General features: G+C 71.8%; 46 protein-coding genes, 3 rRNA genes and 1 riboswitch (2 of these 50 cut by a window edge). Of the genes, 28 read left to right on the top strand and 21 right to left on the bottom strand.

Annotation, left to right across the window (positions count from 1 at the left end; all coding sequences use genetic code 11):
* The 7 genes from BLU95_RS08510 to BLU95_RS08480 all read left to right on the top strand — a co-directional run.
* Positions 1-715, top strand: the 3' portion of a protein-coding gene (locus tag BLU95_RS08510; protein WP_093859456.1) for a glutamate ABC transporter substrate-binding protein. The gene continues 173 nt to the left of window position 1, outside the view; the window shows 715 of its 888 coding nt (coding positions 174-888); its start codon lies beyond the left edge, outside the window; the stop codon is at positions 713-715.
* Positions 716-729: 14 nt separating this feature from the next.
* Positions 730-1,374 (top strand): amino acid ABC transporter permease, encoded by a 645-nt coding sequence (locus tag BLU95_RS08505; RefSeq protein WP_093859455.1) that lies wholly within the window; start codon positions 730-732, stop codon positions 1,372-1,374.
* Positions 1,371-2,240 (top strand): amino acid ABC transporter permease, encoded by an 870-nt coding sequence (locus BLU95_RS08500; protein ID WP_093859454.1) that lies wholly within the window; start codon positions 1,371-1,373, stop codon positions 2,238-2,240. The genes BLU95_RS08505 and BLU95_RS08500 overlap by 4 nt, the downstream gene beginning before the upstream one ends.
* 140 nt (positions 2,241-2,380) lie before the next feature.
* The gene (locus BLU95_RS08495) at positions 2,381-3,295 is read left to right on the top strand and encodes a LysR family transcriptional regulator (RefSeq protein WP_093859453.1); all 915 of its coding nucleotides are present in this window, start codon (positions 2,381-2,383) and stop codon (positions 3,293-3,295) included.
* A 197-nt stretch (positions 3,296-3,492) separates the two neighbouring features.
* Positions 3,493-4,059, top strand: a complete 567-nt coding sequence (locus BLU95_RS08490) for a cysteine dioxygenase family protein (protein ID WP_093859452.1) — start codon at positions 3,493-3,495, stop codon at positions 4,057-4,059.
* Between the two features lie 7 nt (positions 4,060-4,066).
* A complete protein-coding gene (locus BLU95_RS08485; RefSeq protein ID WP_093859451.1) occupies positions 4,067-5,125 on the top strand; it encodes a YeiH family protein in 1,059 nt (352 codons plus the stop codon).
* 239 nt (positions 5,126-5,364) lie between these two features.
* On the top strand, positions 5,365-6,072 hold the full coding sequence (locus tag BLU95_RS08480; RefSeq protein ID WP_093859450.1) for a spermidine synthase family protein: 708 nt from the start codon (positions 5,365-5,367) through the stop codon (positions 6,070-6,072).
* A 62-nt stretch (positions 6,073-6,134) separates the two neighbouring features.
* On the opposite strand, the gene BLU95_RS08475 is transcribed toward BLU95_RS08480, so the two are convergent.
* From BLU95_RS08475 to BLU95_RS08460, 4 genes are all read right to left on the bottom strand, one after another.
* Complete coding sequence (locus BLU95_RS08475) at positions 6,135-8,441, bottom strand: glycoside hydrolase family 18 chitinase (protein ID WP_197698733.1); 2,307 nt, start codon at positions 8,439-8,441, stop codon at positions 6,135-6,137.
* Between the two features lie 382 nt (positions 8,442-8,823).
* A complete protein-coding gene (locus tag BLU95_RS45000) occupies positions 8,824-10,854 on the bottom strand; it encodes a hypothetical protein (protein WP_093859449.1) in 2,031 nt (676 codons plus the stop codon).
* Between the two features lie 144 nt (positions 10,855-10,998).
* A complete protein-coding gene (locus BLU95_RS08465) occupies positions 10,999-11,979 on the bottom strand; it encodes a TetR/AcrR family transcriptional regulator (RefSeq protein ID WP_159424826.1) in 981 nt (326 codons plus the stop codon).
* A 33-nt stretch (positions 11,980-12,012) separates the two neighbouring features.
* On the bottom strand, positions 12,013-12,522 hold the full coding sequence (locus BLU95_RS08460; protein ID WP_093859448.1) for an NUDIX hydrolase: 510 nt from the start codon (positions 12,520-12,522) through the stop codon (positions 12,013-12,015).
* An 86-nt stretch (positions 12,523-12,608) separates the two neighbouring features.
* On the opposite strand from BLU95_RS08460, the gene BLU95_RS08455 reads away from it, so the two are divergent.
* Positions 12,609-13,829, top strand: a complete 1,221-nt coding sequence (locus BLU95_RS08455; protein WP_093859447.1) for a serine hydrolase domain-containing protein — start codon at positions 12,609-12,611, stop codon at positions 13,827-13,829.
* Between the two features lie 36 nt (positions 13,830-13,865).
* Here BLU95_RS08455 and BLU95_RS08450 read toward each other — a convergent pair whose 3' ends face one another.
* The 3 genes from BLU95_RS08450 to BLU95_RS08440 form a co-directional block, all read right to left on the bottom strand.
* Positions 13,866-14,189 carry a nuclear transport factor 2-like protein gene (locus BLU95_RS08450; RefSeq protein ID WP_093859446.1) on the bottom strand — a complete coding sequence of 108 codons (324 nt, stop codon included), beginning with the start codon at positions 14,187-14,189 and terminating at the stop codon, positions 13,866-13,868.
* A gap of 297 nt (positions 14,190-14,486) precedes the next feature.
* Complete coding sequence (gene exaC / locus BLU95_RS08445; RefSeq protein WP_093859445.1) at positions 14,487-16,010, bottom strand: acetaldehyde dehydrogenase ExaC; 1,524 nt, start codon at positions 16,008-16,010, stop codon at positions 14,487-14,489.
* 313 nt (positions 16,011-16,323) lie between these two features.
* Entirely contained in the window at positions 16,324-17,271 is a 948-nt protein-coding gene (locus BLU95_RS08440; protein ID WP_093859444.1) for a terpene synthase family protein, read from the bottom strand.
* A gap of 293 nt (positions 17,272-17,564) precedes the next feature.
* Here BLU95_RS08440 and BLU95_RS43890 point away from each other — a divergent pair, with 293 nt between their 5' ends.
* The 8 genes from BLU95_RS43890 to BLU95_RS08405 all read left to right on the top strand — a co-directional run bounded on the left by BLU95_RS43890 (position 17,565) and on the right by BLU95_RS08405 (position 28,583).
* The gene (locus BLU95_RS43890; protein WP_231978416.1) at positions 17,565-19,103 is read left to right on the top strand and encodes an ATP-binding protein; all 1,539 of its coding nucleotides are present in this window, start codon (positions 17,565-17,567) and stop codon (positions 19,101-19,103) included.
* Positions 19,104-20,657, top strand: coding sequence for a hypothetical protein (locus BLU95_RS43885; RefSeq protein WP_231978414.1), 1,554 nt, complete (start codon positions 19,104-19,106; stop codon positions 20,655-20,657).
* A gap of 369 nt (positions 20,658-21,026) precedes the next feature.
* Positions 21,027-22,112: an aldose epimerase family protein gene (locus BLU95_RS08430; RefSeq protein WP_093859443.1), complete on the top strand. Its 1,086-nt coding sequence runs from the start codon at positions 21,027-21,029 to the stop codon at positions 22,110-22,112.
* Positions 22,113-22,431: 319 nt separating this feature from the next.
* Entirely contained in the window at positions 22,432-23,709 is a 1,278-nt protein-coding gene (locus BLU95_RS08425; protein ID WP_093859442.1) for an extracellular solute-binding protein, read from the top strand.
* A gap of 110 nt (positions 23,710-23,819) precedes the next feature.
* On the top strand, positions 23,820-24,824 hold the full coding sequence (locus BLU95_RS08420) for a carbohydrate ABC transporter permease (protein ID WP_093859441.1): 1,005 nt from the start codon (positions 23,820-23,822) through the stop codon (positions 24,822-24,824).
* Positions 24,825-24,975: 151 nt separating this feature from the next.
* Positions 24,976-25,773: a sugar ABC transporter permease gene (locus BLU95_RS08415; protein WP_093859440.1), complete on the top strand. Its 798-nt coding sequence runs from the start codon at positions 24,976-24,978 to the stop codon at positions 25,771-25,773.
* Positions 25,774-25,831: 58 nt separating this feature from the next.
* Positions 25,832-27,538 (top strand): glycoside hydrolase family 13 protein, encoded by a 1,707-nt coding sequence (locus tag BLU95_RS08410; RefSeq protein WP_093859439.1) that lies wholly within the window; start codon positions 25,832-25,834, stop codon positions 27,536-27,538.
* Positions 27,539-27,563: 25 nt separating this feature from the next.
* Positions 27,564-28,583 (top strand): LacI family DNA-binding transcriptional regulator, encoded by a 1,020-nt coding sequence (locus BLU95_RS08405; protein ID WP_173862018.1) that lies wholly within the window; start codon positions 27,564-27,566, stop codon positions 28,581-28,583.
* Positions 28,584-28,638: 55 nt separating this feature from the next.
* Here the strand turns inward: BLU95_RS08405 and BLU95_RS08400 are convergent, their stop codons facing one another.
* Positions 28,639-28,839, bottom strand: coding sequence for a hypothetical protein (locus BLU95_RS08400; protein ID WP_093859437.1), 201 nt, complete (start codon positions 28,837-28,839; stop codon positions 28,639-28,641).
* Between the two features lie 160 nt (positions 28,840-28,999).
* Positions 29,000-30,262 (bottom strand): transglycosylase family protein, encoded by a 1,263-nt coding sequence (locus BLU95_RS44995; protein ID WP_159424825.1) that lies wholly within the window; start codon positions 30,260-30,262, stop codon positions 29,000-29,002.
* Positions 30,249-30,416: riboswitch (cyclic di-AMP (ydaO/yuaA leader) on the bottom strand. It overlaps the preceding gene by 14 nt.
* Before the next feature lie 265 nt (positions 30,417-30,681).
* On the opposite strand from BLU95_RS44995, the gene BLU95_RS08390 reads away from it, so the two are divergent.
* Complete coding sequence (locus BLU95_RS08390; RefSeq protein WP_159424824.1) at positions 30,682-32,916, top strand: hypothetical protein; 2,235 nt, start codon at positions 30,682-30,684, stop codon at positions 32,914-32,916.
* Positions 32,917-33,005: 89 nt separating this feature from the next.
* Here BLU95_RS08390 and BLU95_RS08385 read toward each other — a convergent pair whose 3' ends face one another.
* Positions 33,006-33,956: a hypothetical protein gene (locus BLU95_RS08385; RefSeq protein ID WP_231978411.1), complete on the bottom strand. Its 951-nt coding sequence runs from the start codon at positions 33,954-33,956 to the stop codon at positions 33,006-33,008.
* A gap of 514 nt (positions 33,957-34,470) precedes the next feature.
* On the opposite strand from BLU95_RS08385, the gene BLU95_RS08380 reads away from it, so the two are divergent.
* Complete coding sequence (locus BLU95_RS08380) at positions 34,471-34,725, top strand: DUF397 domain-containing protein (protein WP_030392214.1); 255 nt, start codon at positions 34,471-34,473, stop codon at positions 34,723-34,725.
* Positions 34,726-35,168: 443 nt separating this feature from the next.
* On the opposite strand, the gene BLU95_RS08375 is transcribed toward BLU95_RS08380, so the two are convergent.
* Positions 35,169-35,690 carry an ATP-binding protein gene (locus BLU95_RS08375; RefSeq protein ID WP_231978410.1) on the bottom strand — a complete coding sequence of 174 codons (522 nt, stop codon included), beginning with the start codon at positions 35,688-35,690 and terminating at the stop codon, positions 35,169-35,171.
* Positions 35,691-36,104: 414 nt separating this feature from the next.
* Between BLU95_RS08375 and BLU95_RS08370 the strand changes: the two genes are divergently transcribed.
* Positions 36,105-36,971 (top strand): Sco1979 family transcriptional regulator, encoded by an 867-nt coding sequence (locus BLU95_RS08370; RefSeq protein ID WP_030392216.1) that lies wholly within the window; start codon positions 36,105-36,107, stop codon positions 36,969-36,971.
* Positions 36,972-37,046: 75 nt separating this feature from the next.
* On the opposite strand, the gene BLU95_RS08365 is transcribed toward BLU95_RS08370, so the two are convergent.
* Both BLU95_RS08365 and BLU95_RS08360 read right to left on the bottom strand, forming a co-directional pair.
* Complete coding sequence (locus BLU95_RS08365) at positions 37,047-37,652, bottom strand: TetR/AcrR family transcriptional regulator (protein ID WP_231978408.1); 606 nt, start codon at positions 37,650-37,652, stop codon at positions 37,047-37,049.
* 237 nt (positions 37,653-37,889) lie between these two features.
* Positions 37,890-39,413 (bottom strand): MFS transporter, encoded by a 1,524-nt coding sequence (locus tag BLU95_RS08360; RefSeq protein WP_197698732.1) that lies wholly within the window; start codon positions 39,411-39,413, stop codon positions 37,890-37,892.
* A gap of 87 nt (positions 39,414-39,500) precedes the next feature.
* Between BLU95_RS08360 and BLU95_RS08355 the strand changes: the two genes are divergently transcribed.
* Positions 39,501-39,905: a MarR family winged helix-turn-helix transcriptional regulator gene (locus tag BLU95_RS08355; RefSeq protein ID WP_093859431.1), complete on the top strand. Its 405-nt coding sequence runs from the start codon at positions 39,501-39,503 to the stop codon at positions 39,903-39,905.
* Between the two features lie 85 nt (positions 39,906-39,990).
* Here the strand turns inward: BLU95_RS08355 and BLU95_RS08350 are convergent, their stop codons facing one another.
* From BLU95_RS08350 to BLU95_RS08330, 5 genes are all read right to left on the bottom strand, one after another.
* Positions 39,991-40,953 carry a M56 family metallopeptidase gene (locus BLU95_RS08350; protein ID WP_093859430.1) on the bottom strand — a complete coding sequence of 321 codons (963 nt, stop codon included), beginning with the start codon at positions 40,951-40,953 and terminating at the stop codon, positions 39,991-39,993.
* A 210-nt stretch (positions 40,954-41,163) separates the two neighbouring features.
* Complete coding sequence (locus tag BLU95_RS08345; RefSeq protein WP_093859429.1) at positions 41,164-41,733, bottom strand: DUF5134 domain-containing protein; 570 nt, start codon at positions 41,731-41,733, stop codon at positions 41,164-41,166.
* Between the two features lie 177 nt (positions 41,734-41,910).
* Positions 41,911-42,693 carry an amino acid ABC transporter ATP-binding protein gene (locus tag BLU95_RS08340; RefSeq protein ID WP_286158620.1) on the bottom strand — a complete coding sequence of 261 codons (783 nt, stop codon included), beginning with the start codon at positions 42,691-42,693 and terminating at the stop codon, positions 41,911-41,913.
* Positions 42,690-43,616 carry an amino acid ABC transporter permease gene (locus tag BLU95_RS08335; RefSeq protein ID WP_093859428.1) on the bottom strand — a complete coding sequence of 309 codons (927 nt, stop codon included), beginning with the start codon at positions 43,614-43,616 and terminating at the stop codon, positions 42,690-42,692. The genes BLU95_RS08340 and BLU95_RS08335 overlap by 4 nt, the downstream gene beginning before the upstream one ends.
* Positions 43,617-43,627: 11 nt before the next feature.
* Complete coding sequence (locus BLU95_RS08330) at positions 43,628-44,515, bottom strand: ABC transporter substrate-binding protein (protein ID WP_093859427.1); 888 nt, start codon at positions 44,513-44,515, stop codon at positions 43,628-43,630.
* A 261-nt stretch (positions 44,516-44,776) separates the two neighbouring features.
* Here BLU95_RS08330 and BLU95_RS08325 point away from each other — a divergent pair, with 261 nt between their 5' ends.
* The 6 genes from BLU95_RS08325 to rrf all read left to right on the top strand — a co-directional run bounded on the left by BLU95_RS08325 (position 44,777) and on the right by rrf (position 53,568).
* Positions 44,777-46,177, top strand: coding sequence for a DUF6421 family protein (locus tag BLU95_RS08325; RefSeq protein WP_093859426.1), 1,401 nt, complete (start codon positions 44,777-44,779; stop codon positions 46,175-46,177).
* Complete coding sequence (locus BLU95_RS08320; RefSeq protein ID WP_093859425.1) at positions 46,174-46,932, top strand: SDR family oxidoreductase; 759 nt, start codon at positions 46,174-46,176, stop codon at positions 46,930-46,932. Before BLU95_RS08325 ends, BLU95_RS08320 begins: the two co-directional genes overlap by 4 nt.
* A complete protein-coding gene (locus BLU95_RS08315; protein ID WP_093859424.1) occupies positions 46,929-48,017 on the top strand; it encodes a threonine aldolase family protein in 1,089 nt (362 codons plus the stop codon). Before BLU95_RS08320 ends, BLU95_RS08315 begins: the two co-directional genes overlap by 4 nt.
* A 425-nt stretch (positions 48,018-48,442) precedes the next feature.
* Positions 48,443-49,966, top strand: a 16S ribosomal RNA gene (locus tag BLU95_RS08310).
* Between the two features lie 278 nt (positions 49,967-50,244).
* Positions 50,245-53,366: ribosomal RNA gene (locus BLU95_RS08305) — 23S ribosomal RNA — on the top strand.
* Between the two features lie 85 nt (positions 53,367-53,451).
* A 5S ribosomal RNA gene (rrf, locus tag BLU95_RS08300) occupies positions 53,452-53,568 on the top strand.
* The 16S, 23S and 5S rRNA genes sit together here, the layout of an rRNA operon.
* Before the next feature lie 95 nt (positions 53,569-53,663).
* Here the strand turns inward: rrf and BLU95_RS08295 are convergent.
* The 3 genes from BLU95_RS08295 to BLU95_RS08285 all read right to left on the bottom strand — a co-directional run bounded on the left by BLU95_RS08295 (position 53,664) and on the right by BLU95_RS08285 (position 56,571).
* Complete coding sequence (locus BLU95_RS08295; RefSeq protein ID WP_093859423.1) at positions 53,664-54,872, bottom strand: beta-propeller domain-containing protein; 1,209 nt, start codon at positions 54,870-54,872, stop codon at positions 53,664-53,666.
* Between the two features lie 252 nt (positions 54,873-55,124).
* Entirely contained in the window at positions 55,125-55,895 is a 771-nt protein-coding gene (locus BLU95_RS08290; protein ID WP_093859422.1) for a lysophospholipid acyltransferase family protein, read from the bottom strand.
* 250 nt (positions 55,896-56,145) lie between these two features.
* Entirely contained in the window at positions 56,146-56,571 is a 426-nt protein-coding gene (locus tag BLU95_RS08285) for a DUF4395 domain-containing protein (protein WP_093859421.1), read from the bottom strand.
* Positions 56,572-56,794: 223 nt separating this feature from the next.
* Here BLU95_RS08285 and BLU95_RS08280 point away from each other — a divergent pair, with 223 nt between their 5' ends.
* On the top strand, positions 56,795-57,208 hold the full coding sequence (locus tag BLU95_RS08280) for a thioredoxin family protein (protein WP_093864723.1): 414 nt from the start codon (positions 56,795-56,797) through the stop codon (positions 57,206-57,208).
* 370 nt (positions 57,209-57,578) lie between these two features.
* Positions 57,579-57,671: the 5' portion of an electron transfer flavoprotein subunit beta/FixA family protein gene (locus BLU95_RS08275; RefSeq protein ID WP_093859420.1), read on the top strand. 693 nt of this gene lie beyond the right edge of the window; the window shows 93 of its 786 coding nt (coding positions 1-93); the start codon lies at positions 57,579-57,581; its stop codon lies off the right edge, out of view.

Here is a 57,671-nt window from a genome sequence, read left to right as displayed (position 1 = left end):
CCTGGTGGTCGGCGCCAAGGAGGACCAGCCCTACCTCGGCCAGAAGAACCCGGCCACCGGCGTGTACTCCGGCTTCGACATCGAGATCGCCAAGATGGTCGGCGCCGACCTGGGCTTCGGCCCGGACCGGATCGAGTTCCGCACCATCGCCTCGGCCAACCGCGAGACCGCGCTGCAGAACGGCCAGGTCGACTACTACGTCGGCACCTACACCATCAACGACAACCGCAAGAAGCTGGTCGGCTTCGCCGGGCCGTACTACCTGGCCGGGCAGTCGCTGCTGGTGCGCAGGAACAACAAGGACATCAACGGGCCGCAGGACCTGGACGGCAAGAAGGTCTGCTCGGCCGCGGGCTCCACCCCGTACCAGCGGATCCAGAAGCAGTACCCGAAGGCGGAGCTGATCGGCTACGACACCTACTCGGCCTGCGTGGACAACCTGATCACCTCCCAGGTGGACGCCGTCACCACGGACAACACCATCCTCATGGGCTACGCGGCCAAGGTGCCGGACGAGCTCAAGGTGGTCGGCCCGCTGTTCTCGCAGGAGCCGTACGGGATCGGCACGCCCAGGGACGACACCGTGCTGCGCGGGGCGCTGAACGACGCGCTGGCGCACCACGAGGAGAACGGCGACTGGAAGAAGGCGTACGACGCGACCCTCGGCCTGTCCGGGATCCCCGCGCCCGCCCCGCCGCCGATCGACCGGTACTGAGGGAGGGCCGGGCTGTGAAGACGCTGACCGACAACTGGTCGACCTACTGGGAGGGCTTCCTCGGGACCCTCTCGCTGTTCGTGGTGAGCGCGGTGCTGGCGCTGGTGCTCGGGGTGCTGATGGCGAGCTTCCGGGTCTCGCCGGTCAAGCCGCTGCGGGTGTTCGGCACGGCCTGGGTGACGCTGCTGCGCAACACCCCGCTCACCCTGCTGTTCTTCATCGTGGTGCTGGGTCTGCCGCGCTTCGACATCACCCTGCCGTTCTTCACCTTCGCGGTGCTCGCGCTCGGCTGCTACACCTCGGCCTTCGTCTGCGAGGCGATGCGCTCGGGCGTGAACACCGTGCCGGTCGGCCAGGGCGAGGCGGCGCGCAGCCTGGGCATGACCTTCGGCCAGACGATGGGACTGGTGGTGCTGCCGCAGGCGTACCGGTCGGTGGTGGCCCCGATCGGCAGTGTGATGATCGCGTTGGCGAAGAACACCGCGATCGCGGGCTCGTTCAGCGTCACCGAGCTGCTCGGCACCTACCGGACCATCAACGAGCTGGGCTACAGCATCGTCTGGACCTTCGTGTGGATCGCTGTCGGCTATCTGATCATCACCCTGGCCGTCAGTCTCGTGTTCAACCTGCTGGAACGACGAGTGGCGGTGTCGCGATGACGGCGGAATCCTCGGCGCTCTACGACATCCCGGGCCCGAAGGCACTCGCCCGGCACCGGCTGTACGGCGGGATCGCGCTGCTGGCGATCGCCGCGCTGCTCGGCTGGATCGTCTACATGCTCTTCCACACCCAGCAGTTCACCGAGTCCAAGTGGATGGCCTTCGAGTACAAGGGCGTCCAGGAGCTGCTGCTGCGCGGGCTCGGCAACACCCTCGAGGCCTTCGGCTGGACGGTGCTGTTCGCGCTGCCGTTCGGCGCGCTGTTCGCCGCCGGGCGGCTCTCCGACCACCGGCCGGTACGGATGCTGTCCACGCTGGTGGTGGAGTTCTTCCGGGCCATGCCGCTGCTGGTGATGATCTTCTTCATCTTCGTCGCGCTCCAGGTCGCCCCGCTCTGGGCGCTGGTGGCGGGACTGGTGCTCTACAACGGCTCGGTGCTGGCCGAGGTGTTCCGGGCCGGGGTGCTGGCGGTACCCAAGGGGCAGCGGGAGGCGGCCTTCGCGCTCGGCCTGCGCAAGACCCAGGTCATGGCGTACGTACTGGTGCCGCAGGCCAACCGGGCGATGCTGCCGGCCATCATCAGCCAACTGGTGGTGGCGCTCAAGGACACCTCGCTGGGCTTCCTGATCACCTACGAGGAGTTCCTGCACGCGGGCAAGCTGATCGCCACCAACCTGGACTACGACCTGCCGTTCATCCCGGTGGTGATGGTGATCGCGCCGATCTACATCGGCATGTGCCTGCTGCTGTCCTGGTTCGCGCGCTGGGTCGAGCGGCAGAGCCGGCGCCGGCCGAGCATGCGGGGCGGGGCGCCGGTGGCCGACGCCGAGGTGGCGATGGGGCTGCCGCCGACCGCGCAGCGGTGATGGCGCGGCCCGGTCCCGCCGGGGGCGCGAGGGGTGTCCGGGTCCGGTGTGAACCATAGGTGCGAACGAGGGTCGGATCGGTACCTCCAAACTCTGCTTATGATTGCCGGGCATGGGCACGGCGGCCGGGCGGAGGCACAGTGGAGCCGGTATTCGACTCGCGGCACATCCGGACCTTCCACGAGGTCGTCCGGGCCGGTTCCTACTCGGCGGCGGCCCGCGAACTCGGCTACACCCAGCCCGCCATCACCCAGCAGATGAAGGCCCTGGAACGCACCGTCGGCCTGCCGCTGTTCACCCGGGCCGGGCGCGGACTGCGGCTCACCGAGGCCGGCGAGGCGCTCTCCCGGCACGCCGAGCAGATCCTCGGCAGCCTCTCCGCCGCCCAGCAGCAGCTGGCCGCGCTGGCCCGGCTGCGCGCCGGACGGGTCCGGGTCTGCGCGTTCCCGAGTGCCAACGCCACCCTGATACCGGAGACCATGGCCCGGCTGCTCGCCGAGCACCCGGGCGTCCGGGTCGAACTGCTGGAGGCCGAGCCGCCCGACTCCGTGCAGCGGCTGCTGCGCGGCGAGTGCGACATCGCGCTGGCCTTCCGCTATCCCGGCGCGCCCGCCGAGGTGCCGCCGGAGCTGGACGAGATCCCGCTGATGGAGGACCTGCTGACGGTGCTGCTGCCGGTCGGCCACCCGCTCGGCCGGCGGCACGCCGTCCGGCTCGCCGACCTCGACGGCGAGCGGTGGATCGCCGGCTGTCCGCGATGCCGGGCGAACCTCCTGCACGTCTGCGCGGAGGAGGGCTTCGCGCCGGACATCGTGTTCTCCACCGACGACAACCTCGCGGTGCAGAGCCTGGTCGCCGCCGGTGTCGGGATCGCGCTGATGCCGGCGCTGGTGCTCTCCTTCATGTGCCACCGCAAGGTCACCGGCCGGGCCGTGGAACCGCATCTGCGGCGGCAGGTCAGCGCGTACGTGCTCCGCGAGCACCGCCGGATCCCCGCCACGGCCCTGGTGCTCGACCAGCTGCGCCAGGCGGCGGCGGCCCGGGTCGGCTGCTGAGCCGGGCGACCGGGCGTCGGGCCGGGGCCGGTCGGACCCGTTCCGGCTGGACCCCGCGCCGTCGGACCCCGCGCCGTCGGATCCCGCCCCGTCGGATTCTGTCCCGCCGAACCCGGTCCGATCGATAAGCACTGGTTGGGGGAGGGTGAAAGAACCCTCCTTGGACGTGATAGGTCGCGCGGGGCGACGCTACCGTCATGACAACGTCAGCCACGGTCGGCACCGGCCGGCTCACCGAGCGCATGAGCGCCCTCGTCGGCGAGATCCGCGCCGTGGTGGACCGCGGCCTGCCGCCGGAACTCACCGCGTACCTGGTCGGCGAGCGCCTCGCCCCGCACCTCGGAGACAGCGAGCTGCTCACCGCCGAGCAGCGCGAGGGCGACCCGGACCGCTACCGCCAGCACGTCCTCCACGCCGAGGAGGACGGCTCCTTCTCGGTCGTCGCGCTGGTGTGGCTGCCCGGCCAGCGGACCCCGATCCACGACCACGTCTCCTGGTGCGTGGCCGGCGTCCACCAGGGCCAGGAGAGCGAGACCCGCTACCGGCTGGTGTCCGACGGGCGGACCGCCCACCTGGTGGAGACCGAGCACGTGGTCGGCCCGGCCGGCACCGTCGCCGCGTTCGCCCCGCCCGGCGACATCCACCTGGTCCGCAACGCGTGCGGCTCCACCGCGATCTCCGTCCACGTCTACGGTGCCGACGTCGCCAAGCTCGGCACCAGCATCCGGCGCGTCTACCGGCTGCCCGCCGGGGAACAGCGGTGAACCCCGAATGGCCCTGACCCTCCGGGACCGCCGGGTGCGGCCGGTCCGCACCCGCGTCCTGCCCCCGCTCGGCGGCGACGCCCCCGGCCTGCTGCTCGCGGTGCTCGGCGTGGCCGCCGCGATCGCGGTCCACCAGGCCGTCCCCGCCGTGCCCAAGCTCACCGCCGCCGTCGTGCTCGGCATCGCCGCCGCCCACCTGCCCGGGCTGCGGCCCGTCGTCCGCGGCATCGCCCGCCCCGGGCTCTCGACGGCCGGCAAGCGGCTGATGCGGATCGGCATCGTGCTGCTCGGCCTCAAGCTGAGCCTCGACGACGTGCTCGGACTCGGCTGGGCCACCGTCGCGATGGTGCTCACCGTGGTCGGGGCCACCTTCGCCGGCACGCTCTGGCTCGGGCGGCGCCTCGGGCTGCCCGGCGACCAGCCGCTGCTGGTCGCCACCGGCTACTCGATCTGCGGCGCCTCGGCGATCGGCGCGGTCAGCCAGGCCGCCGGCAGCGAGGAGGAGGACGTCGCCGCCTCGGTCGCCCTGGTCACCCTCTGCGGAACCCTGGCGATCGCCGTCCTGCCGCTGCTCCAGCAGCCGCTCGGGCTCGACCCCAGCGGCTTCGGGCGCTGGGTCGGCGCCAGCGTCCACGACGTCGGGCAGGTGGTCGCCACCGCGCAGACCGGCGGCGCCGGAGCGCTGCGCGAAGCGGTGCTGGTCAAACTGATGCGGGTGGTCCTGCTGGCACCGCTGGTCGCCGGGGTCGCGGTGGCCGTCCGGCGTTCGCACCGGCGGGCCGGCACCGCGCCGACCGCAGGCAAGCGGCCGCCGCTGCTGCCGCTGTTCGTGGCCGGCTTCCTGGCCATGATCGTGCTGCGCACCACCGGGATACTGCCCGAGCGGGCCCTCGCGCTCGCCGGGGACACTCAGGAGCTGCTGCTCGCGGCCGCCCTGTTCGGGCTCGGCAGCGCCGTCCACCTGCCGACCATGGTCCGGACCGGTGGCCGGATCGCTCTGCTCGGACTCGGTTCCTGGCTGGTGGTGGCCGGGGTGTCGTACGCCGGAGTGCTGATCACCACGTAGATCGGGCACCACGTGGATCGGGCAGCACGTGGATCGGGCAGCACGTGGATCGGGCAGCACGTGGATCGGGCACCACCTGGACCGGGCACCACGCACGTCGGGCACCGGGTAAATCCGGCGCCCACCGCGGCCGACTGGGTTATCGTCGGGCGGGTGGTCGGCCTCGGGGCGTGTTCGCACGCGCCCTCGGAGGCCGTCCCGCGTGTCCGTGACCCCGACTCCGCGGAGGAACCCGCCGCATGTACAGCGCACCGCCCGAACGGGACGGCACCGCCGCCGTCGTCACGCTGGACCGGCGAGAGGGTCCGTTCGGGGAAGTGGCGCTGCGCCGGCGCGGGCGGGACTACGAGATCGTCGCCAACGGCTGCTTCCTGATGGACACCGCCGACGGCCGCTCCGAGCGGCTGCTGATCGGCGTGGCACTGGAGGAGCTGGACCGGACCGGGCCGGTGGCGCGGCCGTCCCTGCTGATCGGCGGGCTCGGCGTGGGGTTCTCGCTGGCGCACGCGGCCGCCGAACCGCGCTGGGGCCGGATCGCGGTCGTGGAGCGCGAGAGCGCGATCATCGACTGGCACCGGGACGGACCACTGGCCGCGTTCTCGGCCGGGGCGCTGGAGGACGAGCGGGTCGAGGTGCTGCACACCGACTTGCTGGAGTACCTGGCCGGGGCCGACGGCGCCCGCTACGACGCGCTCTGCCTGGACATCGACAACGGGCCGGACTGGACCGTCACCGACGGCAACGCCGGGCTGTACGGCGCGGACGGACTGGCGGTGCTGCACCACCGGCTGGAGCCGGGCGGGGTGCTGGCGGTCTGGAGCGCCCGACCGTCCCCGGCCTTCGAGGAGGAGCTGCGGGCGGCCGGCTTCCGCGACGTGGTGACCCACGAGATCGAGGTCGCCCGGGGTGTGCCCGACGCGGTGCACCTGGCCCGCCGCGCGCGGTGAGCGGCACCCCGGCCCGCCCCGCGAGGTGAGCGCGGGGCGGGCCGGGGCGTGGACGGGCGGGGCTACTTGAGGCCGTTGTCCACCGCGGCCATCAGTTCGCCGTTCGGCGTGTCACCGTCGAAGGCCCAGATCATCGCGCCGGCCAGCCCCTGGGACTTGATCCAGGCGGTCTTGCGGGCGATCTCGGTCGGGTCGTCGTAGGAGTAGAACACCGAGCCGTTGTAGATGTAGGCGTACCCGGCGACCGGGTCCCGGTAGATGGTGTAACCACCGCCGGTGGCCATCTGCTTGAGCTTCTTGTAGTCCTCGAAGCCGGCCTCGTAGGTGCCCGGGCCGGGGCCCGTCGCGGTCTGGAAGAGGCCGTTGGTGGTGCCGCGCGGGACGCCCGTCCAGCCGCGGCCGTAGAACGGGATGCCCAGCGTGAGCTTGCTCTTCGGGGCGCCGCCGGAGACGTACGCGCCGATCGCGATCTCGGAGCTGAACTGCCGGGCCGGCGGGTTCGGGTCGCCCGCCGCGACCTTGATCGCGGACTGCTGGTTGGTGACCATCTCCCAGCCGCCGTGGTAGTCGTAGCCCTGGATGGTGGCGAAGTCGAAGGCGCCGAACAGGCCGGGGATGTCGATGCCGGCGGAGACCTTCGCCGGGTCGGCCGGGAGGAAGGCGCTCAGCGTGTAGTGCTTGCCGGTGGTGGCGCCGAGGGCGTCCAGCTGACGGCGGAACTCCTGCGCCAGCAGGGTGTAGTTGGCCTTGTCGGCGGGCCGGAAGATGTTCCCGGTGTGCCCGTCGGAGTTCGGCCACTCCCAGTCGAGGTCGATGCCCTCGAAGATGCCCGCCGCGCTGCCCGCGCCGCCGCGGCCGTCGATCACCGGCAGGTTGCCCTTGATGTACATGTCGATGCAGGAGCTGACCAGCGCCTTGCGGGAGGCGTCGGTGGCCGCCGCGTCGGAGAACCACTTGCTGTACGACCAACCGCCCAGCGAGATCTGGATCTTGAGGTTGGGGTACTTGGCCTTGAGCTGCTTCAGCTGGTTGAAGTTGCCGGCCAGCTTCTGGTCCCAGGTGTCGGTGGTCCCGGCCACCGAGCTGCCCGCGTCCCAGCCCTTGCCGAAGTCGGCCCAGGCGTCACCGGCGCCGTCGCCCGCGTTCGGGTCGTTGTCCGGACCGGCCGCCTTGTTGGTGATGAAGCACTGCTTGGTGCTCGGGTGGATGTTCGCGAAGGCGTAGTTGAGCGTGGTGAGCCGGCCGGCCGAGCCCGAGGTGTCGAGCTGCTTCACGCTGTAGCCGCGGGCGTAGATGCTCCACTGGGTGAAGTAGCCGATCTTCATCGCCGCCGGGTTGCTGCCGCCGGGCTTGGTCTTGCCGGTGACCGGGCCGGAGGCGGGGGAGACGTTGCCGGCCGCGTCGCGGGCCTTGACGGTGAAGGTGTACGAGGTGTCCGGCGCCAGGCTGCCGACGGTCGCGGCGGGGGACGTCACGGTCACGGCCAGCGCGGTGCCGTTGTACACGTCGTAGGCCGTGACGCCGACGTTGTCGGTGCTCGGGGCCCAGCTCAGCGAGACGGAGTTGGCGTCCGAGCCGGTCACGGCGGGGGTGCCCGGAGTGCTGGGCGCCTCGCGGTCGTCGACCGCGGGGCTGGTGGTGGCGCTCACCGGGCCGGCCGCCGCGGAGCGGTTGCCCGCCGCGTCGAAGGCCTGGACGGTGAACTGGTAGGCGGTGCCGGCGGTCAGGCCCTGAACGGTGACGGCGGTGGTGGCGCCGTCGGCGGTGGCCACCTTGGTGCCGCCCTGGAAGACGTCGTAGCCGGTGACGGCCACGTTGTCGGTGCTGGCGGTCCAGGACAGGTCGACCGAGGTCTGGGTGACGGTGCCGGTCCTGAGGTTGCCGGGGACGGTCGGCGCGGTCTGGTCGCCGCCGCTGCCGTCGCACGGCTGGCCGTTGATCTTGCAGTTCTTCAGCGGCTGGTAGCTGCCGGAGTAGGCGATGTTGAAGCCGACGTTGTAGGTGCCGCCGGCCGGCAGGGTCGCGGCCCAGCCGGGGTTCTTCACCGTGACGTGGGAGGCCGAGGTGGTGTAGCTGGCGTTCCAGAGGCCCGCCACGGTGTTGCCGGTCGGGAGGTCGAACTCCAGGGTCCAGCCGTTCACCGGGGCGGTGGAGCCGTTGGTGATGGTGTAGCTGCCCTCGTAGCCGGTGCTCCAGTCGCTGCCCTTGGCGAAGGCCGCGGTGACCGACCCGGCGGCCGCCTCGGCGGCCGAGGCGGCGGCGCGCTCCGCCGCGGCGCTGGCCATGGTGGCGGGGAGGGCGGCGGCGAGGACCGGGACGAGCAGGGTCCCGGCTGCCAGTAGCGGCAGGCTGATCCGACGTCTGCGCATGGATGTGGCTCCTGTCCTGGGGCCCCGGGGCAGGCCCGGACGCCCCGTTACCCGTGGGGAGGTGTCAGGTGCGTGGAGCGGTGTGCTCCGGGCCATGGGGGCGGCGCGGAACCGGTCCTCGGGCCGTCGGGGTGCCACGGAGGATCCTGTGCCGAGGGTAGGGAGCGGACCGGCAACTGGCAATAGGTCTGTACCAGTTGGTGGTCGTGGGCATGACGGACGGCGCCCACCCGGCCGGGCCGCCGCCGGTGGGGCGGCGGGCCGGTGCGGGTGCGCGCCGTCCGGGCCGGGAGCGCCGAGGGCCGGGGGCCGGCGGTCGGGGGTGCCGAGGGTCGGGGGTGCCGGCGGTCGGGGTTGCTGACGGCCTGGGTGCGGTGCGGGCTCAGCCGAAGGGATCGCGCTCCGGCGCCGGGACGCTCGGCGGGGCGGTCGGCGGCGGCGGGACGGACTGCGGGCCGGGCACCGTCGTGCCGAACGGGTCGGCGGCCCGCTCGGCGGCGGTCACCGTACCGAAGGGGTCGGGGGCGGCCGAGGGCTGCGGCGCGGCGGCGGGCACCGCCGCGGTGGGGGGTGCGGCGGCGGGGGTGCCGAGGATCCCGAAGGGGTCGAAGTCCGGGGGCGGCACCATGACGGGCGTGCCCTTGAGGGGTTCCGGGGTCTCGGCGGCGGTCGGGGCGGTGGTGTCGGCGGCGGGGGTGCCGAGGATCCCGAAGGGGTCGAAGTCCGGCGGAGGCACCGTCACGGGGGTCCCCTTCAGGGGTTCCGGAGTCTCGGCGGCGGTCGGGGCGGTGGTGTCGGCGGCGGGGGTGCCGAGGATCCCGAAGGGGTCGAAGTCCGGCGGGGGCACCATGACGGGCGTGCCCTTGGGCGCGGCCGGTGCGGCGGGCGCGTCGTCCGGGATCAGGATCGGCTGCGCAGGGGTCGGGTCGGCGACCGGGGCGAAGGGGTTGAAGTCGGCCGGGGGGACCCGGACCGGGGTGCCGCGCAGGTGCACCGGGATCTCGGCGGACCCGTCCTCGGCGGCGGGCCCGGTCCCGGCGGCGGCCGCGGTCCGGGGCAGGTCCGTGACGGGCGGCAGGTCGGTGACGGGAGGCGTCGCCGGGGCCGCCGGGGCCGCGGTGGGCATCGGCGGCGCCGCGACGGGGGCCGGGGGCGCGGCCGGGTGCGCCCCCGGCGCCGGTTCGGCGGCCGGGACGAGCAGCACGGTGGCGGCGGGCAGCGGGGCGGCCGGAGCGGCGGGGACGCCGTCCCAGCCGAACTGCACGGACTTCAGCAGCTCCGCGAAGACGTCCGTGTACAGCTCCCAGTCCTGCGGTTGCGCGGTGGACAGCTGGACGCAGAGCACCGAGCTGCCGTCCGGCAGCGGGACGAACGCCTCGACCACCGAGGTGACCGCCCAGCGGCGCACCCCGTCGGCGGCCAGCGGGCCCGGGACGGGCACGCTGCGGCCCTCGACCAGGACGGCCGCCGGCCCGGCGGGCAGCAGCACCGTCCAGACCTCGGCGTGCCGTCGTACGGTGGCGAGTTCGGTGGCCAGGCCGGTGATCGGCAGCGGGTGCCGGGCCAGCGAGACGACCAGCGTCGCGTCGGCCGCCCTGCCGTCCACCTGGACCGCCGCGACGCCCGCGTAGACGGCGCCGGAGGCGGTGACGACGTCGGCCAGGGCGGCGGTGATCAGCGCGAACTCACGGCGGTCGGCCGGGGCGGTGCCGCCGAACAGCTCCTCGGCGGTCTCGGTCAGGTGGGTCGTCAGCTCGGCGGCGGCCGCGCCGGTGGCCGGGGCGATCCCGCGGCCGGTCGGGATGCCGTCCACGGGGCCGGTGGACACGGTACGGGCGGAGACCCCGGGCGGGCCGCCGGGAGAGGTGAGGGCGTGGAAGCCCGGCGGCACGACCAGCCGGACCTCGGCGCCGGCGCCGGTCGGCAGCTCGACCGGCTGCCGGGTCTGCTGCCCGGCGGCGAGGGCGGCCAGCGGCGCGGCGAACGCGGGGCGGAGCTTGGGGTCGGCGGGCTCGCCGGTCACCGGGAGGTCGAAGTGCCCGGCGGTGAGGGCCTCCGGGGAGCCGCCCGTCGCGCCCCGGACCGGGCCGGCGGCGCCGTAGCGGGCCAGCAGCCCGCCGATCGCCAGCGGGGCGAGCGCGGCGCCGCTGCCGGGGCGGCCGGTGCCGGCGGTGACCACGGTGCCGAGCCGGCCGACGGCGGTGTGCACCGGGCCGTTGGGCGCCAGCGGCAGCTGGAACAGGGCTTCGGCGGCCGGGTGCGCGGTGGACCGCAGCGCCGTCAGCACCGCTGCGGGGTAGCGCGAGGCGCGGGCGTCGAAGAGCGCGTCGGTGAGGCTGCCGAGGGTCGCGGAGACCCGCTCCGCCGCCGCGAAGGGGTTCGCCTCCGCGCTGAACTGGCCGTCCTGGGTCAACTGTTGAGCCCCCCGCTCTGCTCGCTGTGCGTTCGCTGGTGCGGATCCCGGCCCGAGGGTGCCCGGTGGGCCGTCGGATCCGTGCACATTCCTATCAGAGGCCGCCGACGCGGCAGAACCGGCCGTCCGCGGCGCGGCCCGCGGTCAGAGCCGCTCCCGGGGCTCCTCGGGGGCCTCGTCCGGGACCGGCGGGGCGGCGAGGACCGCGAGGGTGTCGGCCAGGCCGGGGACGGCCAGCAGGCCCGCGAGGTCGCGGACGAGCTTCCCGGTCGGGCCGTCCGGCCGCTCCCCGGCGAAGAAGCCGGCCAGTTCGGCGGCCAGCGCGGGCTCCCGGGCGGCGGTCAGGGTGAGCGAGGCGACGAACTCCTGCACCAGGTGCAGTTGCAGCTCCTCCAGCGGCACCGAGCGGTCGGCCAGCCACTCCAGCGAGGTGATCTCGGCGTTGGCGATCCAGGCCCGGACGGTCAGCCGCAGCCCGGGGCTGGGCGAGGGGAGGGCCAGATGGCCGAGGATCTGCTCGTGCGCGGCCTTCCGGACCTCGTCGATCACCGCCGAGGTGTTGGTGCTGGCGGTCACCGAGCCGCCTCGCAGCAGTGCGGCGAAGCCGGGACCGTGGCTCTGCACGAAGTCCAGGTAGCGGCCCATCACCCGGTACAGCCGTTCGGACAGCGGGCCGTCGGCCGGCTCCTCGAACCGGGCGGACAGCTCCCGGCCGGCCCGTCGCAGCGACTCCTCGTAGATCGCCTGCTTGCCCGGGAAGTAGTGGTAGACCAGGGGTCGGGAGGCGCCGGCGGCGGCGGCGATGTCGTCGATCGACACCTCCTCGGGCGGGCGGTGGCTGAACAGCTCCAGGGCGACGGCGATCAGCTGCTCGCGCCGCTCGTCGACGCTCAGCCGCCGGCGCGGCCGCCCGGTCCTGCCCGGCCCGCCGGTACCTCCCGGCTCGCCCGTCGCGACCGTCCGGCCCGTCGCGACCGTCCGGCCCGCGTCGACCGCCGGGCCCGCGCTGCCCGCCTCGTCGCCCGCGGGTTCCGGTGTGCCGGTCCGCGCGGGCCGCCCGGTGCGCTCCGGACGGTCGCCGCGCACGGGCGCGGAGGAGGGTGCCGACGGCGTGCGGGATGCCATGCGCGCCACCCTATCCGCCCGGCTCGGGCCCGGTCAGGCCCGGTGGTGCTCCAGGTAGCGGCGGTACGCCTCCCGGCCGTCCGGGACGAACTCGTCCCGGGCCAGGCGTTCGGCCAGCTCGGCCGGGGTCAGCCAGGCGTGCCAGGCCACCTCGGACGCCTGCGGGTCCACCGGGCCGTCCCACTCGGCCTCGTGCACGTCGGACCACCAGGAGAGGCCGTCGCCCCGGAAGACGAAGCGGAACAGCGGACGCGGGACGATCCCGCTCACGCCCAGCTCCTCCTCGGCCTCCCGGACGGCGGCCTCCTCGTAGGTCTCGCCGGCGCCCACCACGCCGCCGACGAACATGTCGTGGGCGCCCGGGGCGAACAGCTTGGTGTCGGTGCGCCGGTGCACGAAGATCCGCCCGGCCGGGTCCCGGACCAGGACGAAGACGCAGCGGTGCAGCAGCCCCCGCCGGTACACCTCCCCGCGGGTCTCGGTCCCGATCACCCGGTCGTGCTCGTCGACGACGTCCAGCAGCTCTTCGGCAGGATTGGTCATGACCGACAGGTTAGGGTTTCCGGGCGATTCGCGGACACACGAACGACGGACGAACGAACGACCGACGAGGACGAGGACGGCGCGCGGTGGTGGAGATCTGGGGCGAGACGGCCGGGGGCTTCGAGCCGGTGCGGGAGGCCTTCGCCCGCAACTTCCGGGACCACGGCGAGCTCGGCGCGGCGTTCGCGCTGTACGTGCGGGGCCGGAAGGTGGTCGACCTGTGGGGCGGCGACGCCCGGCCGGAGGTCGGCGGCCGGCCCGCGCCGGCGGTACCGTGGACGGCCGACACCGCGCAGGTGCTGCGCTCGGTCACCAAGGGTCTGACGGCGACCACCGCGCTGCTGCTCGCCGAGCGCGGGCAGCTCGACCTGGACGCCCCGGTGGCCTCCTACTGGCCGGAGTTCGCCGCGGCCGGCAAGGGCGGGGTGCCGGTGAGCTGGCTGCTGTCGCACCGGGCGGGCGTGCCCGCGCTGGACGTGCCGCTGCGCTTGGAGGACGTGCTCACCTGGGAGCGGGCGGCCGCCGCGGTGGCCGCCCAGCGGCCCGCCTGGGAGCCCGGGACGGCCCACGGCTACCACCCGTACACCTTCGGCTGGCTGGTCGGCGAGGTGGTGCGCCGGGTCTCCGGGCGGACCGTCGGGCAGTACTTCGCCGAGGAGATCGCCCGGCCGCTCGGTCTGGACCTGTGGATCGGGCTGCCGTCCGGTGCCGCGCCCCGGGTCGGCCGGCTGGTCGACCTGCCCGCGCCGCCGTCGGCCGGGACCGGGCCGAGCGGTCTGCGGCTGCGGCCCAAGCAGTCGGTCCGGGACGCCTACCAGGACCCGTCCTCGCTGACCGCGCGGGCCTTCGCCTCGGTGCGGCCCGGGGTGGACCTCAACGACCCGGCGGTGCAGGCCGCCGAGATCCCCGGCGCGGGCGGCATCGGCACCGCGCGCTCGGTGGCGCGGTTCTACGCGGCACTGATCGGCGCGGCGGACCGCTACGGCAGCGGCGGCGGGACGCTGCCGCCGTTGCTCGGCCCGGAGGTGCTGGCCCGCGCGGTCGGGCCGGTGGTGAGCGGCCCGGACCGGGTGCTGATCGTCAACTCGACCTTCGGGCTGGGCTTCTTCCGGCACAGCCCGACCGCGCTGATGGCCTCGCCGGCCAGCTTCGGGCACCCCGGCCGGGGCGGTTCGCTGGGCTTCGCCGATCCCGCGCTCGGGATCGGCTTCGGCTACGTCACCAACGGCATGCAGCCCGGGGTCACCGGGGACGTCCGCTCCCGCGCGCTGATCCGGGCGGTGCGGGAGTCGCTCGGGGCGGACTGACCCACCCGGCCGTCCCCGGTGACGGGGAGCCGGAGGTCAGGCCTGGCCGGTCTCGAAGCGGCCGATCCGGCCGTGCTCGACGGTGAAGCGCCAGGCGGTGCGCATCTCGCCCCAGGTCTCGTTGCGGAAGTCGGCGACCAGCGCCCGGCCGCCGTCGGACTCGGAGCGGACCTCCATGTGGCCGCGCACGGTGAAGATCTCCCGGTCGATCCAGTCCTGGAGGTCGCGGTCGGAGCCGTCGTCGGACATCGTGGCGTCGGGGGTGAGCAGGTCGAGGAACGCCTGCCGGTCGCCCGCGTTGATCGCGGTGACGGCGGCGCGCACGGTCGGGTCGGTCAGTTTGGCGGTGGCGATGGCCATCCGGTCTCCCAGGAGTCGAAGCGGTGGGGACTCCTGTTTAGGGCGTCGGACGGGACACGCCGCGCATGTCGGCGGCGCGTCGGGGATTTCCGGTGATTCATGTGCTTACATCCCGATACGGGTGATTTGCCCTCAGGGGTCCCCGAGACCGGGCCACGGGGAGTGGCGTACGGAGTGGGAAGTCGGCCGGACCGACTTCCCACTCCGCATTCCCGCTCCGTCGTTCCGGCACCCGCACCCGCCCCGTCACCCGCCCCCGCCCCGTCGCCGGTGCGGGGCCGCTGCGGGGCCGGTCGGTCAGAACAGGCCCAGGGCCTGCGAGGAGTAGCTGACCAGGAGGTTCTTGATCTGCTGGTAGTGCTCCAGGACGGCCTTGTGGCCCTCCCGGCCGATCCCCGAGTTCTTGTAGCCGCCGAAGGCCGCGTGGGCCGGATAGGCGTGGAAGCAGTTGGTCCAGACCCGGCCCGCCTGGATGGCGCGGCCCGCCCGGTGGGCGGTGGTGCCGTTGCGGGTCCAGACGCCGGCGCCGAGCCCGTAGAGGGTGTCGTTGGCGAGCGCTATCGCGTCGTCGAAGTCCTCGAAGCGGGTGACCGCGACGACGGGGCCGAAGATCTCCTCCTGGAAGATCCGCATCCCGTTGACACCCTCGAAGACGGTCGGCGTCACGTAGTACCCGCCGGCCAGCGCGCCCCCGAGGTCGGCCCGTTCGCCGCCGGCCAGCACCTTGGCGCCCTCGGCCTGGCCGATCTCGATGTAGGAGAGGATCTTGCGCAGCTGCTCGTCGCTGGCCTGCGCGCCGACCTGGGTCTCGGTGTCGAGCGGATTGCCCTGGCGCATCGAACGGACCCGCTCCAGGCCGTCCGCGAGCAGCCGGTCGTAGATCGAGGACTCGATCAGCGCCCGGCTCGGACAGGTGCACACCTCGCCCTGGTTGAGGGCGAACATCGCGAAGCCCTCGACCGTCTTGTCGTAGAAGGCGTCCCGCTCGGCGGCGACGTCGGCGAAGAACAGGTTGGGGCTCTTGCCGCCCAGTTCCAGCGAGACCGGGATGAGGTTCCCGCTCGCGTACTGCGCGATCAGCCGGCCGGTGGTGGTCTCGCCGGTGAAGGCGATCTTCCGGATCCGGTCGCTGGAGGCCAGCGGCCGGCCGGCCTCCAGACCGTAGCCGTTGACCACGTTGAGCACGCCCGGCGGCAGCAGGTCGGCGGTCAGTTCGACCAGCAGCAGGACGGAGGCCGGGGTCTGCTCGGCGGGCTTCAGCACGACGGCGTTGCCCGCCGCGAGCGCCGGGGCGAGCTTCCAGACCGCCATCAGGATCGGGAAGTTCCACGGGATGATCTGGCCGACCACGCCCAGCGGCTCGTGGAAGTGGTACGCCACCGTGTCCTCGTCCAGTTGGGACAGGCCGCCCTCCTGGGCGCGCAGCGCGCCGGCGAAGTAGCGCAGGTGGTCGACCGCGAGCGGCAGGTCGGCGCCCAGGGTCTCGCGGACCGGCTTGCCGTTCTCCCAGCTCTCCGCGACGGCGAGCCGTTCGAGGTTCTGCTCGATCCGGTCGGCGATCCGCAGCAGGACCTGGGCGCGTTCGGCGGGCGGGGTGCGGCCCCAGGCCGGGGCGGCGGCGTGGGCGGCGTCGAGGGCGGCCTCGATGTCCTCGGCGGTGCCGCGGGCGACCTCGGTGAAGACCTCGCCGGTGACCGGGCTGGGGTTCTCGAAGTACTGGCCGAGGACCGGCGGCGTCCACCGGCCGCCGATCCAGTGCTCGTAGCGGGGGCGGTACTCGACGATGGATCCGGGCTGTCCGGGGGGCTGGTAGACCGGCATGCTCTGGTGCCTCCTCGCGCTGTCGGGGCGCCGCACCGGCGCGTGGGCCGGGCGGTGCGCCGGGCCGTGCAGGGCGGCCCGGCGGAGGGTACGGACACACACGCGGGTCGGGCGCGCCCCGCTCCGGGGCCGCCCGCCGAGCAGCACCCTAACCGGCGGGCGGTCGGTTCGGCTACGGTCCGTACGGCGCCCGTCCACGGAGGGTGGCGCATTCCGGCCGTCGCGCTTCCGCCGCCGGCCCTCGCCCGCCGGACGCCGGCGGCGGGCGGTTCCGGCGGCGAGGCGCACCGGGAGGGGAGCGGGCGAGTCGCCGTCAGGCCTCCTGGTAGCGGCCGGTGCGGCGCTCCCAGCTCAGGTAGCCGGCCAGCCAGGTGACCAGGCCGTCGGCGTAGCGCTGGGCGACGATCCGCTCGACCCGGGCCAGTCCCAGCTCCCGGTACACGTCGGGCAGCCGCTCGTACAGCTCGCGGCACCGCTCGGCCATCAGCTGGGCCTCGGCCATCACCACCGCGCAGGCCGACTCGGCCGAGCAGTCCCGCTCCCGCTGGACGATCATCACCAGGTTGTTGACGTCGCCGCGCGGGGCCTCCAGCGGGAACGACCGGACGTCGTTGGTGAGGGAGGGGATGTCGGCGGCGAGCTGGCGGATCTGACGCAGCACCGGGTGGTGCAGGACGGCCGGCGGGACCTCGAAGTGGCCGAGCCGCTCGACCATGTCGAAGATGCTCTCCATCGCGGCGGTGCCGCGCCGCAGCACCTGGTAGCCGGCCCGGTCGGGAGGGCGCGGGCTTATCCGGCCGGCCGCCTCGGCGGGGTGACTGGCCAGGTAGTACTCCCAGTTGTACGCGGCGCGCGCCTGCCAGCGGGCCGGCATGCCCTGGACGCTGCGTTCCCAGAGGTCGGCGAACGCGGTCTCCACGGGCGAGTCCCGGTCGGGCCGGGCGCCGTGCAGGACGGCCACCAGCCGGTCGCAGAGGGGGGCGACCTCGGCGGGGCGGCGGCCGAGCGGTCCGTCGAACTGGTCGTCGAACAGGAAGTAGAAGCCCATCAGGTCGGCGGCCAGGGCGAGTTCGTCCGGCCCGGCGTCGGGGTAGCCGAGGGCGGCGAGGTCGACGACCTCCCAGTGCGCGTAGGACGGGTGGGTCGGGTCGGCCAGCAGCGGGTGGCGGGTGAGCCAGGCGCGGTGCAGTTCGGTGGCGTACGGCCCGTGGGCACTGCGACGGTACGGGAACGGAATCTGAAGTGATGCGTCGTCAGACATCGGACTCCCGGAGCTGCGGAGGGTGGGGGAGGCTAAGGTATTACTGCTGTCGGTGGGGGAGTTGGGGTTGCGCGGCCGGTTGGTGACGGATTGGCACGACATGATCAACTTGGCCTGCGGGCCGTAGAGTATCCGATGCAATGATCCGACGTTAGGGATATAGGGCAATTGCCCTCGGCAAGCTTGCCGAACCCTCGATCTCGGCCCCCGCCTGCGTGAATGCGCTCCACCACACCCCCGGCGGCGCTACTCTCGGCTCCACGAGCAGGGAACGGCGAGGCGGAGGCGCGACGGTGACCGAGCGGCACAGCGAATTCCGAGCGGAGGCGACGACCGGCGCGCGGGAGGCGGAAGGCGCCCCCAACCGGGTCAGGTTGCGCGACCGCGACGCCGAACTCCGCTCCGCCGAGGCGGCGGTGGACAAGCTCTGCCGCGACTTCGCGGCCGGCGGCACCGAGATCGGCGAACTCCTCACCTTCTCCGGCCGGCCCGGCATCGGCAAGACCAGCCTGCTGCACGAGGTCCGCCGGATCGCCAAGCTGCGCCCCAACGCCACCGTGCTCTTCGCCCGTGGCGGCGAGCGCCAGTTCAACGAGCCCTACCACGTGCTGCGCCAGCTCCTCCAGCCGGTGCTGGGCGGCCTCGCCGCCGGCGAGTTCCGCCAGGTGATGGGTACCTGGGAGGAGGTCGTCGGACCGGCCATGGGCCTCAAGCAGCCCAGGAAGGGCGCCCGCCGCCTCGACCCGCAGGGTGTCCGGGACGGCCTGGACTTCGTCCTCACCCAGCTGGCCCCGCGCCGTGCCCCGCTGGTGATGCTCGTCGACGACCTGCACTGGGCCGACCTCGAATCCCTCAGCTGGCTGGCGCAGTTCGCCGTCCGGGCGCGCGAACTTCCGGTGCTGCTGGTGTTCGCCTACCGCGACGACACCGCCGACTGGCAACAGGAGTCCCAGGACCACCACCGCGCCGTCGCCTCGCTGGCCACCCGCCGGCACGAGCTGAGCCGGCTCTCGCTGGTCGCCGTCACCGACATCATCCGCGCCGAACTGGGCGACCGGGCCGAGGACGCCTTCTGCTACGAGTTCTGGAACGTCGTCAACGGCAATCCGTTCGAGGCCGTCGCCCTGCTCGACCAGGTCCGCGACCAGGAGCTCGACCCGGTCGAGGAGAACTCGCTCCAGCTCCGCGAACTCGCCGTCGACGCCACCGGGATGACCCTCAAGTCCTGGCTGGACCGGCTCGGCGCCGCCACCCTGCGGTTCGCCTGGGCCGCCGCGATGCTCGGCACCGACATCCGGCCCGACCTCGCCACCCGGATCTCCGCCCAGTCCACCGAGGGCGCCCGCGAGTCCGTCAAGGAACTGCGCAAGCAGCGCGTCCTGACCGTCACGCCGAACGGCAACCTCGAGTTCGTCCACCCGCTGATCGCCAGCTCGATCTACAACACCATGCCCGAGGCCACCCGCACCGGCATGCACGGCGTGGCCGCCGCCGAGATCGAGAACGCCGGGCTCGGCCTGCTCGCCGCCTCCCGCCACCTGGTGGAGACCTTCGCGGGCGAGGGCGACGACCGCACCGTGCGCAAGCTCCGCCGGGCCGCCTCCGAACACCTGCTGATCGGCGCGCCCGAGGCCGCCCAGCGCTGCCTGCACCGCGCGCTCGCCGAACCGCCGGACGACCAGGACCGCGCCGAGGTGCTCTACGAGCTGGGCTGCTCGGCGCTGCTGACCGACCCGGTCGCCACCGTCAACCAGCTGAAGCTCGCGCTCGACCCGGAAGAGGGACCGCTGCGCCCCTCGCTCCGGGTGGACGCCACGTTCCGGCTCTCCTAGGTGCTGGCGCACAGCGGCGAGCTGCGTCAGGCCGCCCTGGTCTGCCAGCAGGAGGCCGAGCACACCTACGGGGACCCGGCGGGCCGGCTGCGGCTGGAGGCCGCGTCGTTCATGTGGCACGCCTTCCGGAAGTCCGAGGAGAACGGGCCGGCCCGCTCCGCCCGGCTGGGCGACCTGTGCGACAGCCTCACCGGGCGCGAGGCCGCCGACCGGGCGGTGCTGGCGCTGCGAGCCTGGGACCTCACCCTGAGCGGCGCGCCCTCGGCCGAGGTGCTGCGGCACGCGGACGACGTGCTGGATAACGGACGGCTGCCGAAGGGGCTCGGCTGGACCGACAACATCTGGGGCTTCGAGCTGCCCGCCACGCTCGGCCTCTCCTACACCTACAACGACCGGATCGCCCAGGCCGAGCGGCTGTTCTCGGACGCCATCGTCCAGTTCGAGGTGGCGGGCTGGTCCGGCGCCCACCGGGGCTTCGCCTACTTCCTGATGGGCCTGGCCCGGTTCCGGCGCGGTCTGCTGGCCGAGGCCGAGGACTTCCTGCGCCGCGCGCTGCGGCTCTCCGAGCGGATCGGCTCCAAGCTGCCGCTGGCCTGGGACGCGGTCGGCGTACTGATCGACACCCTGATCGCCCGCGGCCGCAGCCAGGAGGCCTGGGAACTCGCCCTCGACTTCGGCTTCCACCCGCCGTACCACGCGACCGCGATGGTGCTGCCGGACGCCGCCTCGCTGTACGGCAAGCTGCTGCTCGCCGTCGGGCGGCCCGCCGGTGCGGCGGCGGCGCTCACCGAGGCCGGCGCGCAGCTGGACATCAGGGGCTGGCACAACACCGTCTGGGCGCCCTGGGCGGCGCACCTGGCCATCGCGCTCGCCGAGGACGAGCCCGAGCGGGCCCGCGACTACGCCCGCCGCTCGGTCGCCGACGCGGAGCGGTTCGGCACCGCCTCGGCGATCGGGACGGCGCTGCGGCTGTACGCCCAGATCGAGGACGGCCAGCAGGCGGTCGAGCTGCTGGAGCGGGCGGTGGCGCACCTCGGCCAGTCGCCGGCCGGTTACGAGCACGCCGTGGCGCTGGTCGACCTCGGTGCCGCGCTGCGCCGGGTCGGCCGGCTGGAGGACGCCCAGGAGTACCTGTACCAGGGCATCGAGCTGGCCCAGCACTGCGCCGCGGACGGGCTGGTCGACCGGGCCCGGCGCGAGCTGGCCAACTACGGTCTGCGGCCGAACCGGCTGGGCGACGTGCGGGAGACACTCAGCCAGCCCGAGTGGGACGTCGCCGAGCTGGCCGTCCGGGGTGTGTCGCCGCAGCGGATCGCCGACCGGCTGGCGCTGCCGCTCAGTCTGGTGAACCGGCGGCTGGCCGCGGTCTACCGCAAGGCGGGCAGCGGGCCCGACGGTCTGGCCGCGGCTCTCGGCCTGGTGCCGGAGCAGCGGACGGTCGAGCCGTGGACCCCGGAGCCGCGCGACGGCTCGGACCCGGCGGAGCCCCCGGCACTTCCGGAGCCGTCGGCGCTCCCGGAGCTCCGGGCGGGGCCGGAGCTTCCCGAGCGGTAAGAGCGGTCGGAGCGGCACGAGCGGTCGGAACGGCCCGACCGGTTCTGACGGTTCCCGGCCGGGTGTCGACCGCTTCCGACGGTTCCCGGCCGGGTGTCGACCGCTTCCGACGGTTCCCGGCCGGGTGTCGACCGCTTCCGACGGTTCCCGGCCGGGACGGATCGGGCCCTGACGGCCCCGACGGCCCCGACGGCCCCGACGGCCCTGGAACGCCGGGCGCCGACCCGGCGGCGCGCGCGGACCCGATGAGCGCCCTGCCAACCCCGGGGCTGACTAGGCTTGATGCCGACCCGGGCCGGTACGGAGTCCGGGCGGTACCCCGGTCAAGGGTGGGCACGCACCCCGTGGCCCGCCAGTGAGGAGCAGGCCATGGCGACGCCCCCGGCGAACGGGTCGCGGACCACCAGCGTGCGGCGCGAGCCCCTGGACCCCTCGGGCGCGGGCTCCGCGATCGAGCGGTGGACGCTGCGGGCCGGCCCGTACGAGGCGAGCGTGCTCACCCTCGGCGCCACCCTGCACACCCTGGTCGGCCCCGACCGGGAGGGCCGCCCCGCCCAGGTGCTGCTCTCCAGCGACCGGATCGCCGACATCCTCGGCCCGGCCCGGCACTACGGCACCGTGGTCGGCCGGTACGCCAACCGGATCGCCGACAGCCGGGTCGGCCTCGACGGCGAGGAGCACCCGCTCGCCCCGACCGGTGGCGGGGTCACCCTGCACGGCGGCCCGGACGGCTTCGCCAACCGGATGTGGGCGGCCGAGGAGCTGCCCGGCGGCGTCCGGCTGCGGCTGCACAGCCCGGACGGCGACCAGGGCTTCCCCGGCGCGCTGGACGTCACCGTCGACTACACCCTCGACGCCGCCGGTGAGCTGGCGATCCGCTACCACGCGGTGACCGCCGCGCCGACCGTGGTCAACCTCACCAACCACGCCTACTTCAACCTGGGCGGCGAGGGCTCCGGGGACGTCCTCGGCCATCTGCTCACCCTGGACGCCGACGGGTACACCCCCGCCGACGCGCGGCAGATCCCGTACGGGCGGATCGAACCGGTGGCCGGCACGCCCTTCGACTTCACCTCCGCCCGGCCGATCGGCAAGTCCGTGCACGACGAGCACCCACAGCTGACCGGCACGGGCGGCTACGACCACAACTGGGTGCTGCGCCCCCGCCCGGCGGACGGCGCCCCGGCCCGGGCCGCGCGGCTGGAGGACCCGGTCAGCGGGCGGACCCTGGAGGTGCTGACCACCGAGCCGGGGATCCAGGTCTACACGGCCAACGGCTTCCGCGGCGCGGTCAGCGGCGCGAGCGGGGTGCCGTACGGGCCGTTCTCCGGGGTCGCGCTGGAGACCCAGCACTTCCCGGACTCCCCGCACCACCCGGACTTCCCGAGCACCGTGCTGCGGCCGGGCGAGGAGTTCCGTTCGACCACGGTGTTCCGGCTCGGCACCGCGGACTGACGGGGGGCTGACGGGGGCGCTGCAAGCGCCTTTCACCACGGAGGGTGGCCCCGGCGGCGACTGTCGACCGGGGCGAACCGGACAAAGCGCCACAACTTCCTTGCCTGTCAACTACCGTGCGGCAACGTGAAGGACACGCGGGTGTAACGATCGCGGCTTCTTGCAGAAACTTGCTGCAAGGGGTTTCCGCGACTGTTGCCCCGCTGTTAACTTCCTTCCGAGCCCGGCGGCAGCAACGGTGCGGTCGGCGCGAGGCAAGGCAGCCATTATGCGCCTGTCTCCCACTATTTCGGGCACCCCCACCCTCCAAGGAGTTCTCATGCGGCGTGGCATCGCGGCCTCTGCCCTCGTTGTGGCCCTCGCGGTCTCGATGGCTGCCTGTGGCAGCAGCGGCTCCAGCTCGGACGGCAAGGCCGACGGGCCGGTCACTCTCACCTACTGGGACACCTCGAACGCCACCAACGAGGCGCCGAACTACCAGGAGCTCGTCAAGAAGTTCGAGGCGGCCAACCCGAACGTCAAGGTCGACTTCGTCAACGTGCCGTTCGACCAGGCGCAGAACAAGCTCCAGACCGCCATGGGGGCCAAGGGCGCTCCGGACGTGTTCCGCTCCGAGGTCGGCTGGACCGCCGCCTTCGCCAAGGCCGGCTACCTGGAGCCGCTGGACGGCACCCCGGCCGCCGCCGACTCCGCCAAGTTCCAGCCCAGCCTGATCCAGCAGGCCACCTACCAGGGCAAGCTCTACGGCGTGCCGCTGGTCACCGACACCCTCGGCCTGCTGTACAACAAGGAGATCTTCGCCAAGGCCGGCATCACCGCCGCCCCCACCACCTGGGACGAGCTGAAGACCGTCGCCGCCACGGTGAAGGACAAGGCCGGCGTGGACGGCTTCTGGCTGAAGGCCGCCGACGGCTACTACGCGATGCCGTTCCTGTTCGGCGAGGGCACCGACACCGTCGACGCCAAGGGCAAGAAGATCACCGTCGCCGGTCCCGAGGCCGTCAAGGCGATCGAGACCTACAAGTCGCTGTTCACCGCGCCCGGCACCGCCAAGGCCGACGTCACCACCGACGCCTACGCGCACATGATGGACGCCTTCAACAGCGGCAAGGTCGCGGCGATCGTCCAGGGTCCCTGGGAGATCACCAACATCTACAAGGGCTCGGCCTTCGCCGACAAGGCCAACCTCGGCATCGCCCCCGTCCCGGGCGGCTCGGCCGGCAAGGGCGGCGCCCCGACCGGCGGCCACAACATCTCCGTCTACGCCGGTGCCGACCAGGCCCACAAGGCCGCCGCCGAGAAGTTCGCCGCCTACATGACCTCGGCCGAGAGCCAGGCGTTCATCGCGCAGAAGAACTCCACCCTGCCGACCCGCGACGACGCCTTCACCCCCGAGGTCAAGGCCGACCCCGGTATCGCCGGCTTCCAGTCGGTGCTGTCGAGCGCCAAGCCGCGCCCCGAACTGCCCGAGTACAGCTCGCTGTTCGCCTCGCTGGGCACCAACCTCGGCAAGGTCGTCCAGGGCACCTCGACCCAGGACGGTCTGAACACCGTCGCCACCGACTACGCCAAGCTCCTCCCGGGCTTCACCAAGTAGTCGATCCACCGCAGCCGTCCGGCCCGCCGACCCCCGGCGGGCCGGGCGGCCGGACCCGTAGCAGCAGTCGCCGAAGCGAGGCGGCGGACCTCCCCGAGAAGGTGTCGAAAATGTCAGTCGCCGTGCAGGGCGCCACCGGCCAGGGCAGCCGGCAGCGCGATCCGCGTCCGGGCCTGATGGAGCGCCTCAAGCGCTCGTACGCCAAGCACTGGTACGCCTACGCGATGATCGCACCGGTCGTGCTCGTCCTCGGCGTCCTGGTGCTCTACCCGCTCGCCGAGGGACTCTGGCTCACCCTCACCGACGCCAACAGCCTCAACGCGGCCAGGAAGATCGGCGTCAACGAGATCCCGGCGACCTACCGGTTCGTCGGCCTCGACAACTACGCCGACATCCTCTGGGGTCCCGGCTCCTACGACCGGTTCTGGTCGCACTTCGTCTGGACCATCTCCTGGACCGCCCTCTGCGTCGGTCTGCACTACACCATCGGCCTCGGCCTCGCCCTGCTGCTCAACCAGAAGCTCCGCGGCCGCGCCGTCTACCGGATGCTGCTCATCCTGCCCTGGGCCGTGCCGACCTTCGTCACCGTCTTCTCGTGGCGGCTGATGCTCGCCGACGGCGGCGCCGTCAACGGCCTGCTCTCCGCGCTGCACCTGCCCGAGCCCGGCTGGCTGGACGACCCGCTCGCCCAGAAGGCCGCCGCCGTCCTGGTCAACACCTGGGTCGGCGTGCCGTTCATGATGATCTCGCTGCTCGGCGGGCTCCAGTCGATCCCGGCCGAGCTGTACGAGGCCGCCGAGATGGACGGCGCCACCGCCTGGCAGCGGTTCCGCCACGTCACCCTGCCCGGGCTGCGCACCGTCTCCTCGACCGTCGTCCTGCTCGGGGTGATCTGGACGTTCAACCAGTTCGCCGTGATCTTCCTGCTGTTCGGCGCCAACGGTGCGCCGGACGCCCAGCTGCTGGTCACCTGGGCCTACCGGCTCGGCTTCGGCCAGCAGCCCCGGGACTACGCGCAGTCCGCCGCCTACGGCGTGATCCTGCTCTCCATCCTGATCGTCTTCACCGGCTTCTACCGCCGCTGGCTCGCCCGCAACGAGCGCGCGAACGGCTGACCCGGCGACCGCACGACCACGAAGGAGGCACCCCGATGAGCACCACCACCGACCGACCCACCCCCGCGCCGCAGCCCGTACCGCGGTCCCCGCCGCCCGGCCCGCCAAGATCCGGGGCCGGGGCGAGAGCGGCCCGCTCGCCAAGACCCTGATGCACGGCGCGCTGGTCCTGGCCAGCCTGGTCGCCCTGTTCCCGGTGGCGTGGATCCTCTACGTCTCGCTCGGCCCGGACAAGACCGACTACCTGCACCCCGGCGCGATCCTCGACAAGATCACCTTCTCCAACTACCGCACGGTGCTGTTCGACACCGACTTCACGACCTGGTTCGGCAACGCCTTCCTGGTCTCCGGCGTCACCACCGTGTTCGGCGTGATGATCGCCGCCTCCACCGGCTACGCGGTCTCCCGGATGCGCTTCCCCGGGCACCGGCCGCTGATGTGGTCGCTGCTGGTCACCCAGATGTTCCCGATCGCGGTGCTGATCGTGCCGATGTACACGATTCTCTCCCGGCTCGGCCTGCTGGACAGCTACCTCGGCCTGATCCTGGTCTACTCGACCACCACCGTGCCCTACTGCGGCTGGCTGCTGAAGGGCTACTTCGACACCATCCCGGTCGAGATCGACGAGGCCGGCCGGGTCGACGGGCTCTCCCCGTTCGGCACCTTCTGGCGGCTGGTGCTGCCGCTCGCCCGCCCGGGCCTGGCCGTCGCCGCCTTCTACTCCTTCCTCACCGCCTGGGCCGAGGTCGCCTTCGCCTCCACCTTCATGCTCAGCTCCGACAAGTACACGCTGGCCGTGGGCCTGCAGACCTTCGTCAGCGAGCACGACGCCCAGTGGAACCTGATGGCCGCCACCGCGGTGCTGATCGCGATCCCCTCCTCGGTCCTCTTCTACCTGGTGCAGCGTCACCTGGTGACCGGGCTGACCGCCGGGGCCTCGAAGTCCTGACCGGCCGACGCCCCCACGTACCGACCGCTCCGCCTCCTAGTCCCAAGGGATACCGTCCATGACCCAGAACCTGGCCGACACCTCCCGGCCCGCCGCCGACGCCACCGCTCACGAGGCGGGTGCCGGCGCGGACAGAGGCTGGTGGCGGGACGCGGTCATCTACCAGGTGTACCCGCGCAGTTTCGCCGACTCCAACGGCGACGGCATGGGCGACCTGCCCGGCATCCGCAGCCGTCTGCCCTACCTGCGCGACCTCGGCGTGGACGCCGTCTGGCTCTCGCCGTTCTACGCCTCCCCGCAGGCCGACGCCGGCTACGACGTGGCCGACTACCGGGCGGTGGACCCGATGTTCGGCACCCTGCTGGACGCCGACGCGCTGATCCGCGACGCCCACGCGCTGGGCCTGCGGATCATCGTGGACCTCGTCCCGAACCACTCCTCCGACCAGCACGAGTGGTTCCAGCGCGCCCTGCGCGAGGGGCCCGGCTCCCCGCTGCGCGAGCGCTACCACTTCCGCCCCGGCAAGGGCGAGAACGGCGAACTGCCGCCCAACGACTGGGAGTCCATCTTCGGCGGCCCGGCCTGGACCCGCACCGAGAACCCGGACGGCACCCCGGGCGACTGGTACCTGCACCTGTTCGCCCCCGAGCAGCCGGACTTCGACTGGGACAGTCCGGCCGTCGCCGACGAGTTCCGCTCGATCCTGCGGTTCTGGCTGGACATGGGCGTCGACGGCTTCCGGATCGACGTCGCCCACGGCCTGGTCAAGGCCCCCGGCCTGCCCGACCTCGGCGGCGGCGACCAGCTCAAGCTGCTCGGCAACGACGTCATGCCGTTCTTCGACCAGGACGGCGTGCACGAGATCTACCGCAGCTGGCGCAGGATCCTCGACGAGTACCCGGGGCAGCGGATCGGCGTCGCCGAGGCCTGGACCCCGACCGTCGAGCGCACCGCCAACTACGTCCGCCCCGACGAGCTGCACCAGGCCTTCAACTTCCAGTACCTGGGCACCTCCTGGGACGCCGCCGAGCTGCGCGCGGTGATCGACCTCTCGCTCGACTCGATGCGCCCGGTCGACGCCCCCACCACCTGGGTGCTGTCCAACCACGACGTCACCCGGCACGCCACCCGGTTCGCCAACCCGCCCGGACTCGGCACCCAGATCCGCACCCCCGGCGACCGCGCGCTCGGCCTGCGCCGCGCCCGCGCCGCGACCCTGCTGATGCTCGCCCTGCCCGGATCCGCCTACGTCTACCAGGGCGAGGAGCTCGGCCTGCCGGACGTCACCGACCTGCCCGACGAGGTCCGCCAGGACCCGTCGTTCTTCCGCCAGGCCGGCCAGGACGGCTACCGCGACGGCTGCCGGGTCCCGATCCCGTGGTCCGGCGCCGAGGCCCCGTACGGCTTCGGCCCGGACGCCGGCGGCCCGTCCTGGCTGCCGCAGCCCGCCGAGTGGGCCGCGCTCAGCGTCGAGGCGCAGACCGGCGACCCGACCTCCACCCTGGAGCTGTACCGCTCCGCGCTGGCCCTGCGCCGGAACACCGCCGACCTCGGCGGCGGCCGGGAGGTCGAGTGGCTGGAGAGCCCGGAGGGCACCCTGGTGTTCCGCCGCGGCTCCTTCGTCTGCACCGTCAACACCACCGGCGCCCCGGTCGCGATACCGGCGCCCGGCCGGCTGCTGCTGACCTCCGCCGGCGCCGACCCCCTGGTCGTCGACGGCGAGGCGGTGCTGGCCGCGGACAGCACCGACTGGTGGGCGGTCTGACGTGGTTGCAATAGGCTCTGGGACCGTGACTACGGCGCGACTCTCAGACATCGCGGCGCAGGCGGGGGTCAGTGAGGCCACCGTCTCCCGCGTGCTCAACGGCAAGGCGAACGTCTCCGCCGCCACCCGGCAGACCGTGCTGGCGGCGCTGGACGTGCTCGGCTACGAGCGGCCGACCCGGCTGCGCCAGCGCAGTGCCGGGCTGATCGGGCTGATCACCCCGGAACTGAGCAACCCGATCTTCCCGGCGCTGGCCCAGGTGATCGAGCAGGCGCTGAGCCGGCACGGCTACACACCGGTGCTCTGCACCCAGACCCCGGGCGGCTCCACCGAGGACGAACTGGTCGAGATGCTGGTCGACCGGGGCGTGGCGGGCATCGTCTTCGTCTCCGGACTGCACGCCGACAGCACCGCCGACCACGACCGCTACGCCCGGCTGGCCGGGCGCGGCGTGCCGTTCGTGCTGATCAACGGCTACAGCGAGAAGATCGACGCGCCGTTCATCTCGCCGGACGACCGGGCCGCGATGTGGATGGCCGTCCAGCACCTGGCCGAACTCGGCCACGAGCGGATCGGACTGGCCGTCGGGCAGCGCCGGTACGTGCCGGTGCTGCGCAAGATCGAGGGCTTCACGGCGGCCCTGCGGGAGGTGCTCGGGCACACCCCGGAGGAGGCCGAGGAGCTCGTCCGGCACACGCTGTTCAGCGTCGAGGGCGGGCACGCGGCGGCCGGGGCGCTGCTGGACAAGGGCTGCACGGCGATCGTCTGCGGCAGCGACATGATGGCGCTGGGCGCGATCCGGGCGGTCCGTCAGCGGGGCCTGGCGGTGCCGCAGGACGTCTCGGTGGTCGGCTTCGACGACTCGCCGCTGATAGCTTTCACCGAGCCGCCGCTGACCACCGTGCGCCAGCCGGTGGAGGCGATGGCCACCGCCGCCGTGGACGCCCTGCTGGAGGAGGTCGGCGGGAACGCCGCCCAGCGCGGGGAGTTCATGTTCCAGCCGGAGCTGGTGATGCGCGGCTCGACCGGGGGCCGCGCACGCTGAGGAGACACCACGAGGGGCCCGGGAGCAACAGCTCCCGGGCCCCTCGGCGTTCCGCTCAGCCCTCCTGGACGGTGGGCCGGTCCTGGCTCACCCGGTGCCCGTCGGCGGCGTCGCCGGTACGGGCCCCGGTGCGCCGGCCCCGCTCCAGGAAGTCACGGAGGATCAGTTCGACGGCGTCCTGCGGGCTCTTGGTGCCGGACAGCATCATCGCGTCGATGGCGAGATTGGCGTCGAGCGTGACGGTGACCTGGGCCATGGTGACTCCTCCTCGGGTGCAGAGCAGCAGCATGCCCGCCGGGGCGCGTCCCTGACCATGGCTGTCCGGGAACCGTGACCGCGCCGGTGCCGTGCGCGGGCACGCCCCGGCCCCGGGGAGAGGAGCGACGACTCCCCCGGGGCCGGGGCGCACTGCCGGATCAGACCCGGCCGGCGAAGTCCGGCGCCCAGTTGGCGACGGTCTGGACCCGCACGCCCGAGCTCGGGTTGGCGGCCTCGACGTACTTGCCGTCGCCGATGTAGAGGGCGACGTGGTAGACACCGGAGTCCTGGCCGTTGTTGGACCAGAACAGCAGGTCGCCCGCCTTGAGCGAGTCCAGCGAGACGTGCGTGGACGCGGCGGCCTGGTCGGCGGCGACGCGCGGGACGGAGACGCCCGCGGCGCGCAGCGCGGCCTGGGTCAGGCCGGAGCAGTCCCAGCCGCCGTTGCCGGTGCCGCCGTAGACGTAGGCCTGGCCGACCTTCGACTGGGCGAAGGAGACGGCGGCGGCCATGCTGCCGGTGGCGGCCGGGGCGGGGGCCGGGGTCTCGGCCTTCGCGGCCGGCTGGGCGGCGGGCTTGGCAGCGGTCCCGGAGCCGTTCTGCGCGTCCTTGGCGCGGTTGAACCAGTCGAAGCCCTGGCCGGACCGGTCGGCGGCCGGGGCCTTCGCCTCGGCGCGGTCGCCGAGGGTCAGGTGCTGGCCCGGGTAGATGCTGTGCGGGCCCTCGGACAGGGTGGCGCGGTTGAGCTCGTACAGCCGCTCCCAGCCGCCCTGGACGTTGTTCTTGTCGGCGATGGAGGACAGCCAGTCGCCGGCGACCACGGTGTAGTCCGCGGAGGCCTCCTGGCCCGCCTGGCGGTGCCACTCCTGCCAGTCCTGGGCGCCGGTGCGCTGCTGGGCGGCGTCGTCGGCGGCCGGGGCCGGGTTCGCGGGCTTGGCGGCCGGCTTCTCGGCGGGCTTGGCGGCCGGGGCCGGGGTCTTGGCGGCCGGTGCGGCGGTGGCCGAGGTGTCCACGGCGGCGGGGGTGCCGCCCTTGGTCAGACCGGCCTGGACCGAGCAGACCGGCCAGGCGCCGGGGCCCTGCACGGCGAGCACCTTCTCGGCGATCGCGATCTGCTGGTCCTTGGTGGCGAGGTCGGCGCGGGCGGCGAAGGAGGTACCGCCGAACTCGGCCCAGGTGGAGTTGGTGAACTGGAGGCCGCCGTAGAAGCCGTTGCCGGTGTTGATGCTCCAGTTGCCGGTGCTCTCGCACTGGGCGACCTTGTCCCAGGTGGCGACGGAGGCGGCCGAGGCCGTGCCGGCGGTGAGGCAGGGGACGGTGAGGCCGATGCCCGCGACGCCGAGGGCGGCGATCGCGCGACGGGTGCGGCCGGACAGACGGGTGCCGTTGGTGGGCAGCATGAAGACGTGGTCCTCTCCCACGCCTGCGAGGTGAGCTGTCGGATTCGGGCCGGAGTAGCCCGGCCGCGCTGTGGACGCGGCTTCACCCCTAGCCCGGGTCCGGTCCGTGGACCGGTCCTGGGCGAACTACCTGTGGTTCCCCCGCTCCTGCCGTGATGCATTGCGCTGCCAGCACGCCCGACGGCAGGACTCGGCGTCGCGGACGGGCTGGGTCCGTGTGGCCACGAACGGGGAGCACGTTAAGCAGAGGCGGCTTCAAACCGCAAACATGTGTGATGACCGTCACAGTTTGCGAAAGCCGTGCTGAACCGCTGTCCTTCATGATCAGAAATGACCGATTTCCGGCAACGCCCGTCATGGCCAACACAACTGCCTATGCTTCAGAGCGTCGGCACCATGCCGACGCCGACGCAGCCGCCCGGGGGGAGGGCTACGCACCGATGGGCATCGACGAGGAGCCGGACGCCGCCCGTCCGGCCGCCAGGTCACGTGGAGCGCACCGCAGGGCAAAACATCGCAGAGCGGACATCCCGCCCGAACCACCCCGAACTCCCGTAAGTCGCCGCGCTTTACTGCGCTGGCTGGCCGTCGGCACCGCCTTCGCGGCGATCAGCGGCGAGGAGGTCCTGCGCCGCTCCCTGACCGGCGAGACCCGGTTGGTGACCCCGGCCGCCGTCGTCGGCACCGACCCGCCCGGGGCGGCCGCCCCGATGGGCCAGGACGGCGGCCACGGCGCCGCCTCGCCGGGCGCCGGCGCCGCCCCGGGCACCGGGCCCCCCGAGCAGCCCGCCCCCGCGCCCACCGTCGACCAGGGCGGCCGCCGCTGGTCCGACCGGGCCGGCTGGGGCGGTGGTCCGCCCGGACCGCGCAGTGCCGTCCGGATCACCGACAAGGTCCTGCTCGACACCGACGCCGAGGTCGGCTCCCTGCTGGTCGAGCCGGGCGGCAGCCTCACCTTCGCCGCCGACCGCACCCTCACCCTCGCCGCCGCGGGCAACGTCGAGATCCGCGGCACGCTCGCCCTCGCCCCCGACGGCGACCGGGTCCACACCCTCCGCTTCCCCGCCGTCGACGAGAAGCGCTTCCAGGGTGACGGTATGAAAGTGGTGGACACCGACGTCGGCCTCTGGGTCACCGGCGCCGGCTACCTGCGGCTCGACGGCGCCGCCAAGACCGCCTGGGTCCGCGCCGAGCGCGAGCTCAGGGCCGGCGACACCGTCGTCAACCTGGCCGCTCCGCCCGCGGGCTGGCTCCCCGGCGACGAACTGGCCGTCACCCCGACCGGTCCGCCGGACCAGGACGGCTTCGCCGCCGCCTACGACCTGGTCACCGTCCGGTCCGTCAGCGGAACCACCGTCACCCTCACCACCCCGCTCAAGTACCCGCACCCCAGGGTGGCCGCCGGAGGGGGCGTCACCGTCGGCGCCGAACTGCTCAACCTCACCCGCAGCGTCCGGGTCGAGGGCAGCGCCGGGGGCCGCGCCCACGTCCACCTCACCAGCACCCGCCGGGCCGACGTCCGGCACACCGCGCTGCGCTGGGTCGGGCCGCGCGCCGACACCAAGGAGACCTGGCGGGGCCCCAACGGCACCGCGCCCGTCACCGCGCCGGTGCTCGGCCGGTACGGGCTGCACTTCCACCGGCTCGGCGACGCCTCCCGGGGCACCGTGGTCGAGGGCGTGGTCGTCCGCGACGCGGGCAGCCACGCGTTCGTGCCGCACGCCAGCCACGGCATCACCTTCCGCGGCTGCGTCAGCCACGAGACCTGGGAGGACGCCTACTGGTGGGACGGCCCGCTGGACACCCGCACTCCCCAGCAGCCCTCCGACGACATCGTCTACGAGTCCTGCGTCGCCTCCCGCACCCTGCTCGAACCCAACCCCCGGGCGTACCGGCTGACCGGCTTCAACCTCGGCGCGGGCACCGGGGGCAAGGCCGTGGACTGCGTCGCCGTCGGCGTGCAGGGCGCCACCGGCGCCTCCGGCTTCGAGTGGCCGGAGAACAGCGAGGGCGTCTGGACCTTCCAGCGCTGCCTGGCCCACAACAACCTGCAGGACGGCATCTTCGTCTGGCTCAACGCGCAGCGGCACCACGTGGTCACCGAGTTCGCCGCCTACCACAACGGCGGCTGGGGCATCGAGCACGGCGCCTACCTCAACGACTTCGACTACACCGCGAGCGTGCTGTACGGCAACGCGGGCGGGGGAGTGGCGCTGCACGCGCTCGGCCGGGACCGGGGCAGCACCTTCGACGGGCTGCTGATCGACGCCGCCGGGCGCAGCGACTTCGCGGTCTCCACCGCCCGGCACGAACTCGCCGGGGAGTCGGTCACCTTCAGCCGCAGCCGGTTCACCGGCTACCGCAGGGCCGGGATCGCCTTCCGGGCCGGGGCCGACGGAAAACCGGACGACGTGCTGGTGCTGGACTGCGAGTTCGGCGGCAACGAGCTCTGGCTGGACCCGGAGGCCGGGGCGCCCAAGAACATCCTGCTGCGCCGGGCCGGAACGACCGAGGTGCTCCAGGTCCGCCGGGCGGGCGAGGAGGGCACCGACCGGCCGCAGTGGAACGCGGTCGCCGCGTCGGTTCCGACCCTGGCCGGTCAGTCCCGGCCGGTGCAGGTGCCGGAAATCCGGCTGAAGGACGCGGCCGCGCCCACCACCCGGGTGGGGCGGTGACGGTTCCGCGCCGCCGCCGGGTGCCGTCGGCGGGGACGCGGCGGGCCCGGAACGGAGGTGCCGTTCCGGGCCCGCCCACGCGGTGTCCGCTACTGGGCGGCGTGCCGTCCGGCGCCGCGGGGGCCGGTCTCGTCGGCGTCCTCGGCCTCGTCGGCCCCGAGCTCGGGGGCGACGGCCGGCAGCGCGGCCAGGTAGGTGGAGGCGACCAGCTGGCCCACCGCCTGGTAGGCGCCCAGCGGCGCGGCCGACGGGCAGCCGGACTCCTCGGCGGCCGCGGCGAGCAGCTCGGCGTCCGCCTCGGGGCCGATCACCAGCGGGGCCAGGGCCGGGTTCTGGGCACCCATCTCCTTGAGGTGGGCGACGGCCTCGGCGACCGAGCCGGGGATGTCCAGCGCGGCGGCGACGACCGGGACGGCGAGCCGGGCGGCCAGCAGCATGCCGGTGATGCCGGCCGCGTCGGCCGCGGGCTGTCCACCGACGGTGGTGAGCACCACGCCGTCGGCGGCGGTCGCGATGGCGAACAGGCGGGCGCGGTCGGCCCGGGCCAGGCCGGCCTCGGAGAGGCGGACGTGGACCGCCTCGGCGAGCAGCGGGTGCGGGCCCAGGGTGTCGGTGACCTGGGCGCCGTACTCGGCGGCGAGGGCGTGCAGTTCGGGGAGGAAGTCGTGCGGCCCGGGCACCAGCGGCACCACGACGGGCGTCGGAAGGCCGGCCTCGGCCGCCTCGGTCAGGAGTTCGGCGACGGTGCGCTCGGCCGTGGTCCCGCCGGTCTGCCGGCCGTCGGCGTGCTGGCCCTCGGTCCCGTCGGCCGGCAGGTACCCGGCGGCGGTCAGCACGCCGTTCTGCTCGCTGCGGACGATCGACAGCAGCTCCTCGACCACGGACCTGGATTCCGGTCCGGCGGCCGCGGGCACGGCGAGCAGCAGGGCCGGGGAACCGGCCGGGATCTCGGGGCGCTCGGGACGGCGGTGGCGCCCCCGCGCACGGGAGCCTGGAGTGCGGACGGGCAGTGGCGCGCCCGGGATGGCTGCGGTGCTCATGGCGGAGATCGTAGGACATCGGCCCGCCCGGCCCGCATTCGGCTGCCGTACCGGGTGGGACCACCGCTACGAAAACCGGACATAACCGGCCCCCGGGCGGCAGTTGTCCCGGTACCCGCGCAGATGCGGCGGAACGGGGCTTTCGTTGCCGGAGTGGCGCGTGAGATGTCTCACAGCATACGACCGGCCTGACGGAGCGTCACTGAAGTGCGACTCCTGGCGTCGGAAGATCAACATTCAGCGGGGGGTCGCCTACGGGCGGTTAGCGGGAACTTGTCGATTCGGTCGACTATGTCCGCTTATATACCGCCGGGGGGGCTCTTTGTGAAGAGTTCCGGTTCGGTGTCAAAAAGGCCGTGCACCTGCAATGTCCCGTGCTGATGCACGTGCACTGGAGCTATCATCGCGTCAAGTGAGGCGTTGTGCCGGGCCGGTACGGGGCCGGCCCGGTCGTACGGCCGGGGCCGGGGCGCCGAGCTGGACGACCCACTCCGGAGCTCTTCGGGAGATTTCTATGCACGACTCGCACGACACGTACGACACGTACAACGGGATGGCCGCTGCGGACCTCGAAGGCGTGGTCTGGCAGAAGAGCCTGCACAGCAACTCTCAGGGGAACTGCGTCGAATTCGCCGCCCTTCCGGGGGGCGAGGTGGCGATGCGCAACTCGCGCTTCCCGGACGGTCCGGCGCTGATCTACACCCGGGCCGAGATCGCCGCACTGCTGCTGGGGGCCAAGGACGGGGAGTTCGACCACCTGGCGGTCTGACCGGTCGCCGGCTTCACCATCGGGGGGCCGTCGTGGGTGCTGACACCACGACGGCCTTTGTCTTTTCCGGCCTTCTTGCCGGTTCGTCCGCCTCGTCCCGCTCGTCGGGTCCCGAGGATCCCGGGCGGAGGGGTGCCCGCCTTCGCGGTCGGGCCCGTGTTCGCCGGCCGTGCGCCCGGCCGCCGTGCGTTCGGCGGTTCCGTGTCCGGCGGTCCTGCGTTCGGCGCTTCCGTGTTCCTGTGTTCGCCGTCCGGCTCGGTCGCTCTGCCGAGCCGCCGCACGCGGACCGGAGTGACGCGCACCGGAGGGCCGCCACCGCCGGGAGGCTGCCGGTGCCCGCTGCCCGAGGGCCGCCGATCGCCGTTGCCGGGGTGGAGTGGTCGCCGGAGGAAGTGGCCGGCCGCGGTGCGGTGTTCCCGGCGCGGCTGTTCGCGGACGCGGAGTCAGGCCGAGCGCCGGTGCCGTCCGCCGAACTCGGCCAGGGGGGCCGCTCGCAGGTTCTCCTCGGCCTCGAACAGCGCCCAGACGACCTTGCCGCCGCCCAGCGGGTGCCAGCCCCAGGAGCGGCTGAAGGAGTCCACCAGGTGCAGTCCGCGGCCGGACTCGGCCACGAAGTCCGCCTCCCGGGCCACCGGGCCCAGGCTGCTGGGGTCGCTCACCGCGCAGACCACCTGCGGCGCGCGGTGCACCAGGCTTATTCGGATCGGCAGCCTGCCCTCGGGCGTCGGCTGCGTGGGAGAGTCGTGGTCGTCCGTCGTGGTCGGGCACGCGCCGATCGCGTGCCGCAACGCGTTGGTCACCAGCTCCGAGGCCACCAGCGCGACGTCGTCGAAGAGCTCGCCCAGGCCCCAGCGCTGCAGGGCGGTCCTGGCGAAGTCGCGCGCGGTTCTGACGGCTTCGTAGCGGGGAGCGAGCGTACACGTGACCACATGGGGGTCGACTGCCAAAGCCGTTCCGGTGCTCATGAAGAGCTCCTCCCATAAGGGGGCGGACACGGCTGGACCCGCCGGGGTCATGCCGGTCACCTCCGACTCGCTCGGCCGCGCGGCCGCCCCTCGACCAGGCGCGCGCGCACGAGGGCCCGGAGGCGCGGGGGCGCTACCGGGCCGGTGCACGGAATCGCGCGTGGGGTCGACGCGGAGCCCGCGGGATTGCCAGGGATGTGCAGGTGCACGTGCACCATCGTGCTCTGCGCTCACTACAGATGCAAGAGCCGATTCACGTGCAGTCGTTCAAATGGCATATGCAAGCGCCGGATGCACGTGCATCCTGGTGTGCGGAGTGCAGAACTGATAGGAACATCCGTCAGTATCGGCACCGTGAGCGCTCAACTGATGGCAGACTGTGCGCTGTTTGCCCTAGGTGGAGGTTAGGACCGCATGACCACAGTTCAGCCGGGCGGCGGCTCGATGGTCCGCCGGATCCTCCTCGGCTCCCAGCTGCGCCGGCTCCGCGAGACGCGCGGCATCACCCGCGAGGACGCGGGCTACGCGATCCGGGCTTCCGAGTCCAAGATCAGCCGCATGGAACTCGGCCGGGTCAGCTTCAAGGAACGTGACGTCGCCGACCTGCTCAGCCTCTACGGCGTGGACGACGGCCTCGAGCGCGAGGCGCTCCTCGGCCTGGTCCGTGAGGCCAACAAGTCGGGCTGGTGGCACAGCTTCAACGACGTCCTGCCGGGTTGGTTCCAGACCTATGTCGGCCTCGAGGAGGCCGCTGCACTGATCCGCACCTACGAAGTCCAGTTCGTCCCCGGCCTGCTGCAGTCCGAGGAGTACGCACGGGCGGTTTTCGGCCAGAGTCGGCCGGTGATCAGCGAGGAGGAGGTCGAGCGCCGGGTCAGCCTGCGCATGCGTCGTCAGAAGCTGCTCACCGAGGGCGGCAGCCCGCGGCTCTGGGCGGTCATCGACGAGGCCGCGCTGCGCCGTCCGGTCGGCGGCCCCAAGGTGATGCGCGGCCAGGTCCAGTACCTGATCGACGCCGCCGAGCAGGCCAACGTGGTCATCCAGGTCATGCCGTTCCGCTTCGGTGCGCACGCCGGTGAGTCCGGTGCGTTCACCATCCTGCGCTTCCCCGAGCAGGACCTCGCGGACGTGGTGTACCTGGAGCAGCTGACCAGCGCGTTGTACCTGGACAAGCGCGACGACGTCGACGCCTACATCCAGGTCATGGAGCGGCTCTGCGTGGACAGCCTCACGCCCGAGCGCACCATCGACCTGCTGGCCTCGATCCTGAAGGAGCGCTGAGTCCGGACGGGACCGCCGCCCGCGGGGCGCCGGAACCGGACCCGGACGGGCACAGCGGCCGCCGGCCGCCGCGGTTCAGCCGCGGGCCGGCGGCCGTTCCCGTTCCGGCGGGAGCGGCTGCGGCGGGCGGCCCAGGTGCCAGGGCAGGTCGTAGCGCCGGAACAGGTCGGCGCGGATCGGGGCGAGCGGGACCTCCGCTCCGGGCAGCAGCACGCCTATGCAGCCGCCCATCAGCGCGCTGCGCAGGACCGCGTGCTCGGCCGGCGGGTCGGGTGCGCCCCAGTCGCGCAGCAGTCCCTGGAGGATCGCCCCGAGCCGCTGCTGCTCCGGGTCCTGGACGAAGGCGCCGGTGTCCGGGTCCAGGATCAGGGCGAGGTGCGAGCGCATCACCCGCGGGTGGTCCATGGCCAGGCTCAGCACCGCGTCGATGGCCCGGGCCAGCCGGTCCTCGGGGCCGGCGTCCGGCGCCAGCTCGTCCAGGGCGGTGGAGAGCGCCTGGTGCATCATCCGGTGGGTGGCCGACTGCATCAGCAGTCGTTTGCCGTCGAAGTAGTAGGAGAGCAGTCCGCGTGCGAGCCCGGCCCGCTCGGCGATGTCGGTCAGCGTGGTGCCGGCGTATCCGCGCTGGTCGACCAGCTCGACGGTGGCCCGCATGATGCGGCGCCGGGAGCGCTGGCGCATCTCCTCATTGACCGAATCCCCGCGAGGTGCCATCGTGTCTGCTCCGTACGTTCGTTGGCTGGCGGCCAATATACTGGCCGGGCCGGCGACCGAACCCCGGCGGCCGGCATTCGGCCGGGCGGTCCGGGGTCGGCCCGTACGGAGGCGCCGGCCCTACCAACACGGGGGTTTGGTAGAGCCGGCGCCCAGCCCGACGGCGAAGGGTGGATCCGGACGACGCGGAACCTCTGCCGCCGCTCAGCTCTTGCTGAGGATCTCGTCGCGGCGCCCGGCCAGATCCTTCTGGCCTACTGACGGATAATCATAGTCCGGTATCGACAGGGTGATTGCCTTCTTCCGCCGGTCGAGCACGGCACCCGCCACGGCGATCACCAGGCCGACCAGCGCGACCCCGGTGACGAACAGCAGGGCCGGCCGGTAACCGTCCAGCTGCGCCTCGGCGCCGGTGCCGCCGTTGCTGCCGGCGGTGATGATCGCGGTGGCGCCCGCCAGGACCACCGCGGTGCCCACCTGGATCGCGGTGTTCACCAGGCCCGAGGCGAGACCCTGCTCCTCGTCCGCCACCCCGTCGGTGGCGGCGATGTTCACCGAGGGGAACGCGAGCGCGAAGCCGATGCCGAGCAGGACGATCGAGGGCAGCACCAGTACCGGGTACGAGCTGTGCGCGTCCAGCCGCAGGAACAGGGCGAACGCGCCGACCAGGGCCAGCAGGCCGATCGGCAGCAGCCGGCCGGTGCCGAAGCGGTCCACCACCGGGCCCATGAACGGCGCCGAGAGCGCGATCATCGCGCCGGCCGGGAGCAGTCCGAGCGCCATCGTCAGGGCCGACCAGCCGAGCAGGTCCTGCAGGTAGAGGGTGACGACGAACTGGAAGCCGCCGTACGCGCCGGTCATCGCGAAGGCGATCACATTGGCCCGGGCGACCGAGCCGTTGCGGAAGATGCCGAGCCGCACCAGCGGGTGCGCGGTCCGGCTCTCGACCACCAGGAACGCTGCCGCCAGCAGTGCCACGACGGCCAGCGAGCCCAGGGTGCGCAGGCTCAGCCAGCCCGCACCCTGCGCCTCGGTGACGGTGAACACCAGCAGCAGCACCGCGGTGGTGCCGGTGATCGCGCCGAGCACGTCGTAGCGGCCGGTGACCTTCTCCTCGGTCGGGCGGGGGAGCAGCCGGACGGCGAAGACCAGGGCCAGCAGCGCGATCGGGACGGGCATCAGGAAGGTCCAGCGCCAGCCGACGGCCGTCAGCAGGCCGCTGAGCACCAGGCCGAGCGAGAAGCCGCTGGCGCCGCAGGTGGTGTAGATCGACAGCGCCCGGTTGCGGGCCGGGCCCTCGGGGAAGGTCGTGGTGATGATCGACAGGCCGGCCGGCGCGGTGAACGCGGCCGCGACGCCCTTGAGGAAGCGGGCGGCGATCAGCAGGCCGCCGTCGTCGACCAGGCCGCCGAGCAGGGAGGCGGCGGCGAAGACGCCGAGCGCGGTCAGGAAGACCCGGCGGCGGCCGAGCAGGTCGGCGGTGCGGCCGCCGAGCAGCAGCAGGCCGCCGTAGCCGAGTACGTAGCCGGAGACCACCCACTGGAGGGTGGAGGTGGACAGGTGCAGTTCGGAGCCGATCGACGGCAGGGCGATGCCGACCATCGAGATGTCCAGGGCGTCCAGGAAGAGCGCGGCGCAGAGCACGATCAGGGTGCCCCAGAGCCGGGGGGTCCAGTGGGCCCCGGCATGTGACGGATCGTCGGTGGTCGTGGCGGTCGCTGTGGTCATGGCGCAGAACACTACATGCACATGCATCCAATGCAAGTGAATAAGATGTTAACGCATAAGTTGTTGACGCTGTGATACTGTGGCGGCGTGGCTGAACTCGACTCCCCGGAGGAGGCAGGGCTGGTCGCCCAGTGGCGCGACCTGCTCGCCCGGCATGCCCGGACCGCCTGTCTGCTCGACCGCGAGCTGGGCGAGAAGCACGGCCTGGGCATGAGCGAGTTCGAGGTGCTGGAACGCCTCGTCGAAGGCTGCGAGAACGGCGACAAGAGCCTGCGCGTGCAGGAGCTCGCCCCCACCGTGCACCTCAGCCAGAGCGCCCTCTCCCGGCTGATCGGCCGGCTAGAGAAGGCCGGGCTGGTCACCCGGGCGATGTGCGCCGCCGACCGCCGCGGCATCCAGGTCGCGCTCACGGAGGAGGGCCGCCGGCGCTACGCCGAGGCCCGCGAGCTGCACCGCGAGGTGCTGTCGCTCACCCTGGCCGACGAGCCGTAGGCCCTGGCGGCGCCGTTCGGGCGGAATCCGAGCCGGCGTCAAGTGCGCTGCACTGCGGGGGTGGTGGTCGACGCTCCCGGGTGTCTCAGCGCAGCGCGAGCAGCCCGGGGGCGACGGCCAGCAGGACCACCGCGGCGGGCACCGCCAGGGCGGCGAGGGTCAGCCGCAGCCGGTGCGGCACGGAGAGCCTCGGCCGCCCCGCCAGCAGCCGGTCCACCCGCTTCGGGGACTGCGCCTGTCCGGGCGGGCAGGCGCCGAACACCCCGCGCCCCAGATTGATCCCCGCCAGTGCCAGTGCCGTGGTGTGGCGCCCGTGCCGGCGCGCCGCCCGGTCGTCCGCCGCCAACTCCACCAGCTCGCCCACCTGGTCCCGGAAGGCGCGGAACACCCCGACCCCGGGGAATCCGGAGGCGAGTGCCTGCGCGCCCTGGGCCAGCCAGTGGTGCCGGGCCCGCACATGGCCGCGCTCGTGGCTGAGAACCGCCTCCAGCTCGCGGGCGGTGAGCCGGTGGAGGGCGCCGGTGGTGACCACCAGCCGGGAGTCCTGCCCGGGCAGCGACCACGCCTCCGGGCGGACGTTCTCCAGCACCACCAGCCGCTCCCGGCGCGGCCGCGCGCCCAGGCCCGAGGCCGGCTCGATCGACTCCGGCAACGGCGGTGAGAGCTCGGCCAGTTGGGCATGCCGGCGGTCCCGCAGCGCCTTCGCGGTCCGGATCTCCCGGGTCAGCGCGACCACCGTCTGCAGCCCGCCCGCCGCCAGCACCGCCGCGCACAGCCGGCCCCAGCCCTCGGCGTTGTGCAGCCCGTACGCCGCCTCGACGCCGGTCGGCGCGCAGGCGAAGAGCACCGTGCGCAGATCGGGGAGGGCGGCCATCGCGGCGAGCACCAGGCCCAGCGCGCAGCACAGCAGCACCGCCACCACCAGGCACTGCCAGGCCAGCAGCGCCAGGACCGGTTCCCGCTCCACCCAGCGCGCCCGGACCAGCAGCCGGGGGGCGAGGGTGGCGAGCAGCAGTCCGAGCAGCAGCAGGCCGAGCAGGGCCGTCATGGCATGGGCTCCCCGGGGACGCACGGAGCGCGACAGTGCGCTTCCGGTCAACCTATGCGCTGCCGGGGCCGGGTGGAACGGCTTTCGGTCACCCAGTGACCAACGCCACGACACCCGGCGGACGGGGCCGGGTCACGGGGGGCGTGCCGGTGCCGCCGACGCGTTGCGGGGTGGTGACCCGGGGCGGGCTGCGGTGCTGCCGGGCGGCCGTCACATGGTCAGGAGCATGGCGAACATGCCGATGCCCATGGAGAGTCGGCAGGCCCGGGGCAGTCCGGCCGAGGCCACCGCCGCCGTGCTGCCGGAGCCGCTCAGCAGCCGGCTGCCGGACCACAGGGCGTACCCACCGAAGTAGGCGAGCAGGGCGCCGGTCAGCGCGGGCGGGCCGGACGCCGGATGGTGCCCGGTGTGCCCGGGGGCGGCGGTCATCACCAGCGCCATGTAGGTCATCGCCAGGGCCCCGACCGCGTGGTGCAGCCGGTGCGCCCGCCGGTCGGGCCGGCGGGCGGCCGCCAGCACCAGTAGCACCGTCGGCGGACCGTACACCCAGGCCCACACCTCGCCCGGAACGGCCGTGCCGGCGATCGCCATGGCGGCCATGCCGAAGCCCATCAGCCCCTCGGCGAGGTCGGCCTCGTGGGCGTGCAGTCGGCCGGGGCCGGTGACGGCCGGGGGCGCCGCGGGCGTGCACGGGGTCCGGCGGAGCCGGGAGAGGCAGTACCCGCCGGAGGCCGCGGTGAGGACGGCCAGCAGCCAGCTGACCAGGTGTGGACCGTGCAACGGCGGCCTCCAGGGCGGCGCGGACGGGCGTAGCGTCCACGATCACCGCTCGCCGCCGTGCGCAGCAGGGCGCGCGCAGGGCGCACGGTTGTGCTCCCCGTGGTGCGACCGGGCGTCGGGCGCCGCCCGGGCCGGGCGGACGCGCGGCGGTCCACGCCCGGGCCGGGCGGGCCCGCGTCAGCCGGCGAGCCGGCCCGAGGCGATCACCCGGCTCAGGAAGCGCCGGGTCCGCTCCTCCGTGGGTGCTCCGAACACCTGCTCCGGCGGCCCCTGTTCGAGCACCACCCCACCGTCGAGGAAGCAGACCCGGTCGGCGACCTCGCGGGCGAAGCCCATCTCGTGCGTGGCGAGCAGCATCGTCATGCCCCGCTCCTTGAGGTCCCGCACCACCGACAGCACCTCGCCGACCAGCTCCGGATCGAGTGCCGCGGTGATCTCGTCGAGCAGCAGCAGACGCGGCCCGGTGGCCAGCGCCCGGACGATCGCCACCCGCTGCTGCTGTCCGCCCGAGAGCCGGTCCGGGTAGGCGCGGGCCCGGTCCGCGAGGCCGAGCCGCTCCAGCAGCTCCACGGCCCGCTGCTCCGCCTCGGCGCGCGGAACCCCGTGCACCCGCTGCGGGGCGAGCGTCACGTTCTCCAGCACGGTCAGGTGCGGGAAGAGGTTGTAGGACTGGAACACCACGCCGATCCGCCGCCGGACGGCGTCCTCGTCCACGCGCGGGTCGGTGATCTCGGCGCCGTCCAGGAAGACCGCGCCGTCGTCGATCCGCTCCAGCAGGTTGACGCACCGCAGCAGCGTCGACTTGCCGGAGCCGGAGGCGCCGATCAGGGCCGTCACCGAGTGCTCGGGCACACTCAGGTGGACGTCCGCGAGCACGACCCGGCCGTCGCCGAAGGTCTTGCGCACCGCCTCCAGCCGCAGGACCGGCTCGCTGCCGGCCGTCCCTCCCGTCACGGTCACGACAGGCCCCCTTCGTAGCGCCGGCGGTCGGCCCTGGCGGTCAGCCAGCCGGTGAACCGGGTCAGTGGGACGGTCAGTGCCACGAAGACGAGTGCCGCCACCAGGTACGGGGTGGAGTTGAACGACCGGCCGTTGATGATCTTCGCCGCGTAGACCGCGTCGATCACCCCGCCGATCGACACCAGCCCGGTGTCCTTCTGCAGGCTGACCAGGTTGTTGAGCAGCGGCGGCACCACCCGGCGCACCGCCTGGGGCAGCACCACGAAACGCATCGCCTGCGCGTGCGAGAGCCCCAGTGAACGGGCCGCGGCCAGCTGGCTCGGGTGCACCGACTCGATCCCGGCCCGGAAGACCTCGGAGACGTAGGCCGCGTAGGTCAGCACCAGGGCGGCGCCGCCGAGCCACAGCGGGTCGGTGGTGACCCCGGTCAGCCGCAGTGCCGGGACGCCGGTGATCATCACCAGCAGGCAGATGATCATCGGCAGGCCGAGGAAGAAGTCCACGTAGATCGTGGCCAGCAGCCGCACCGGCAGGAAGACCGGCCCGCGCAGCGTCCGCAGCACCGCGAGCAGCAGGCCGAGGACGAGGATCAGCACCCCGCAGACGGCCATCAGCTCCAGATTGATCCGCAGCCCCTTGAGCACTTCGGGCAGCGCCTGCCGGGCGTACTCGGCGCTGAAGAACGAGCGCCGTACCGCGGGCCAGCCCGGCGAGCCGACCACCAGGGCGACCACAACGACCGCCGTCAGCAGGGTCGAGGCGGCGGCGATCAGCGCCGAACGGCGGGCCTGGCGGCGACGGAACGCCTCCCGGGCCAGCCGCCGTGCCGAGGGCCGGTAGCCCGCCGGGGCGGCGGCCTTCGTGGGCGGGCGGTCCGTCCGCCCCGGGCTCGCAGCTTCCGGGCTCACGTCTTCCGCGTTCATGCCTTCCGCGCTCACCGCAGCACGGGAGCGGACACGGCGTCCGACAGCCACTCCTGCTCCAGCCGCGCGAGCGTGCCGTCGGCCCGCAGCGCGTCCACCGCCGCCGAGACGCAGCCGGTCAGCCGGGAGCCCTTGTCCAGCACCAGGCCGAACTGCTCACCCCCACCGCTCCCGGTGCCGCCGCCCGTCAGCTGACCGACCACCACGGCCTCGGTCACCTCGGCCCCGGTGATGTAGAAGGCCGTCGGCAGGTCCACCACCAGCGCCTCGACCTGACCGTTCCTCAGCGCGGCCTTCGCCAGGTCGTTGGAGTCGAAGACGGCGGGCGGCGTGGACGGCCGCAGGGTGCCGGTGATCGCCTCCAGGCTGGTCGTCCCGACCTGGGCTCCCAGCTTGACCCCCTTCAGATCGGCGAGGCTCCTGGCCGAGGCGGCCCCGGAGCTCTTCAGCGCGATCACCGCCTGCCGCACGTCGTAGTAGCCGGAGGAGAAGTCCACCGCCTGCCGGCGCTCGGCGCTGATCGACACCTGGTTGATGTCGAAGTCGAAGTCCTTGGGACCGGGCGCGGTCGCCCGGCCGAACGGTGCGACCACCCAGGACACCTTCTCCTTCGGGTACCCCAGCTTCGCCGCGACCGCGTACGCCACCGCCGACTCGAAGCCCTTGCCGTTCTCCGGCCGGTCCTCCGAGAACCACGGCTCGTACGCGGGCTTGTCGGTGCCGACGGCGAGCGTTCCCGCCGTCCGGGTCGGCAGGGCGCCGGGCGAGCAGTCGGCGGCTCCGCCCGGGGCCGAGGGGCCGGCGCCGGAGGCCGGATCCTGGGCGGCGCAGCCGGTGACCGCGGCCAGCAGGGCACCCGCGAGCAGAGCGGCTGCGGCGGACGTGCGGGGGAGGGGCATGGCGGTGCTCCTGGACACGAAGAGGCGGACCGGTCGGGTGATGACCTCCCCCGGTGGCGGGCCCGGGACACGCGCGGCATGGTCGCCTTGGGAGGCTTCGTCCCACGTCGTCCGGAAGATCCCGTCGCCTGTTCACGCGCCCGTCACGCGTGCTCCACCGCAGGTCACGAAAGATCCGTCGTCGAACCCGCCCTTGAACAGAAGAACCTTTCGTACATATGGTGGTCTCGTTGAAAACCCTCCTGTTGAAGTGAGTCCCCGATGCAGAATCTTTCGCCAAGGGTCGCTGTGGCGGCCGACGCCCCGGCCCAGAGCCTCGCCGCGCACCCGGCCTGGCTGCGACTGAAGGACGCCGTCGAGACCCTGCGCCCCCTGCAGTCCAAGGACGGCTCCATCGACCTGGCCGCCGTGCAGCGCCACACCGTCGACCCCCTGGTCGCGACCGTGCGCACCGCCGTCGCCGAGCTGGCCCCGCTCTTCCCGCACGACGCCGCCTACCTGGCCGCCGTCGACACGGACCTGGCCAAGTGGGCCGACACCGGCTACCGGGAGCCCGACTTCCTGGACTCGCTGCTCGCCTTCCAGCCCGCGACCCAGCGCGAGGACGGCCTGCAGCACCTGGTCGTCTTCCCGATGTACACCCAGAACGGCAACCCGGACCGCAACCTCGAGGCCGTCCTGCTGAACGTCGTGTGGCCCGACTGGCTGGCCGAGCTGGAGCGGACCCGCTTCGACAACCCGATGTTCGTGCCGATCACCTTCACCGACTTCACGGCCGGCTACGACACCAACTCCGCCGTCCTCTTCCCCGAGACCGTGGCCGTGCGCAAGGCGCCGGAACGATTCACCTGGGGCGGCATCTTCTGCGACCGCGAGGCCGCCCGCTTCCGCGTGGTCTCCACCAACGCCGTCGAGCTGCTCGGCCTGGAGATCCCGGCCGACGCCGAGAGCCTGCTCCAGGACCAGGAGCGCTCGCAGCAGACCTTCGTGCTCTGGGACCTCATCCACGACCGGACCCACAGCCACGGCGACCTGCCGTTCGACCCCTTCATGATCAAGCAGCGCAGCCCGTTCTGGATGTACGGCCTGGAGGAGCTCCGCTGCGACCTCACCACCTTCAAGGAGGCGGTGAAGCTGGAGACCGAGGGCAACGTGCACGCCCGCGACGTCCAGTACGCGATCCTCTTCGACCGTCTCTTCCGCTTCCCGGTCAGCGGCGACCGCGTCCGCAACTACGACGGCATGGGTGGCCAGCTGCTCTTCGCCTACCTGCACAAGCACGACGCGCTGCGCTGGCGCGACAACCGCCTCAGCATCGACTGGGAGCGGGCCCCGCAGGTCACCAACGACCTCTGCGCCGAGATCGAGACCCTCTACCGCGACGGCATCGACCGCCCGAAGCCGGCCCACTGGATCGCCGCCTACGAGCTGGTCTCCCGCTACCTCACCCCGCACCCGGCCTCGACCTGGGCGAAGGGCACCGAGGCACTGCCGTTCGGCACCACCGACGGCAAGGCGCTCAACAAGGCGCTGTGCGACGCTGTGCTCCCCGACGAGTTCCCGCTGAGCATGTTCTACGAGGCCCTCTCGAAGAAGCTCGGCGGCGTCATCGCCTCGACCGCCGGTATCACCGGCGCCGGCCTGCAGGGAGTCGCCGCGTGACCACCGCACCCAAGGGACCGCTGACCGGCAAGGTCATCGCCGTCGCCGGAGCCAGCGGCCCGGCCGGCCAGGCCGTGCTGCGCCGCCTCGCCTCCGACGGCGCCACCGTCATCGGCGCCGACATCGACGCCCAGCGCCTGGAGTCCGCGCTCGACTCCGTGCGCATCGCCGTCCGCGGCGCGCGCGTCAGCGGCCAGGTCATCGACCTCCTCGACCCGCAGGAGGTCCACGACTGGGCCGACCACCTGGAGGCCGAGCACGGCCACGTCGACGGCGTGTTCCACCTCGTCGGCGGCTGGCGCGGCAGCAAGACCTTCTTCGACAGCCGGATCGACGACTGGGACTTCCTGCACGACACCGTCGTGCGCACCCTCCAGCACACCTCGCTGGCGTTCCAGCCCGCCCTGGTCCGCAGCGAGTCCGGGCGCTACGCGATGATCTCCGCCGCCGCCGCGCACAAGCCCACCGCGGGCGGCGCCGCCTACGCCGCCGCCAAGGCCGCCACCGAGGCCTGGACGCTCGCCATGGCGGACTCCTTCCGCAAGGAGACCACCGCCGAGGACGGCAAGCCCACCGCCGCGGCTGCGATCCTGGTGATCAAGGCGTTGGTCAGTCCCGAGATGCGGGCCGAGAAGCCGGAGGCGAAGTTCGCCGGCTTCACCGACACCGCCGACCTCGCCGCACACCTGGCGGGCCTCTGGGACCGCCCCGCAGAAGAACTGAACGGACAGCACCTGTGGCTGACAGCCCAATGACCGACCTTTCCGAGCTCTCCGGGCACACGGACGCGCAGCGGCGGCACGACACCGCCGTCCGCGGCTTCGCCAGCGACAACTACGCCGGCGTGCACCCCGAGATCCTCGCCGCCATAGCCCTCGCCAACGGTGGCCACCAGGTCGCCTACGGTGAGGACGACTACACCACCCACCTGCAGGACGTCTTCCGCCGCCACTTCGGCGAGCAGGCCGAGGCGTACCCCGTCTTCAACGGGACCGGCGCCAACGTCGTCGCGCTGCAGGCCCTGCTGCCGCGCTGGGGCGCGGTGGTCGCCGCCGAGAGCGCCCACATCAACGTGGACGAGGGCGGCGCGCCGGAGAAGATGGGCGGCATCAAGCTGCTCACCGTCCCCACTCCCGACGGCAAGCTCACCCCCGAGCTCATCGACCAGCAGGCCTGGGGCTTCGGCGACGAGCACCGCGCGCAGCCGCTCGCGGTGTCGATCACCCAGAGCACCGAGCTCGGCACCCTCTACACGGTGGAGGAGATCCGGGCGATCGTCGACCACGCGCACCAGCTCGGCATGCTGGTCCACGTGGACGGCTCGCGCCTGTCCAACGCCGCCGCCTCGCTCGGCGTCCCGCTGCGCGCCTTCACCACGGACGTGGGCGTCGACGTGCTGTCCTTCGGCGGTACGAAGAACGGCCTGCTGCTGGGCGAGTGCGTGGTCGTGCTCAACCCCGAGAAGGTCCGGAACATCAAGTTCCTGCGCAAGACCTCGATGCAGCTCGCGTCGAAGATGCGTTTCGTCTCGGTCCAGTTCGAGGCGCTTCTCTCGGGCGACCTCTACCTCCGCAACGCCGGCCACGCCAACGCCATGGCAAGCCGACTGGAGGCCGCGGTCCGCGGGATCGAGGGAGTGACCGTGGTCCGCCCGGTCGAGGCGAACGCGGTGTTCGCGATCCTCCCCCGCGAGGTGAGCGAGCGGCTCCAGAAGCGTTACCGCTTCTACTTCTGGAACGAGCACACCGGCGAGGTCCGCTGGATGTGTTCGTTCGACACCACGGAGGCCGACATCGACGCCTTCGCGGCGGCCATCGCCGAGGAGATGGGCCGCGCCTGACGCGCGTCCGACCGCCGATCGTCCCGTCCCGCAGCAGCGGGGCGGGACGATTTGCTTCTGACGGTCCCGTCCCCGTACAGTTCCGGAGTCGCCGCGAGAGAGCGGGGACAAGCGGAAAGCGAAGTCGGTTGAATGAAACTCCGGAAAACGGAGCGGAAAACATCTGATAAGCTTGAAACACGAAAGAACGAAGCGCCCGGAGGGCCGGTGTGAAAGCCGCCCGAAGGAAGTGTCCGTTCCTTGAGAACTCAACAGCGTGCCAAAAGTCAACGCCAGATATGTTGACATCCCCGGCCTCAGGGTTTCCTGGGGTTGGAGATTCCTTTTGAAGTAAAACACTAGCGAGGACGCAGTGCGCGGGGCCGCCCTATTCCGGTGGTTGCCGTGCCGCTCGACGCGAGTGCTGACCCGATTACGGGTAATCATTCACGGAGAGTTTGATCCTGGCTCAGGACGAACGCTGGCGGCGTGCTTAACACATGCAAGTCGAACGGTGAAGCCCTTCGGGGTGGATCAGTGGCGAACGGGTGAGTAACACGTGGGCAATCTGCCCTGCACTCTGGGACAAGCCCTGGAAACGGGGTCTAATACCGGATATGACCCGGGACCGCATGGTCCTGGGTGTAAAGCTCCGGCGGTGCAGGATGAGCCCGCGGCCTATCAGCTTGTTGGTGGGGTAATGGCCTACCAAGGCGACGACGGGTAGCCGGCCTGAGAGGGCGACCGGCCACACTGGGACTGAGACACGGCCCAGACTCCTACGGGAGGCAGCAGTGGGGAATATTGCACAATGGGCGAAAGCCTGATGCAGCGACGCCGCGTGAGGGACGACGGCCTTCGGGTTGTAAACCTCTTTCAGCAGGGAAGAAGCGCAAGTGACGGTACCTGCAGAAGAAGCACCGGCTAACTACGTGCCAGCAGCCGCGGTAATACGTAGGGTGCGAGCGTTGTCCGGAATTATTGGGCGTAAAGAGCTCGTAGGCGGCCTGTCGCGTCGGATGTGAAAGCCCGGGGCTCAACCCCGGGTCTGCATTCGATACGGGCAGGCTGGAGTGTGGTAGGGGAGATCGGAATTCCTGGTGTAGCGGTGAAATGCGCAGATATCAGGAGGAACACCGGTGGCGAAGGCGGATCTCTGGGCCATTACTGACGCTGAGGAGCGAAAGCGTGGGGAGCGAACAGGATTAGATACCCTGGTAGTCCACGCCGTAAACGTTGGGAACTAGGTGTTGGCGACATTCCACGTCGTCGGTGCCGCAGCTAACGCATTAAGTTCCCCGCCTGGGGAGTACGGCCGCAAGGCTAAAACTCAAAGGAATTGACGGGGGCCCGCACAAGCAGCGGAGCATGTGGCTTAATTCGACGCAACGCGAAGAACCTTACCAAGGCTTGACATATGCCGGAAACGTCCAGAGATGGGCGCCCCCTTGTGGTCGGTATACAGGTGGTGCATGGTTGTCGTCAGCTCGTGTCGTGAGATGTTGGGTTAAGTCCCGCAACGAGCGCAACCCTTGTTCTGTGTTGCCAGCATGCCTTTCGGGGTGATGGGGACTCACAGGAGACTGCCGGGGTCAACTCGGAGGAAGGTGGGGACGACGTCAAATCATCATGCCCCTTATGTCTTGGGCTGCACACGTGCTACAATGGTCGGTACAAAGGGCTGCGATGCCGCGAGGCGGAGCGAATCCCCAAAAGCCGGCCTCAGTTCGGATTGGGGTCTGCAACTCGACCCCATGAAGTTGGAGTTGCTAGTAATCGCAGATCAGCATGCTGCGGTGAATACGTTCCCGGGCCTTGTACACACCGCCCGTCACGTCACGAAAGTCGGTAACACCCGAAGCCGGTGGCCTAACCCGTAAGGGGAGGAGCCGTCGAAGGTGGGACCAGCGATTGGGACGAAGTCGTAACAAGGTAGCCGTACCGGAAGGTGCGGCTGGATCACCTCCTTTCTAAGGAGCAATGTGCCGCTTGCAGGCGAATGTTCTGCACGGTCGCTCATGGGTGGAACGTTGACTATTCGGCACACTGGGCAAGGGTCCTGTTAGTACTGCTTCGGCGTGGAAAACAGAGTTCTGGCTGGTGTGTCGGGCACGTTGTTGGGTCCTGAGGGAACGGCCGTGAGGCTGTTGCTTCAGTGATGCCGGTCCCATGCGAGGCAGCCTGCGGGTTGTTGAGTGTGGGTGTCTGGTCGTTGTTTGAGAACTGCACAGTGGACGCGAGCATCTGTGGCCAAGTTTTTAAGGGCGCACGGTGGATGCCTTGGCACCAGGAACCGATGAAGGACGTGGGAGGCCACGATAGTCCCCGGGGAGCCGTCAACCAGGCTTTGATCCGGGGGTTTCCGAATGGGGAAACCCGGCAGTCGTCATGGGCTGTCACCCATACCTGAACACATAGGGTATGTGGAGGGAACGCGGGGAAGTGAAACATCTCAGTACCCGCAGGAAGAGAAAACAACCGTGATTCCGGGAGTAGTGGCGAGCGAAACCGGATGAGGCTAAACCGTGATGGTGTGAGACCCGGCAGGGGTTGCCGTCACGGGGTCGTGGGATTTTTCTTGACCGGTCTGCCGGCCGGTCGGCGAGTCAGAAACCGTATGGATAGTCGAAGGACATGCGAAAGGTCCGGCGTAGAGGGTAAGACCCCCGTAGGCGAAATCTGTACGGCTCGTTTGAGAAACTCCCAAGTAGCACGGGGCCCGAGAAATCCCGTGTGAATCTGGCGGGACCACCCGCTAAGCCTAAATATTCCCTGGTGACCGATAGCGGATAGTACCGTGAGGGAATGGTGAAAAGTACCGCGGGAGCGGAGTGAAATAGTACCTGAAACCGTGTGCCTACAAGCCGTGGGAGCGTCGGACATGCAGCTTGCTGTGTGTCTCGTGACTGCGTGCCTTTTGAAGAATGAGCCTGCGAGTTTGCGGTGTGTAGCGAGGTTAACCCGTGTGGGGTAGCCGTAGCGAAAGCGAGTCCGAACAGGGCGATACAGTTGCATGCCCAAGACCCGAAGCGGAGTGATCTAGCCATGGGCAGGTTGAAGCGGAGGTAAGACTTCGTGGAGGACCGAACCCACCAGGGTTGAAAACCTGGGGGATGACCTGTGGTTAGGGGTGAAAGGCCAATCAAACTCCGTGATAGCTGGTTCTCCCCGAAATGCATTTAGGTGCAGCGTCACGTGTTTCTTGCCGGAGGTAGAGCACTGGATAGGCGATGGGCCTCACCGGGTTACTGACCTTAGCCAAACTCCGAATGCCGGTAAGTGAGAGCGTGGCAGTGAGACTGTGGGGGATAAGCTCCATGGTCGAGAGGGAAACAGCCCAGAACACCGACTAAGGTCCCTAAGCGTGTGCTAAGTGGGAAAGGATGTGGAGTCGCAGAGACAACCAGGAGGTTGGCTTAGAAGCAGCCACCCTTGAAAGAGTGCGTAATAGCTCACTGGTCAAGTGATTCCGCGCCGACAATGTAGCGGGGCTCAAGCACATCACCGAAGTCGTGTCATTGCAGCATATAGGGCCAACGCCTGCTGTGATGGGTAGGGGAGCGTCGTGTGCCGGGTGAAGCGGCGGTGGAAACCAGTCGTGGACGGTATACGAGTGAGAATGCAGGCATGAGTAGCGATACAAGAGTGGGAAACTCTTGCGCCGATTGACCAAGGGTTCCTGGGTCAAGCTGATCTGCCCAGGGTAAGTCGGGACCTAAGGCGAGGCCGACAGGCGTAGTCGATGGACAACGGGTTGATATTCCCGTACCCGCTTTGAAGCGCCAACGCTGAACCCTCTGATGCTAAGCCCGTGAAGCCGGCCCGGAGTCTTCGGACAATGGGACGTGGTGGAGCCGGTGACCCGACGGGGTATTAGGTGAGCGATGGGGTGACGCAGGAAGGTAGTCCAGCCCGGGCGGTGGTTGTCCCGGGGTAAGGGTGTAGGGCGTTGTGTAGGCAAATCCGCACAACAATAGCCTGAGACCTGATGCCGAGCCGATTGTGGTGAAGTGGATGATCCTATGCTGTCGAGAAAAGCCTCTAGCGAGTTTCATGGCGGCCCGTACCCCAAACCGACTCAGGTGGTCAGGTAGAGAATACCGAGGCGTTCGGGTGAACTATGGTTAAGGAACTCGGCAAAATGCCCCCGTAACTTCGGGAGAAGGGGGGCCATTCCTGGTGACGGCACTTGCTGCCAGAGCTGGGGGTGGCCGCAGAGACCAGCGAGAAGCGACTGTTTACTAAAAACACAGGTCCGTGCGAAGCCGTAAGGCGATGTATACGGACTGACGCCTGCCCGGTGCTGGAACGTTAAGGGGACCGGTTAGCTCTGATTCGTCGGGGCGAAGCTGAGAACTTAAGCGCCAGTAAACGGCGGTGGTAACTATAACCATCCTAAGGTAGCGAAATTCCTTGTCGGGTAAGTTCCGACCTGCACGAATGGCGTAACGACTTCTCGACTGTCTCAACCATAGGCCCGGTGAAATTGCATTACGAGTAAAGATGCTCGTTTCGCGCAGCAGGACGGAAAGACCCCGGGACCTTTACTATAGCTTGATATTGGTGTTCGGTTCGGCTTGTGTAGGATAGGTGGGAGACTTTGAAGCCGTGACGCCAGTCATGGTGGAGTCGTCGTTGAAATACCACTCTGGTCGTGCTGGATGTCTAACCTGGGTCCGTGATCCGGATCAGGGACAGTGTCTGGTGGGTAGTTTAACTGGGGCGGTTGCCTCCTAAAGAGTAACGGAGGCGCCCAAAGGTTCCCTCAGCCTGGTTGGCAATCAGGTGTTGAGTGTAAGTGCACAAGGGAGCTTGACTGTGAGACTGACGGGTCGAGCAGGGACGAAAGTCGGGACTAGTGATCCGGCGGTGGCTTGTGGAAGCGCCGTCGCTCAACGGATAAAAGGTACCCCGGGGATAACAGGCTGATCTTCCCCAAGAGTCCATATCGACGGGATGGTTTGGCACCTCGATGTCGGCTCGTCGCATCCTGGGGCTGGAGTAGGTCCCAAGGGTTGGGCTGTTCGCCCATTAAAGCGGTACGCGAGCTGGGTTTAGAACGTCGTGAGACAGTTCGGTCCCTATCCGCTGTGCGCGTAGGAGTGTTGAGAAGGGCTGTCCCTAGTACGAGAGGACCGGGACGGACGAACCTCTGGTGTGCCAGTTGTCCTGCCAAGGGCATGGCTGGTTGGCTACGTTCGGGAGGGATAACCGCTGAAAGCATCTAAGCGGGAAGCCTGCTTCGAGATGAGCACTCCCACCTCCTTGAGAGGGTAAGGCTCCCAGTAGACGACTGGGTTGATAGGCCGGATATGGAAGCCCTGTGAGGGGTGGAGTTGACCGGTACTAATAGGCCGAGGGCTTGTCCTCAGTTGCTCGCGTCCACTGTGTTGTTCTGAAACAACGACCCCCATGACATGGCCTGTCGTGGGTGCGGTTGACAGTTTCATAGTGTTTCGGTGGTCATAGCGTGAGGGAAACGCCCGGTTACATTCCGAACCCGGAAGCTAAGCCTCACAGCGCCGATGGTACTGCAGGGGGGACCCTGTGGGAGAGTAGGACGCCGCCGAACAATCATTGTGAAGAACCCCCGTCGGGAAACCGGCGGGGGTTCTTTGCGTTGCGCCCGAATTCTGCGGAGAAAGCGGTGCCGCGAACGCCGAAGACTCAGCCCTGTGATTGCGGCTGTGGCTGTGGCTGGGCGGTGCCCCAGCTCGGGCGGCTCTCCCCCCGGCCCTGAGGGTCGGTCAGCCGGGTGACGGTCGAGCCGTCGGCGCGCATCGTGTAGAGCTCGGAGGCTCCGCCGGCGGGGGCCTGGTCGAAGGCGATCGCCGTGCCATCGGGGGAGAAGGAGGCGGCTCCGTAGGTGACGTCGGACGGGCCGGGGGTGAGTGCCTCCACGGCCGAGCCGTCGGGGTGGACGGTGTAGATGCCGCCGCCGGGGGCGTTGTCGGGTCCGGCCGGGTAGGTGGTGAAGACGATCCGGCTGCCGTCGGGGGACCAGTCGGCACGTTCGCCGGCCCGTAGCTCCCACGGGGTGAGCCGGCGCAGACCGGTGCCGTCGGCGTTGACGATGTAGAGGGACCGGCCGTTGGCGGGCTGGCCGGTGGCGCTGGTCCGGTAGGAGAAGACGAGCTGCTTGCCGTCGGGGGACCAGGAGGGGTCGGTGACGGCACCGGAGTAGGGGGTGTCGTTGGTGAGGAAGGTGAGCCGCTGGGCGCTGGTGCCGTCGGGGGCGATGACGAACAGGTCGCTGTACTGGATCTGCTCGGAGTCCGGATCGGAGCGGCCCCAGCTGCGGGTGAAGGCGATCGTCCTGCCGTCGGGGGACCAGGCGGGCGCGGTCTCCGACTCGTTGACGCAGTCCGGGGCGCCTGCCTCGCAGAGCGGGCCGAGCTGACGGGCGTTGCTGCCGTCGGAGCTCGTGGTCCAGATGCGGCCGGGGGAGTCGGCCCCGGTGCGGTCGAAGGCGAGCGCGGTGCCGTCGGGGGACCAGGTGGGGTGGTCGTCCCGGGTCCGGTCGCCGGGCTGGGTGAGTTGCTGCCGGGTCCGGCCGTCGGCGGTGACGGCGAAGATCGCGCTGGTGAGGCGGTCCTGGTCGAGGAAGGCCCGGCCGGCGATGAGGCCGTTGCGGGCCGGCGGGGCGGTCGGGGTGGCCGCGGCCGCGTCGACGGCGGCGGCGCTGCCGTCGGCGACGGCCGCCTCGACGGTGGGGGTTGGGCTGGGCGACTCGGCGCGGATCTCGCTGAGCGGGATCTCGCCGGGCTGGGCGCCGCAGCCGGTGAGCAGGGCCCCGGCGAGCAGGAGGCCCGCACCGGCGCGGGGGCGGGTGCGGGCCGTGGCGGGCGTGGTCCGTGAGAGCCGTGTGCGCGTCATCCGCGTGTCATCTCCGTCTCCGATCCGCCCGGCGAGTCCGGACGTGATGCCCCCCGAAGGAGCTGTCACTTTGTCAGATCGGAAGGTGCGGAGCCGGGCGACACGCGACGGTCCGCGTCCGCTCGGCGACGGAGAGTCGCCCGTTCGTGGCAGTTCGGCGGATCGGTAGTACGGCGGCGGATCAGCGGTACGAGGGGCCGGCGGCCCGGACGTTCGGCGGATCGGCGGAAGCGGAGGCCCGCCGGCGCGGCGTCAGTCCCGGGCGGCCCGGCGTTCGGCCTTGGCGAGGGCCTCCGCCTCGTCCTCGGCCTCGGCGACCTCCAGGGTGGGCGCGGTGCCCCCGAGGTGGACGGGCAGCCACCAGTTGTCCTCGGGGCCGGAGGGCTTGCCGGGGTACTCGCGCTGGGCGCGGTCGAGCATCTCGGTCATCGCGGCGCGCAGGCGGCGGGTGACCATGACGGGCTTGTCCTCGGGCGTCAGCACGATCGGCTCGCCGATCATGATGGTGACCGGGACGTGTCGCTTGGTGAGGGTCTTCGGGCGGCCCTTGGTCCACAGCTGCTGGGTGCCCCAGAGGATCACCGGGAGCAGCGGGGCGCCGGAGTCGGCGGCCATCCGGGCGGCGCCGGTCTTGAACTTCTTCAGCATGAACGAGCGGCTGATGGTGGCCTCGGGGAAGACGCCGACGACCTCGCCGGCCCGGAGGGCGCGGACGGCGGCCTCGTAGGCGGGCTGGCCGTCGGTCCGGTCGACCGGGATGTGCTTCATGCCGCGCATCAGGGGGCCGGAGACGCTGTGCTTGAACACGTCGTCCTTGGCCATGAAGCGGGTCTTGCGCTTGCCGCCGCGGTAGGCGCCCAGGCCCGCGAAGAGGAAGTCGAGGTAGCTGATGTGGTTGCTCACGAGCACCGCCCCGCCCTCGGCGGGGATGTTTTCGGCGCCGACGATCTTGATGCGCACGTCGAGTGCGCGGAAGACGGTCAGTGCGGCGCCGATCACCGGCGGGTAGACGAGCTCTGCCACGGTCAGTCCTGACTTCGACGGGCCTGGCGGCCCGGTACGGCGGGGCCCCGGGGCGGTGCGTGGGGGCCGACCGGGAGCACGGCACACCGCGGCGGCCACGGGCGATACACGGAGATGATCCCCCGAAGGAGTGCCTGCTGTCACCTGAGGGGTGCTGCCTGGCGGAATGTGAAGGTGTGACGTACGTGATGGGCCGGCCGGGAACTTTTCCGCCCCGGCCGGGCCCGTGCCGGGTGGTGGCGCGGCGGGGTCAGGCGGTGAGGTCCGCCCGGCCCTGTGCGCGGCGGACCAGCAGATACGTCTCGCAGCCCAGGCAGTAGCCGAAGGCGGCGTTCAGGAAGGCGGCGGCCAGTGCGGATCCGGTGGCGAGCAGGCCGAGCCAGTCGGCACCGGTGAGGAAGCCGAGCAGGCCGACGACGGCGAAGACCAGGCCGACGCCCTGGGCGAACCTGGGCGGCCGTTCGTCCTCCGTCCCGGCCGGCGGTGCCAGCCGGGGCCGGACCAGCGTGCGGTAGAGCCATCCGTAGGGGGAGCGGCGCAGCCCGCCGAGGGCCCCGAGGGCGAAGACGAGGGCCTGGGCGGCGAGCAGGGCGCCGCTGCCGGTGAGCAGGACGGCTATCAGGACGACGGTGGTGAGCGCGGCGGCGAAGCGCGGGCCGCGGGGATCGATCTGCACGGGGACTCCGGGAAGGGGACGGCGGCGGGCTGACGGCTGGGAGGCGTCAGCGACAGCGCGAGGCCGTGGCCCGGCACAGGTCGACCACCCGGCGGGCGGTCAGCAGCGGCTGTGCGGGGCGGTCGGAGTCCACCCGGCGATGGTACGCGGGTCGCGGGCCGGTGGTCGACCGTTGTGCCGGGGTCGTTCCCGGGCCGCGGGGGGCCTGGCGCAGACTGGGGGCATGACCGGGTTGGTGGTGTGCGTCGTCGTGCTCGCGCTGGCGAGCGCGTTCGGACTGCTGCGGGCCAAGCGCGACGGGAGGCTGAGGGTGCGGACGAAGGACGGGGCGGTGGGGCTGTCGGCGGCCGAGCTGGGGGTGCCGCTGGGTGAGCGGGCGACGCTGGTGCAGTTCTCCACGGCCTTCTGCCAACCCTGCCGGGCCACCCGCCGGGTGCTCGCGGAGGTCGCCGGGATGGTCGACGGGGTGGCGCACGTGGAGCTGGACGCCGAGGAGCGGCTGGAGCTGGTGCGGCGACTGGACATCCTGCGGACGCCGACGGTGCTGGTGCTGGACGCGGGGGGCCGGGTGGTTCGCCGGGCGAGCGGGCAGCCGAGGCGGGCGGATGTGATCGCGGCGCTGGGCGAGGCGGTCTGAGCGGTCCCGCGCCCCGGCGCGGAACGGCGTGTTCCGCGGTCGTGGTGGGTCCCCAGGGGGAAGGAGCGCCCCCGCGGGACGGAGCAGGGGTCGGGCTGGGGCAGGATGGCCCTGACGGCAGTGCGTCCGTCCCGCGGTCCGTCCGGACCGACGGCCCGCTCGGGGCTGCCGAGGGGGCCCGAGGGACGCCCGGCCGGGACCGCGCGGCGTAAGCTACTGGCGAGTAGTGACCGTCGGGCTACTGGCGAGTATGCTGCCAGGGAGTTCCGGACCGGCACGGGAGCACGCTGCCGGGAGCAGGTGCGTACCGTGTTTCGCGCCCGCTTGCACAGCCGCAGCCGCCGGACGAGACCAGTACAGGAGACAGGCCGTGAGCTTGAGGATCGTTGTCTGTGTGAAGTACGTGCCGGACGCGACGGGTGACCGTCGTTTCGCGGACGACCACACCACCGACCGGGAGGGC

Origin of the sequence: Streptomyces sp. TLI_053 (assembly GCF_900105395.1) — a bacterium.
Taxonomy (GTDB): domain Bacteria; phylum Actinomycetota; class Actinomycetes; order Streptomycetales; family Streptomycetaceae; genus Kitasatospora.
Note: the sequence above shows the minus strand (reverse complement) of the source record. Positions and strands in the feature narration are given on the sequence as shown.

Excerpts from the sequence above, each read along its gene's own strand:
- BLU95_RS08500 (WP_093859454.1), top strand. The coding sequence starts at position 1,371 with ATGACGGCGGAATCCTCGGCGCTCTACGACATCCCGGGCCCGAAGGCA.
- BLU95_RS08490 (WP_093859452.1), top strand. The coding sequence starts at position 3,493 with ATGACAACGTCAGCCACGGTCGGCACCGGCCGGCTCACCGAGCGCATG.
- BLU95_RS08485 (WP_093859451.1), top strand. The coding sequence starts at position 4,067 with ATGGCCCTGACCCTCCGGGACCGCCGGGTGCGGCCGGTCCGCACCCGC.
- BLU95_RS08480 (WP_093859450.1), top strand. The coding sequence starts at position 5,365 with ATGTACAGCGCACCGCCCGAACGGGACGGCACCGCCGCCGTCGTCACG.
- BLU95_RS08475 (WP_197698733.1), bottom strand. The coding sequence starts at position 8,441 with ATGCGCAGACGTCGGATCAGCCTGCCGCTACTGGCAGCCGGGACCCTG.
- BLU95_RS08465 (WP_159424826.1), bottom strand. The coding sequence starts at position 11,979 with ATGGCATCCCGCACGCCGTCGGCACCCTCCTCCGCGCCCGTGCGCGGC.
- BLU95_RS08460 (WP_093859448.1), bottom strand. The coding sequence starts at position 12,522 with ATGACCAATCCTGCCGAAGAGCTGCTGGACGTCGTCGACGAGCACGAC.
- BLU95_RS08450 (WP_093859446.1), bottom strand. The coding sequence starts at position 14,189 with ATGGCCATCGCCACCGCCAAACTGACCGACCCGACCGTGCGCGCCGCC.
- exaC (WP_093859445.1), bottom strand. The coding sequence starts at position 16,010 with ATGCCGGTCTACCAGCCCCCCGGACAGCCCGGATCCATCGTCGAGTAC.
- BLU95_RS08440 (WP_093859444.1), bottom strand. The coding sequence starts at position 17,271 with ATGTCTGACGACGCATCACTTCAGATTCCGTTCCCGTACCGTCGCAGT.
- BLU95_RS08430 (WP_093859443.1), top strand. The coding sequence starts at position 21,027 with ATGGCGACGCCCCCGGCGAACGGGTCGCGGACCACCAGCGTGCGGCGC.
- BLU95_RS08425 (WP_093859442.1), top strand. The coding sequence starts at position 22,432 with ATGCGGCGTGGCATCGCGGCCTCTGCCCTCGTTGTGGCCCTCGCGGTC.
- BLU95_RS08420 (WP_093859441.1), top strand. The coding sequence starts at position 23,820 with ATGTCAGTCGCCGTGCAGGGCGCCACCGGCCAGGGCAGCCGGCAGCGC.
- BLU95_RS08415 (WP_093859440.1), top strand. The coding sequence starts at position 24,976 with ATGCACGGCGCGCTGGTCCTGGCCAGCCTGGTCGCCCTGTTCCCGGTG.
- BLU95_RS08410 (WP_093859439.1), top strand. The coding sequence starts at position 25,832 with ATGACCCAGAACCTGGCCGACACCTCCCGGCCCGCCGCCGACGCCACC.
- BLU95_RS08400 (WP_093859437.1), bottom strand. The coding sequence starts at position 28,839 with ATGGCCCAGGTCACCGTCACGCTCGACGCCAATCTCGCCATCGACGCG.
- BLU95_RS08390 (WP_159424824.1), top strand. The coding sequence starts at position 30,682 with ATGGGCATCGACGAGGAGCCGGACGCCGCCCGTCCGGCCGCCAGGTCA.
- BLU95_RS08385 (WP_231978411.1), bottom strand. The coding sequence starts at position 33,956 with ATGAGCACCGCAGCCATCCCGGGCGCGCCACTGCCCGTCCGCACTCCA.
- BLU95_RS08380 (WP_030392214.1), top strand. The coding sequence starts at position 34,471 with ATGCACGACTCGCACGACACGTACGACACGTACAACGGGATGGCCGCT.
- BLU95_RS08375 (WP_231978410.1), bottom strand. The coding sequence starts at position 35,690 with ATGAGCACCGGAACGGCTTTGGCAGTCGACCCCCATGTGGTCACGTGT.
- BLU95_RS08370 (WP_030392216.1), top strand. The coding sequence starts at position 36,105 with ATGACCACAGTTCAGCCGGGCGGCGGCTCGATGGTCCGCCGGATCCTC.
- BLU95_RS08365 (WP_231978408.1), bottom strand. The coding sequence starts at position 37,652 with ATGCGCCAGCGCTCCCGGCGCCGCATCATGCGGGCCACCGTCGAGCTG.
- BLU95_RS08360 (WP_197698732.1), bottom strand. The coding sequence starts at position 39,413 with ATGACCACAGCGACCGCCACGACCACCGACGATCCGTCACATGCCGGG.
- BLU95_RS08350 (WP_093859430.1), bottom strand. The coding sequence starts at position 40,953 with ATGACGGCCCTGCTCGGCCTGCTGCTGCTCGGACTGCTGCTCGCCACC.
- BLU95_RS08335 (WP_093859428.1), bottom strand. The coding sequence starts at position 43,616 with ATGAACGCGGAAGACGTGAGCCCGGAAGCTGCGAGCCCGGGGCGGACG.
- BLU95_RS08330 (WP_093859427.1), bottom strand. The coding sequence starts at position 44,515 with ATGCCCCTCCCCCGCACGTCCGCCGCAGCCGCTCTGCTCGCGGGTGCC.
- BLU95_RS08325 (WP_093859426.1), top strand. The coding sequence starts at position 44,777 with ATGCAGAATCTTTCGCCAAGGGTCGCTGTGGCGGCCGACGCCCCGGCC.
- BLU95_RS08315 (WP_093859424.1), top strand. The coding sequence starts at position 46,929 with ATGACCGACCTTTCCGAGCTCTCCGGGCACACGGACGCGCAGCGGCGG.
- BLU95_RS08295 (WP_093859423.1), bottom strand. The coding sequence starts at position 54,872 with ATGACGCGCACACGGCTCTCACGGACCACGCCCGCCACGGCCCGCACC.
- BLU95_RS08280 (WP_093864723.1), top strand. The coding sequence starts at position 56,795 with ATGACCGGGTTGGTGGTGTGCGTCGTCGTGCTCGCGCTGGCGAGCGCG.